Below are 55896 nucleotides of genomic sequence, written 5' to 3'. Positions count from 1 at the left end.
ATCATACCGCTAGCAATCAAAAGACCAACCCAGATTGTCCCAAATAAGGAAGCTAGAGCTGTGATCCTCCTGCCTCTATTCCTGAGCTTTTCATAAAGGCAAACCACCAAACACCCCAAAAAGACAGCAAACACCAGATACATTAATATATAAACACTACTAAATAGCAGTTGATTTTCTGCCAGAAATGCCATCTTTTCTGTAGGACTTCCACCCGATGGAAAGGCCCAAAAAAATCCAAAAAATAAAAAAGCGGCAATATAGATTAGCCCCATACATATTGATGAAACTCCGGCAACCCTGTCCATACTGTTATCCTTTATTCTTCCACTAAACCAGGAAATTACTTCCCTACCTAAAAGGCTCTCACCCCATAAGAAGCACTTTAATTATGCAACCTATAGACACGTTCTTGACAACACCCCAACTTACCACAAGGTCAAGTAGTCGCAGAACTTATAACCCAAGGCAACGAAGCGCAGTAGTATTGCGGTACAAGTAGATAGTTATGCCAAGATATTTAGAATCACGGTCCCAAGATCTTAAACAACTATGACCAGTGCGCTTTTAATTAATCAATCTGGCTGCGAGGCACAGAATACCTAGACATATTAATCAGACGAGAGAATATAAAACAAAAAAATTCAAAAAGAGAGATTCCCTATAAAAGGGTAAGCAATAATTTAGAATAAGCAGAACTCAATCAAAAATTGCCCCTTCAAAAGTCAATATAAATTGCCAAGTGAAGGGACATCTTACTATTTACTTCACTGATCGAGCCCATACTTCCTGGCGATAGCCATGAACTGCCGCCTATATACGCTTCGGGCTGGCTGATATGGAGGTAACCACTCAGTCGGCCCCTTACCACCCTTACGTTGATTGTGGCCATCATCCACCAGCCAAAGATTAGCTGGATCTTCGGCAAATGCCCTACGCTGCTCTCGACTCCAAGTGGAGCCACCATGTTTATGGGCCCAGGAAAGCGGTACTATATGCTCTACATCCAAGTCCGATGCCTTTTCAAAAAACTGCCCTGTATATGGGTCTATCCATAAACCGGACACCACTGTACAACCTTTTTCATTGCTAAAAACTACCGGAGCCAATGAAAGCCTTATCAAAAGCTCTTGGCGAGTATTCTGGCAATCTCCATCCACATCAGCCCAACCAGGCAACCACTCACTACGATTGTAAGACTGAGGCGCAACCTCATAACATCCGCTTACTGAGAGCAAGGAAATCAATAACAAAGACTTAAGTCGCATAAAACTAAACTGCGGCAAATTACTACTAGGCAGGTATTTTGGTTGCCCCCTGGAGTTGAGTCAATAAAGCACTCAATTATCCAAGATGGAAATGCCACTAGCATTACACCGCACAAAGCGAGGGGAGCTTACTGCTTATGGGTTCCGATCAATTTCCCGCGACAGGAGAGAAGAAGGCATTTCGCAACAAGGAACAAATACTGGATAGTACTTGAGAATTTTATAGAAGCCGCCGGTCGGAGCGGCGTCCTCTTTGAAAACGATAATTACTTATGGTCGACTAGGCAACTTAAGTAACCTCAGCCTGGTAGTAAGAGGGTTTCATAAAGGCACTCATATACTGCAGCAGTATTGACTAAAACAGCCCTCTAACTCTTGTGATTGCTAGCTTTCCGGGGAATCTCTGTCTAAGAAAACTACCCTTTATTACTCATTTTTGCTCTATATAGATCAATAATTTAGAGCAAATCTTAGACATTTTTTGGAGCGCCAATCCCTGCTGTATATTTATACAAATGCACTCATTTTAACATACTAAGGGCTTTGCAAAGTATGAAATCTATCGGAATCTAATTAGTACAATCAGATTAAGTTGTCACTTTAGGCAAATCACCCCATTTAGTGGTGTAGGCAGGCGACGTATAAGCCTGCCGCATCTTCCATTTCTTCTAGTTACCTTCAGCCCCGAGAAACAGAGTCCCCCGGCCAAACTTGTGGTTGATACTATCAATAGTCTCACTTGGCTTTGCAGATTGATCTGGCGTGACTAGATCATCCCGACCTAGCCTTTCTCAACAGCTTCACAGTTACCTCCAGATCACCAATTGAGAATGGAGTTCTGCTCATTCAAACTCTAATTGAAATAATGCAGTTCATACGGCAAAGTGCGCTGCCAGATTGCCTTGAAGTGGATAGTGATTACTATTACGCAAGCATAAGATTTGGACACTTAATTAATTAGGAAACCTATGAAAAAGCCTACGCTGCTAACCTCGCTGCTTATAATGCTGGCATCAATCCCAGCACATTCCGCACAAACAATTGGAACTATCAGCTCCTACTATTCAACCGCTAATGGAGCCGTTGCACTTAAATTGAAAGAAGGGTTTAGCGACGAAGCAAAAGCTGAATGCCCAACAAATAATGGCTACGCAGGCATAAGTAGCGACGATGACCCAATCTTGAAATCTACACTGCTATCCGCCGCTATAGCGGAGAAAGAAGTAAGGCTGAATGTTGAAGGTTGTCAAAGCTCCTGGATAAAAATCAACGCAGTCTACGTAAACATCTAGTTAAAAAACCTTAGCAGCAATGGCAGCCCTCCCCAAATAACTGCCACTGCTCTTGGCATAAAACTCCTAAAGCGCTGCTTCCGGTAACAACTCAAGCCATCACCTGAAGCAAGTCCCACCACCAAGTGGTATAGGCAGGCGATGTATAAGCCTGCCGCATCTTTCATTTCTTCTGGATGCCTTCAGCCCCCAGGAAAGGAGTGCCCCGACCAAACTTGCAGTTGATGCTATCACTGGCTTGCATAGTCTCCCTGGCCCTTGCCGATTGACCTGGCGTGAACAGATCACCCTACCCTAGCGCGCTCGGGATAATCTCAACGAGCCTCACTCCTGCCTTCATATAGCGGCACTTTTATACCGTTGCGGTTATCGGAGATTTCCGGCTTATGCTTGCCCAGCGTGGTTATCAGCTCGCCTAAGACAGCCCAAGACAGCCCACAAACGGTGGTGCTGGACTCGATATTACTCTGCCTACCGTCAAGAGAAAGTATGTGGCGGACGGTATTGGATTGAATTATCGACAGGTCGCGTTGGCCGTGCAACTTAACTAAATCGACTCTGACGAAGCCGCTTTAGTTAAGCCAATCTTGTCCGGGCTGTTGCACTAGAACAGCTAACAAATACGGGGTAATTCCATACTAAAGAAGATAAAAACAAGAAGTAGGAAATATTTATGAACATGACGCCTTTACTCACCAGGTAATAATTTTCTAAAAAGCAAACCAAGTCAGTAAAAATACATGATGCAGATGCGAGCGAGATAAACACTGAAAAGATAAAAGGCGCCGCTGTGACTCAAAGCAAAGGCAGCAAGTTAAATTCGCAACTGCAATCCATTCAATTGAGCTAACCAAACCCGCGCAACTTTGTCAGTAGAGGAAATGCCAACAGACAAGAAGAGCCACAATAAGGGGCAACCCATAGAAGCGTTTAAACCGCATGAACATACCAAGTTGTATTTACGCTCACCTTAGATCGAACGATTCACCGGCTATGAGCACAGCAGCATTACCGGGTAGCCAATGAAAAGATATCTCTCCATAGCAGCACCCAATAGGTCCTGGCGCTATCGGTTGGGGCAGCCAGAAAATAAAAGCTTGAATAGAGAATTAACTAGATAGTGCCGCTTTAAATAGTTGAGGCCCATCTGACAAACGAATATCTATACAGTCAGCATAATAATTGCCGAAAAGATAACGGAGAGTTAAGCAGTACACAGAAATAAAAAAGCCCGGCATAAACCGGGCTTTTAGTAGATGGCGGTGAGGGAGGGATTCGAACCCTCGATGCCTTTCGACATACACACTTTCCAGGCGTGCTCCTTCGACCACTCGGACACCTCACCAAATTGTCACCCTCTGGGAGGGCAATCCGCCTTTCAGCGGGGATCTCTCTTTAGCGAAATCTTCAAGAAAATCAGGAAGATAGCTGCTGTGTCGTCGAGAGAGCGCGCACTTTACCCAAATGTTTCCTGATGTGCAAGTACTATTGTGCATTCCATTGGGAAAAATATGTATCCACCTGTAAATCCGGTGCCTGGCGGGGAGCTTTATCCGGGGTCCCACAGTAAATAAAACCATCTATACGCTCATTTTCCGCAAGGCCGAGCCCCTCAGCAACCACCGGGTTTCTGGCCAGGGGGCCAGTACGCCAGTAGGCGCCAACACCCTCTGCGAAGGCAGCGGTGAGCATAGCCTGTACGGCGCCGGCAGTAGACATATGCTGCTCCATGTGAGGTACCTTGGGATGCTCCTGTAGACGGGTGATAGCCACAATGATCAAAGGCGCTCGCAGCGGCATAGCCAATGTACGCTGGCGCTGGGCTTCCACTAGTGGAGCGCCTTCAGCTTGTTCAGCCGCCTGCAGGAATAGCTCCCCCAATCGATTACGCTCCTGGCCCTCTATTAGCAGGAAGCGCCAGGGGCGCAAACAGGCGTGGTCCGCCGCGCGAAGGGCGGCGCGAAAGATGTTCTGGCGCTGCTGTTCATTGGGAGCTGGCTCAATAAGCTTTCCCGTTGAGACTCTGTTATGCAAGGCGGTCAGGGCATCCATCGTTTTCTCCAGTTGAAGTCTGAGCGCGGAGTGTACCCTAACCAGCCTACGTAGCGCATACGTGCGCCCCGTATTAAAACCCAGTATAAATATCGGTTTTTTAGCAATCTGGCTTTTGGAGGAGTACACTTCGCCCAGTAAATCGATGCACTGCGAGTAAAAGCCAGGGATATTGAAACCGGTTACGGGCCGCTCGCTATATGTATAATTCCGCTAAACGGACAAAAAGATAACCACAGATGCAGGACAAGCTTGAGGGGAACACAGAGCGGGGCATTAGCCCCCATTACTCTACCTATTTCCGCACCTTAATTTGTTTTGCGGCTACGGGCACCCTGGCAAATACTGTCGATTGGTCTTCTCCATGGCAACTGGACAAGCTGATTACAATTGGCATAGCAGTATTACTACTCGCTTATTGCGGCTTTGCCCAATTCCTGCTTTATAAGTCCCGCGATAAAAAAGCCTATAAAACCCGGCGCTGTCTATCCTTTATCGATACCATATTTGTTGGTATCACTATCGCATTAGCCAATTTCAGCATGTTGCCATCATTGCTGTTTGTCACTGTGGTGCAGCTCAATGCCCTGACTCAGGGCGGTGGCAGAAAGTGGTTTGAACACAACACTGGCCTTCTCGTCGGTGTTGTAGTTGGCTACCTGATACACAGACCGGCACTGTTGATTAATGCCGACCTCACTATTAGCACCGTGAGTTTAATAGGCATCCTCGCCTATCTATGTGCCTATGCATTTTTTACCCACCGACAAATCAGCCAGCTCAAGGAGGCCAATCATGCCCTCACCACCGAGCAACGTGTAAGTAAGGTACGCTCCTATAAACTCTCCAAATATCTGCCGCAGCGCCTATGGCGTTCTATTACTACTGGTGATGAAGAGGCCCTGACTACACAGCGTAAGCTGTTGACAGTTTTCTTTTCAGACATCAAGGATTTCAGCCAGCTTACCGAGGAGCTGGAGGCTGAAACCTTTACTCTATTGCTCAATAACTACCTTTCAGAAATGGCACGTATCGCCGGCCAATACGGCGGCACCATCGATAAATTTATCGGTGATGCGGTTATGGTGGTATTTGGGGATGATGAAAGCAAGGGCCCCAAATCTGATGCTCTGCGCTGTGTCGCTATGGCCTTGGCCATGCGCAAGCGGGTTCGTGAGATGAAGCAGGAGTGGTACAACAAGGGGATCTCCCGCCCCTTGCAAGTGCGAATGGGAATTAATACAGGTTACTGTACTGTTGGAATCTTTGGCACAGCCAACTACCAGTCCTATACCGTAATGGGCACCCATGTGAACTTGGCTTCACGCCTTGAGGGTGCGGCCCAGCCAGGGGAAATCCTGATCAGCCATGAGACCTGGGCAATGATCAAGCACACAGTTATGTGCCGCGATAAAGGCCATATCACTGTTAAAGGCATCAGCACCCCGGTTAAGGTTTACCAGGTGACAGACCTGCGTAAAAACCTCGGTGGTCAACAAAGCTACCTGGAAGAACACGCCCCGGGTTTCTCTATGCACCTGGATCTGGATAAGATACGTAATTATGACAAGGGCAAGGTGCTGCAATCCCTGGAGAAAGCCACCTCAAGCCTCAAAAGCAAGGTCATTATCTAGCTCGCCCGGTTTCTGCCAATTAGCTTTACATAGTGGTATGCATACGCACAGCCAGGTTCCCCATAATCCATGCAGTACCTACCACAATGATCAGCAGAATCAGGGTTGAAAAAAGAACCAAGGCCAGGTTGTCCCGTCCTTCTTTTTGTGTTGTAACATTCAAGAAGCACTTAAGTTGCACTGCCAGTTGCGCTACCCCAAGCAAACCAACCAAAATAAGTACGCTTTTATTTTCCCGCCCCACTGCCAAAACTGCCCAGAATGCCGCAATGGTAAGCACTACCGACAGAACATAACCGGTTAGGTAGGTACGTAAATGGGCCGCGTAACCGGATTTATTAGCCATATACCCATCCGCCAAAATAGACAACCGAGAAAATCCCGATCCAGATCAAGTCCAGAAAGTGCCAGAAAAGGGCCAGGCGCAGGAAGCGCAACTTGATAATATCCAGCATACCCACTTTGCATATCTGCACAATCAACACCAGCATCCATAAACAGCCGAAGCTGACATGTAAGCCGTGTAAGGGCACCAGGCCAAAGAAAGCTGATAAATAGCCACTGCGCTGGGGCACACCACCCTGTGCCGCCATTTGCGAGAAATCGTAGAGCTCCAATGTCAGGAAGCCCAACCCCAAAATTAGGGTTACCACCACCCAGAACAGAAAGCTCGCCTGGCTGCGTTGGTGCTTCATGGTGACAGTTGCAATGCCCACGGTAAGGCTACTGGTAAGCAGCAACATGGTTTGCGCGAATAAACTGCCAAAATCGAATAATTCCCTAGGTCCAGGACCACCTGCGGTAGCCCCAATCATGGTGATATAGATGGCGAAGACCACCCCAAAGAAAATGAGGTCGCTCATCATAAAAACCCAGAACCCAAAGATCACCATATCCGGGTCTTTGTGAATCGCCCCAGGCACCTGGCCTGGGTTTACACTGGGGTTACTGGTCGAAGGGGTTCCGTTCATTTGTCAGCCTAGTGCTCCAACTTGGCGTACCCAACATTGGCAGGGGTATTTTCCAAATCCCTGCCAACCGCCCTGCTCTTCTTCACCTGCTCCAGCCACTTTTCCGTGTCTTCCTGCACCTGGCTTGCTGGGATTACCCGTTCACTGTCCCAACGGAAAGTGGAGGCTATTACTGCAACAATAATGGCCACAGCGGATATCAGTGCCAGCCACCAGATATACCAAACCAGCGCAAACATGAGGATGCCGCTCAACACACAGAGGATAAAACCCAGCGGATTATTTTTTGGCACTTCGATATCACGGTAGACTTTTGGCGCCAGATAAGCGCGCCCCTGTTCCTTGGCCTCGGTAAACTCGTCCCGATCAGTGACCCTCGGCAGTTCGGCAAAGTTGTAAGAAGGCGCTGGAGCAGGAATTGACCACTCCAGAGACCGGCCATCCCACGGGTCCCCCACTGGAACACGGTTTTTATCCCTGTCTCTCAGGCTGACTACCAATTGCACCACCAAGCTGATTAATGCGCACAAAACCACCATGGCTCCAACAAATGCAACCAGCATGTAGGGTTTGAAAGTTAGGTCCATATAACTGAAGGAACGCCTTGGCATTCCCAACAGGCCAGCACCATATAGTGGGAAAAACGTCAGCATAAAACCGAGAACCCAAAGGAATGCCGACCAGCGCCCAAGCTTGTCATTGAGACGAAAACCAAAAGCCTTGGGGAACCAATAGTTGTATCCGGCGAGCAACCCAAACAGCACGCCCGGAATTAAAACATTGTGGAAGTGCGCCACCAGGAACAAGGTATTGTGTACCTGGAAATCCACGGTGGGATTAGCCAGGATCACACCGGATAGACCACCAATTACAAATAAAATCAAAAACCCGATGGAGTAAATCATCGGCGTGGTAAAACGGATTCGTCCCCGGTACATGGTCGCCATCCAATCGTAGACCTTCACTCCGGTAGGAACTGCAATCAACATGGTGGCAATACCAAACACAATATTAATTGTGGGGCTCTGACCCATGGTAAAGAAGTGATGCAGCCATACAGTAAAGCTCAACACACCAATACTCATAGTGGCGATCACCAGAGACTTGTAGCCATACAAGCGCTTTGCAGAAAAGGTAGAGAAAACTTCGGAAAATATGCCGTAGGCCGGTAGCACTAACAAATAAACTTCCGGGTGCCCGAACAGCCAAAACAGATTGGCATAGTTCATCATATTTCCACCGAGATCATTGGTGAAAAAGTGGAAATCCAGGTATCTATCGAAACCCAGCATCAACGCCGCCACACTTAAGGGTGGCATGGCAAATATCATCAAAATAGAGGAGCAAAGTACCGTCCAGCAAAACATCGGCATACGGAAGAATTTCATTCCAGCAGCGCGACATTTGATGATTGTAACGGTGAAATTAATACCCGTGAGGGTGGTACCGGCACCCGAGAACACAATGGCCCATATCCAATAATCGGGCCCGACACCTGGATTAAAATCCCCTCCGGTATAAGGTGGATAAGCAGACCAACCGCCAGTGGAAAATTCCCCTACCACCAGGGAAACCATTAATAAAATTCCAGATGCAACCGTAACTGCCAGGCTGATTTGATTGAGAACAGGGAAAGCAACATCCCGTGCACCAATCTGTAATGGCATCGCATAGTTAACCAACCCAACCACAAAAGGTACGGCAACAAAAAATATCATGATGGTGCCGTGGGTACTGAATAGCTGGGCAAAGTGATCGGCGTAGAGAAAACCATCTGGCGCGGCAGCCTGCTGCGCCCGCATTACCATTCCTTCCAGCAGCCCCCTGGTCATCATTACCAGTGCAAACACTATGTACATGATGCCAATTCTTTTGTGATCAGTACTGGTAAGCCATTCGGACCAGAGGGTGCCCCATACCCGGAACCAGGTCAGCAAGCCGAGAATTGCGACAGTGGCAATAATCACGATACTGCCGGCGGTACTGGCGACAAATTCGCTCACCGAGGGATCGGTGATTAATTTACTGAAAACAAGGGAGTCCCAGTTTAGTTTGCCCAACCAACCGTATTCATTCATGGTTGCGCGCCCTCCACTTCCTTATCCCGTCCAAATTTCTCGGTGCCGGGCTGCTCCTCAATACTGAGGGGTTTACCGGAGTGGTAGCGCATCACTATATCCTGGAAGAGACTGGCATCTGGGAGAGTGAAATAAATGGCTTGGGCAGGCATTTGCGCCGTGGCCAGTTCTTTGTGCGCCTCCTCACGGGTGGTACGTGTCGCCAGGCGATTGTAAGTATCCTCATTCAACGGGATACCTGAGGCGCGAACTTGTGCTACCCAAGCCTGAAAATCCTCATCATTCTTAATTAACACATCAAATTTTTGGTCAGTAAAACCTTTCCCGGTAAATTGGGTGTTTTCCCCCTGGGTTTTCCCAAGCTTGGTGGCAATAAAATTCAACTTGGTCGTCATTCCTGGCATGACATAAATTTGTCCCGCCAACGCTGCAATGAGAAAAGACTGCATCACCGTATCACTGGTGAGAGTCATAGATACCGGTGTGTGTACCGGGACAACTAACTCCCCCACCGTGGCAATTTCCAGCTGGGGATAAATAAACAGCCACTTCCAATCGAGCCCCACCACTTCCACCTTAACAGGCGGTACCACTCCTTGAATTTCCTCGTAAGGATCCAGGCTAATCGTGGCACGCCAAAGCATGACCGAGAGCACCAGAATAACCAGGAAAGGCACGCCCCACATCACGACTTCCAGCGGGCCATAGACCTCCCATTTGGGCGTATAAATACCGGTACCTTTTTTGCGTCGGTATTTAAATAAAATAATTGGCACCAAAATAAAAACGGGCAACACAGCCACCATAGTGAGGGCTGTAGCCCAGAAGAAATGGGTTTTCTGCTCATGTGCCACTGGACCCAATGGCATCAGGAAGCTTTCGGATGCAAAGGTGGGATTGGCATTCAGTAAAAACAAAATAATTACGGGCAGAGCCAATACTGGCCGGGGAAAAAAGTGAGAAAACCACCTAAAAAACTGTATAAAGTTCTGAGAAAACCCCATTGGCGTGTCAACTTTCCAATCCATTGTAAAGCCTACCGACGAAAGGACTCGCTGGCACCCATTTCAGGCTACCGGTTACACTAAAACAGTCGCGACACCCTACGATTTAAAGCCAAGTACTCCCTGTACTCACCGGGCACTATTATGCGACTTGTCTCACCAGAATAGCTGATTAAAATATTCTTTAACCTCGTGTACTCTCCTGCTGGGCTAAGTTTCTGGCGGACGATTACATTTAATCGGCGATTGAAGAGTTATCACCCTAGAAAACACCATCCTTCATCATTTCCTGAAGAACCGTCTCCACATACTCCAGAGCATCCCCCTCCCGTGGCCGACGAATTTCTCCGTCAATGTAATTCACCAGAAAGGTTTCAGTTTTCAATGACCAATACAGCTCCTCACTCGGGCCCTCATAGAGCCGGGTTTCCACTATGGCAACCTGGGAGTTAGAGATATTCCGGTTCAAATGTTTGAACTCACTTAGCTGTGTTACTAACAGCGTATCGAATTGATAAGCTGCCAGCACTTCGGCGACCTCTTCCATGGATGGGACCTCGTGCCCCGTTGCAAAATCACTCCAGGAGTAGGCCTGTATCTCGTAGCGGCTCAATTCATCAATCCAAACATCTTCAACATGAATTCCAACGATTGGACGAGGTACCGTTGTGTAGGTCAATACCAAAGTTTTCCCCAGAGGGCGTGCACTTATATATGGAGAATGCCAGCTATGAATAACTATGGTTCTCGCAGAATGGCAGCTGTACACACACAGGAAGGCCAGAAGTAAAACTCCTCTAATAACCACTGGCCATCCCCTTAAAAAGAAATTCGGCTAGTGAATTGGGTACGCCAAACCGAACCGTAGGCGCCATCCTTATCCTCCCGAGTACCGTAGAGAGCCTCCACACCAAATAACCATTGCGGTGTCGGAGTCCATGTCAGGTTAATACTGCTGTATTGAGTTTCCCGGAATGCAAAGCCAGGCTGAAAGTCGAAATTATCCTGCTGTACCAATCCGTAGGTAGCGACGGTATACAGGCATGGGCTCCACCAATGTTGGTAGCCGATGTACCAGGCAAGTGTTGGAATCGCCTCCAGCCGGTTTTCATAAAAATCATAAGAGGCATCTGCAGGAAAATCGTTCAGGAGCCCCCCATATCCCGCCCCAAAGCTTAAGGAGTATGTAATGAAATCCGGAGCTAAGCGCCCAGGCATATCTATAACACCGCTCAAATTCACTCCCCACCCGGTATCTGAAACAGCGGATTGTGGTTCCCCACTGCCACGTAAATCCCGCACTATAAAACTGCCTTGAAAATTAAAACGGTCCGTCTGGGAGATAACAGCGACTACCGCATCAGGCCAACGAGAAACTTCTACAGCGCCCTCAAACACTCGCTCATCGGGCGCCTCCAAAGCAACTTCCAGAGTAAGTGTTGGGTGATATTTGCGATGCCAACGCACAATAGGATGCCGCAGGGACAGCATTGAATTTGGCCCCTCATAATCCAGGGTGTTTGGCCAGGCATTAAGATTAGTGAATGTGGACCAGTCCTGGCCGATCAGTAAATCACCACCAAGTAGGATATCGCTGACCTGACCATAAGCCTTACGCAACTGTAAAATTGGCTCGGCAATAGTGGTATCCCTGAGGAAATCCATTGTCGTTTCAGTCTTGATCTGCCTCCCCCCCCAGGGCATCTTGGTCTCGAGTTCTAACCTCGAAACCTGCACACTGACATTGGTCTGCCCATCCTCCCCTTCGGCTGCGGTTCTGTCACTGGTGACAATAGCGCTGGTAGTAAATTCAGCCGGACTCACAATTGCACCAGTGTCGTAGTTGGCATCCAGCTCCGCGAAGCCGCCTATCTTGATCCGTAGCTCAGTCCCAGTTACCTGAATTGAGCCTGGCCAGTCTGTTGGTGCTTCGGCGATCGCCGCTTCCAATTCAGAGGGTGAAATTTCGGGAGGATGGTTTTTTATGCGAGGAGGGGGTGAAGGGTCTTGGGGGATTGCGCGCCGCAGCTCCTCCACCTGCTGGCGCAGGGCATCAAGAGCCGCTTTTTGCCGCTGGATTTGTGCCTCCTGCTCTTCCAGCTGACGCTGCTGATCCTCGATAACACGCAGTAACTGATCCGCCTCAACATATACCTGCGCAATCGAAGACTGGGCAAAAAGAGCCTGTATGGCAAACACAATCACAGCAGGAAGCGCAGGGGATTGTGTATTGATTTCCATATCTAAGGCTTGACTCCATCTCCCTCGGGCCCGGCCTGCTCAAATTAAAAGTGCTATTTCAGCAGCTGATGCATATTTCCCACAGTTTTATTCAAGAAAGCGTAGTTCAAGACTCTGAAATACTGGTATTGATCCTGTACCAGCCTTTACAAAGCTGGCCAATTGATGGAAATAAAAAGGAGAAAAGCGCCTTTAGCTGGCCCAGCTAGTGCCAGGCCTATAAGAGCTAGAGAAATTACTATTGGCGGGCGAAACGCGGCGGCAGCGGTTTCTCAATACGTGTGGAACGCAATGGGTTAATATCCAGGCCACCACGACGTGTATAGCGGGCACATACCGTCAGCTCAGAAAATTCCGCCAACTGCTGCAGATCGCAGAATATCCGCTCTACGCAGTGCTCATGGAAATCCTGGTGCTCACGGAAAGAAACAATGTAGGCCAGCAGCGCCTCTCTTTTCAGCGCCGGCCCCTTGTACTCCACCATAACCGTGGCCCAGTCCGGCTGGCCAGTAACCGGGCAGTTACTACGCAACAGGTGGCTGTAGAGGGTTTCACTGACATCTTCCCCACTTCCTTCCAAAGCGAGTAGCGATTGGGCCGGCTGGTATTGCTCCACGGCAATATCCAGGTCATCCAGGCAAAAACCCTGCGGTCTTTCTACCGCCAGGGCAGCATCTTCCACATCCAGGAGATTCACCTCAACCGCAGCTCCAACAGCTTCGCCCAGGTCCTTTGCCAGGGTATCTTGAACCAATCGCCAAGACTCAAATTTACTCTGATTAAAGGAGTTGAGGTACAGCTTGAACGACTTGGACTCAACCATACAGGGGCTTTCCGCAGGGAAGCTAAATCGCGCTACTGCAACCTGCGGCTTACCCTTCGGGTTCAGCCAGGAGAGCTCAAAGCCCCACCATTCATCCTCACCAAAAAATGGCAGGGCCCCCGCGGACAGGCCCAGCTGCGCGCGGGAGATGGAACGCTGGATTGGGTGCAGCAACTGCGGGTTATAAGTGGATTCGTAAGTGGTTTCCCGACCCAGCGGGAGGTTCTGCCAATCTTCTCTGCTCATAATCAACCTCAATGCCTCAATCGCTTGCCGTGACTCATCAGGTAGAGCCCCCAACTGGCGAGAAGTGCAATAAATACCAAAACCCCAATAAAAGCCCAAGCCACGTTGATATCTGAAACTCCCAGTATCCCATAGCGGAAAGAATTCACCATATAGAGAATCGGGTTGAGCTTTGACAGCCCTTGCCAAAAGGGCGAAAGCAATTCGATAGAGTAGAAAACACCCCCCAAGTATGTGAGCGGGGTCAATACAAAGGTGGGGATAATAGAAATAGCATCAAAGCTATTGGCGTAGATAGCATTAATAAACCCGGCCAAAGAGAAAAGTACTGCGGTCAGGAAAACGATAGCTATGGTAACGCCAACATGCTCAACACTGAGCGATGTAAAAAACATCGCCACCAGGGTGACAATCAAGCCGACAATCAAGCCCCTCGCCACGCCGCCAAGTACATATCCAGCCATTACCGCCCAATTGGGAGTGGGTGATACCAAAAGCTCCTCAATACTGCGCTGAAATTTGGCACTATAAAAAGAGGACACAACATTGGCATAAGAATTGGTAATTACCGACATCATTATCAGACCCGGCACCACAAATTCCATATAGGGATAACCCCCCATATCTCCGATTCGGCTCCCAATGAGAGAACCAAAAATCACAAAATACAATGACATGGTGATTACTGGCGGCACCAGTGTCTGCGGCCATATACGCATAAAGCGACGCACTTCCCGCCGGAAAATTGTGCTGAAGGAGATCCAGGTTAATCTGCTGCTCACTCGTCCACACCCTCCATTTTTTCCTCGGACAACATGGAAATAAACAGCTCCTCGAGGCGGTTGGCACGATTACGCATACTGGTCACAGTAACGCCTTGGGCTTTAAGCTCAATGAAAACCTCTGTCAGCGACTGCCCCTTCTCGACAGTGATTTCCAGGGAGTGGCTATCCAACAGATGACATTCAAACCCTGAAAGCCCCGGCGCCTTTTCCAGATATTCACTGCAGTCGAGAATAAATGTCTCACGATTGAGGGTCTTCAATAAGGACTTGATTGAGGTGTTCTCAACAATCGTACCTTTGTCGATGATTGCAATGTTGCGACACAGGCTTTCTGCCTCCTCCAGATAGTGGGTAGTGAGGATAATAGTGGTGCCCTGCGCATTAATCTGCTCCAGGAAAGCCCACATGGAACGGCGCAGCTCGATATCCACCCCTGCGGTGGGCTCATCGAGAATCAATAATTTGGGTTCGTGGATCAGGGCCCGCGCGATCATCAGGCGGCGCTTCATACCGCCGGACAGCATACGAGCCTGGGTAGCCCGCTTATCCCAAAGTCCGAGTTGCTTGAGGTACTTTTCAGTGCGCTCTTCCGCCAACTTGCGCGGCATCCCATAAAAGCCGCCCTGGGTGGCCACGATATCGAATACTTTCTCGAACTGGCTGAAATTAAATTCCTGCGGTACCACGCCCAATAGACGCTTGGCGGCTGGAAAATCACTATCGATATCAACCCCAAAAATAGAGATGCTCCCGGCGCTCTTGCGCACCAGGGAACAAATAATGCCTATGGTGGTGGACTTCCCCGCACCGTTGGGGCCCAGCAAGGCAAAGAAATCCCCTGGCTGCACCTCAAAGCTGATGCCCTTCAGGGCCTGGAAGCCACCTTCATAGGTCTTTTGCAGATTCTGGATAGATAGCGCGGCGGTCATCTCTCACTCCCGTTACTGGAGGCGCCATTCAACGCGCTTGCCCAAAGGAATTCAACCGGTGGAATACTGGGATTTGACAGTGTGGCCCAGCCTGGCAATTGCCGAAAGTCCAGGCGCGCGCTTACAGTCCCAAAAGCTCTGGCACAAGCGATAAATTAAGAAGCAATATATCGGAAAATTAAAAAGCCGCTCGATTGAGCGGCTTTTTATTTGGAGCGGGAAACCGGGTTCGAACCGGCGACCTCAACCTTGGCAAGGTTGCGCTCTACCAACTGAGCTATTCCCGCGCTTTGGGTTGGCCCGGCAGCAGTGCTGCCGGGCCTTATTGGCATCCCCAAGGGGAGTCGAACCCCTGTTACCGCCGTGAAAGGGCGGTGTCCTAGGCCTCTAGACGATGGGGACAGAAACTTGCACTACAACCTGTCGGTCCCGTGCTGCCATGCTGTCCATGGCATTGCCACTGGTATTCCAGTGGCTTCACTCTCCAGATATGACCTGAACATCACCCTGTAAAGCAAAACTTGGAGCGGGAAACCGGGTTCGAACCGGCGACCTCAACCTTGGCAAGGTTGCGCTCTACCAACTGAGCTATTCCCGCAATTTGACCCGGCAGCATTGCTGCCAGGTCGTATTGGCATCCCCAAGGGGAGTCGAACCCCTGTTACCGCCGTGAAAGGGCGGTGTCCTAGGCCTCTAGACGATGGGGACAGAAACTTGCACTGCAGCCTTTCGGCCCTGTGCTGCCATGCTGTCCATGGCAGTGGCCACGGATTTCTCTGTGGCGATACTTCCCGAGCGGACTAGAGATCTACTCGTGAAGCGTGAAACTTGGAGCGGGAAACCGGGTTCGAACCGGCGACCTCAACCTTGGCAAGGTTGCGCTCTACCAACTGAGCTATTCCCGCGTGGCATCCCCAAGGGGAGTCGAACCCCTGTTACCGCCGTGAAAGGGCGGTGTCCTAGGCCTCTAGACGATGGGGACCCAGAATCACCTCTGTCGTCATCGCTGCGTTTTAAAGTGTAGCTCTGCGTCAGAAGTGGGGCGCATTCTATGTACCGTTCAGGGTGCTGTCAACACCCGAGTTAAAATTTTTTTCTTTTATTGTCAGGCACTTACCTAACCCGGTGGATTCGAGGGAACAGATTTCCGGCCCTGGGAGACGGCACTGTTCGCCGCACTGACTGCATGCAGGCGCAACTCCTCCAGAAATTCTCGGATACGCTTTCCATTGGCACCAAGGTCACTCACCCCAACCCGTGAGCTGGACCGGACATCCACTCGTGAGCTACCGTCACTTTCTGCCCTGACTCGCACAACAATATCATCCGTGAATCCCAGCAACAGAGTTCGATCCACGGCTTCGAGGTGGCCATTACTGGGCTCGTAGGAAACAATTTCCCAGCCGAGCTCCTTAGCCACCTCAGCGGCCAGTTCAGTAGTGCGCTCGACCGGCAGGTGCACATGCAAGGGGTAGATATCGCCATAAACATCGGCCTCCCGCTGCAACCTTGCCACCTCTTCCCCTCCGTATTCCGCACTGTTCTCCCCCGGCTTACGCAGGCCCGGCACCACACGATACTGGGGTGGGTTACGGGTATCAGTGGTGATATCGTGAATTCTCGGCACAGTAAAGTTGTCCTTGCCCACCGTGATCAGCGGAATTGCCACCGGCAGTAGGCCGAGCAATACTGCCCACAACGCATTACTACGGGTCACGGCGCTGTTACTACGTACCCCCCAGACAAAGATCAACAGGCTGACCAAGGCGATCGCCAGGGCCGCAGCACCGGCGTAGGTGAACACCTTGAAAGCCATACTGAAATGCAGCAGCCCAAATCTCAGCGCGAGTCCGGCCAGAACAATCGCACTGAGCAGCACCCATTGGGCCCACAACAGCCAGCGACTCCAGTGTTTTTCAATCACTCTTCTTCCCCTTCCTCGCCGCTGCTTTTATCCAGTTTTACCGATAAGGAATTAATACAGTAACGCAACCCGGTTTCTGTAGGGCCATCATCAAATATATGCCCGAGATGACTGTCACACTTGCTGCAAAGCACCTCCACTCGCTGCATACCGAAACTGTTATCAGGGAGCTCTCGCACTATCCCCTCGGCAAACTCTGCATCAAAGCTGGGCCAGCCGCAGTGACTCTCAAATTTCGCTCCGGAATCAAACAGAACTTCGCCACAACACTTGCAACGATAAACGCCTTCGTCAAAAACATCCCAATATTCGCCGGTATATGGTGGCTCTGTCCCCCCCTTGCGACATACCTCAAACTCCTCATCTGTCAGCTTATCGCGCCAGTAGTTATCGTCTTTTGGTTTTGACATACTCTCTTGTTCCATTTTTACCAGTTCCCGCAGGAGCGGCACTCGCCGCCAGTGAACTTCCCGGCTTTCGCGCAGCTCGCACGCGGCCCAGGACCGCTCCTGCCAAGCTACAGGGCTGCCGAACCACCATGAAGGACATCCATAAATCTGAAAAACTGCACGGCGTCTGCTATGAGATCCGCGGCCCTGTCATGGAGCAGGCCTACCGGATGGAAGAAGAAGGCCACCGAATCCTGAAGTTGAATATCGGCAACCCCGCCCCTTTCGGTTTCGACGCTCCTGATGAGATTATCCAGGATGTTATCCATAATCTCTCCCAAGCCCAGGGCTATGTCGAATCAAAGGGCCTTTTCGCTGCGCGTAAAGCCATTATGCAGGAGTGCCAGACCCTGGGTATCCAGGGCGTTGATATTGACGACATTTACCTGGGCAACGGTGTTTCAGAGCTAATTTCCATGGCTACCCAGGCACTGCTCAATAACGGTGATGAGCTGTTACTGCCCATGCCCAATTATCCTCTTTGGATGGCGGCCACCAACCTCACCGGTGCCACACCAGTACTCTACCGCTGCGATGAGGAATCAGGTTGGTTGCCGGATATCGAGGATATTAAATCAAAGATTACCTCTCGTACCCGCGGCATTGTCGTAATTAATCCCAACAACCCTACTGGCGCCATTTACCCAAAGGAGCTACTGGAGGATATCGTTGAAGTGGCACGCAGCCACAACCTGGTCGTTTTCGCCGATGAGATTTACAGCAAAATTCTTTACGACGATGCCGAGTTCACCCCAATGGCCAAATTGGCTCCAGACGTGCTCTGCCTGAGTTTCAACGGTCTGTCCAAGTCTTATCGCTTAGCCGGTTTTCGATCAGGCTGGATGATAGTGAGCGGCGCGAAACATCGCGCTAAAGGGTTTATTGAAGGCATGGATATACTTGCCTCCATGCGACTATGTGGCAATGTACCGGCAATGTTTGCTGTACAAACAGCCCTTGGTGGCTACCAGAGTATCAACGATCTCGTGCTACCCGGTGGACGCTTGCGCCAGCAGAGGGACTTGGGCCATCAGATGCTAAATGACATTCCGGGAGTAAGTTGCGTTAAACCCAGCGGCGCCATCTATTTATTTCCCAAGTTGAACCTCGATCACCACAAGATCGAAAATGATGAGCAGCTGGTGCTGGAGTTCTTACGCCAGGAGAAAATCCTGCTGATACAGGGCAGCGCTTTCCACTGGGATGCACCGGATCATTTACGCATCGTATTCCTGCCAAGGGCAGATGACCTATCCCACGCGATGACCCGCCTGGGCTACTTTCTGGAGCGATATTCCCGCTGATGTTGGACGATTTACATATTCACGATTTCTACCGGGATGCCGGCAGGATTCTGCTGGCACTGTTCGGCCAGTTTCCCCTACCCACAACAATTTATGTTGAGGACATCGCCGGGCCCGATAGCCCTGATGAATTCGGGTTACATTCGCCACGTCATTTGGCCTGCCTGGGAGCAATCAGCTGGCTAAAGCAAAGTGGCTATATTACTTTTTCCCAGCTGGTTCGCCAGGAAGCGGCAGAAGAAACTGTACTGACCCACCGCGGGTTTCTATTGCTGATTAATGCAGATGCAGAGTCAGGACAGAGCAACGCGCAGCTTCTCAATAGCGCAGTACGCGATGCATCATCTACAAAATTACAGACCCTAATGGAACGCCTGATGCGGGAATTTGCTGCTATTTAACAACCTGCCCAAAAGGATCTATTGCTCTTCAACTAGGGTTTATGACACCTTTCCATAAACCCTTTTCGGCCGGTCATGCACTCACATACACAACTTACGACTGGAGAATTTCTGTTCCGCTCGGCAAGCGGCCAAAAAATTTCAACAGCCCGCTCAAATACCCTAAAAAGATAGCGCCGCTATTCCTGGCGGCGGTATTTTACGTGCAACATTTTTAATGCCGCATCCGGGTCCCGATCGGGAAAATCCGGACTCTGCGCTAAGCGGGTCACAATTTCGTACCCTCTGTCAGCGCCGAGGATCAGCTCGCGGAAATGCGCCTCACTATGACGGGGGGAATTGATGACCATCAGCAAATCCGCCTCATCTGCAAGGCAGGCCGGCAATTGTCGTACGAGTTTTTCGTAATTGTGACTCACATCAAAACGGCCTTTCTGGCGTGTGGGCGGATCTACGATGCCCAACTGGAAAGGGCCTCGGCGGTCAAAACGCTTGAATTGACGCAGCGCGTCAAATTGCAGGAATTGAATGCCGTTCAGGGACAAACCGTTCACTTCGTGGTTTTCGCGCCCGCGATTTAACACACCGCGATTCACATCCACATTGACGATTTCAATATCCCCTGCTGCACGAGCCACAGCAGAAAAGGCACAGGTAAAGGCAAACAGGTTCAGCATTTTCACAGCCCCCTGTTCCGCCCGGGCACGAACCTGTTCTTCCAACCAAGTGCGCCCTGGTTCTATATCCAGGAAAAAACCAACGTTCTGTCGCTCAAAGGTCAGGGGAAACTTCAGTTCACCACGCTGTGCCATCGGAGCTGCCACAGGCTCACCACACTGCCACTCTATCGGGGCGCCAGTCTGGTAGCGGCGCTGAGTAGCAATACCACGGTAATCGTGCGGCTCTGCCAGTTGCCAGAGCGTTTCGCACAACTCCGCTTCTCCTTCATACTCTTCGAAAAAAGTCACCAGCAGCGCTGGAAAAAAACTGTCGACACAAACCTGCTCCAACCCCTCATAGCAACGGCCACGGCCGTGGAACAGACGACGACTGTCTCTGCCACCCTGCGCTATTTTGGACTCAACCAGCTCCAGTAGCTGCTGCCAATTGGTAGACACTCAAACTTCTCCGTTACTCAATGGGTATAAAATCGCATCCCGGTAGCCGGTAACTACCCGGATAAAGCCACTCCAATCCCGATCTAATTCCGGCTCACCGCTGTCCACCAACAGGGGGCGGCCTCCAAGTTCAGTTATTTTGGTTTTAGTAGCGACAACCATTAAATTATCACGCCCGACTTCCCGTAGAACTCTTGCGGAAAACTGCTGGTTGCCACGGCCAATCAAGTGCCCCTGGCCACCAATAGCAGTGAGCAAGATTTTTATTGGGCCCTGGTGCGCAGCGATCGCCGCCTCGATCTGTGGTGCACCCACATCCGCCTGTTGTAAGGCACCGTCGATCAGCAGATCCACCCCCAACAAAGTACCTTTACAGCCCAGCTCATTCATTATCGCCAGGGTTGTTGAGCCGGGGCCAACAATGTACAGGGTACCGGGGTCCAACTCTTCAACAATCTCAGCGGCAATGTCTGCCACAGCCAGTTCTTCCACCTCACGCCCGGCATTTTTTACTGCCTGTAAAAAATGCCCCTCCTGGGGCACCAACAGTTCGCCGTAATAACGGGTGCTCACTCTACCCTGGCGAAAAGATTGTTCGTCGATATCCCGCACTTCGCGCTCACACAAATCCACCAACTGACCGGACATGAGGCGCCGTAAAACCTCGCCGCCAGCTTTGGGGGAAATAGCAAAACATGCGGAATGCATCTTGACTCCGGCAGGAATGCCCAGCACAGGGAAATGCTCCCCAAGGGCATTAACCATATTGCGTGCAGTGCCATCTCCACCGATAAAAACAATTAGGTCAGCACCGGCATCGCGAATCGCTTTAGCTGCTTTTTCCGTGTCTGCGGGAGTGGATGGGCTGCTATCGGCAGCCCCCACCTCATTGACAGAGAAACCGAGCGCGCGAGCGGTATCTGTACCCATATCACCGGCAAAACACAGAAGCTCCAATTGCTCGCGAAAAGGGGCTAATGCCTCCAGGGCGATTGCGGCGCGCTTGTGGGATTGAGGCTCGATCCCTGCAGCCAGCGCCTGTGCCACCGCCTCAGCCCCATCACTGCCCTTAAGCCCCGCCGGGCCACCGACACCCGCCCAGGGGTTGATAATCAGCCCCAGTTTTTTTACTTGCTTGTCTAATTGCACTTAAGCCCCAACACCGCTAACTGCTCTTTATCACTTTCACTCAGGTTTTGCGCCGACGTACTGTAATGAGAAAATTCCAGGCGCTCGGGGTATTCTCGGCGCAAACGGTCGAAGGCTTTAGACATCGGCTCAGGGCCTTCCGCCGCTTCACGCAGACGGCAATCATCATTGCGGGGATCATACATTTGCAACAGCAGTTCTGCCTGGATGCCTCCTGAGACAATTCTATTTTGCGCGGCCTCACATCCCGTACTTTTATCCACTGCAGGTAGTGCCAGGTCCAGCGCATTCGACAGTGCCTCTCGAATCATGTGAGTACCCGCAAGCTTGCCGTCCAGGCTATAGCCGGCAATATGCGGCGTGCCCAGGTCAACCAATTTCAATAGTTCAGTATCAATACCCGGCTCATTTTCCCAGACATCCAGCACTGTGCTAAAACGCCGCTCTTTTTGCAGGAGTTGAAGCAGTGCGCGGTTATCTACCACCGCACCCCGCCCGGCACTAATCAGCACCGCTCCATCCCGGATATGTACAAGCTGCTCCGCACCAATCATATGTAAGCTCGGGTAAAGGCCACTTTTAACCAGAGGAGCATGCAGGCACACAATATCCTGGCTAAGCACCTGCTCCAACGGCGCATAGTCTGGGTTCTCTGGTAACCAGGGATCGTAAATAGCGCAGGTAGCGCCCAGGTTGTGCAGCCGCTTCTGCAGCAGGCCGCCAACATTGCCGCAACCGACAATTCCAAAGCTGCGCCCACGCCAGTCGGCCCCCAGGGCCGCCAGAGCACAGAATACATATTCCACAACGGAGTTGGCATTACAGCCCGGCGCGGCGCTCCAATAAATGCCATTGCGCTCCAGCCAGTCGGTATCCAGGTGGTCAGTGCCAATTGTGCAGCTACCAACAAAGCGGACTGGCGTACCTTCCAACAGGCTTTGGTTTACTCGCGTGACCGAGCGCACCAGCAGAATATCGGCGTCGGCAAGTTGCTCACGGGTAAGGGTTCGGCCAGGGTAACGTACCAGTGTGCCCAGATCCCCGAAGTATTGCTCTAGGGCCGGAATATTTTCATCCGCGACAATCTTCAGGCTGGCACCATTAGTTAAACTTTCACTCATGCAAGCTCTCCATCCATACGGCTCACGGTCCGCACCATCTTCCCTTTCAGGCCCCCGATACCAAATTCTTCCGCGAGGGCCTGGGCCAGATCCAGGTCCACTACTTGCGGACGCAGATCTGCCACAGCAATACCCAGGGGGATATTCTCTTCCAGGCTGGTGAGGCGCTTGGCCAGACGTAACTGCTCTTCAAATTCCTGCAAGCGCTGGGCAATTCCCTTGGCACCACGAATAGGTAGTGACGCCACCTGCTCCAGCTGCACCAGGAGCATCTCTATGCCCTCAAAAGCCTCCAGTAGTCGCGCCGCTGTCTTGGGACCAACACCTGGAATTCCGGGAATATCGTCACTGCTATCCCCTACCAGTGCCAGATAATCGGCAATCTGTGCCGGTTTCACCCCAAACTTTTGCTCCAAGGCTTCGCTATTCATATGCCGATCCGCAGCGAAGTCCCAAAGGGAGGAGGCCCCCCTATCCAGCAATTGCCCCAGATCCTTGTCGCGGCTCACAACAATCGGCTTGTGCCTTCGCAGCTTTCGGGTGAGGGTGGCAAGAATGTCGTCTGCCTCATAACGCTCACTGGAGAAGCTGGCAATTCCCAGGGCCTCCGCCATCTCCCGGCACGCCGCCAGCTGGAAGGCCAATGCCTCATCGGGCATAGCGCGACTGCATTTATAGTCCGGGTACAGCTCATTGCGGAAGCAACTGCCCAGAGACTCATCAAAAGCACAGGCTATATGGCGCGGATCTCGCGCTAACATATCCAGCAGGAAATTAGTGAAGCCATAAACAGCTTCAGTGGAGTAACCGCTGCGGCTCTCCCAGTTGGGCGGCAGCGCAAAGTAATAGCGGAAAATATAGACGGAGGCGTCAATCAGATAGCTGCTCACGATAACTCCACCAATTGGTAGGCATCCTTATCGAGCGGGTCCGGGCACTCAAACTCCTCAGCCAGTGCCTGGGCAAAAGTTCTCGCCCGAGCGTTTGGCCCCTGGGCACAGTACTCCTGCACCTGTTCCCAGATTGCCTTCTTGAAGGTGTCGCTAGGGCCCAGGCCGCTTTGTAGGTTGTCTGCACTGACCCGAAACCGGAAACCACAGGCGCGCGCGAAGACCCACTCCAGCGCCTGGGGCTTGACCTCCACAAGCTCAAACTCAGCCTGCTGCTCAGGGCTGCGCCCATCCGCTTCATACCAATAGCCATAGTCAGGAAGCAGGCGGCGCGCCTCCCCGGCCACACACCAATGGGCCACTTCGTGCAGGGCGCTGGCGGCATAATCCAAGGTAAATTCCACCTGGTGAGCCCCCTTGTTCATGGCGGCGGGGCGGTAGTAGGGTTCAGGAAAACCGCCACAAAGTCGGGTATTGAGCCCATTTGGATCCGCAAAACAACGATTAAAGACGCCAATTATGCGATCCGCCATAGGCAAAATTGTAGAAACTGAAGCCATTTTTGGGTTAGGAACGGGCAAGGTGTTCTCCGGGGTATCGCAAAGGCGGGGACTATATCAACGCAGGCGCCTCGATCAAAGCTGTGCCGCAGTGGAGCCAATTGACAGCGCTGGTTGTATTTCCGCAAATCAACATATACCTTTACTGGCAGGGATGCCGCGTTGGGCACCTGCCCTTTCAGCGAATTCCCGGAGGAGGGATAAAGTAGTCAAATACCCTCCTGATTCAGTCTTCCTTCAGAGATAGGGCATAGGTAGTCGCACCTTTGTCTGAGTGGAGACGGTTTACAACCGGCCCTGCCAGGAGGTGTTCCATGACAGACCACAGCATTAACAATGTGGTTGACCTCTTCACCGGCGAGCCGATCGAGACTTCTGCGGACCGGCGCTTTATCCGCCTGTCGCCAGAACTCGACGGCTTGGAAATGCTCTACTCCAACAACTCCAGCGGAACAGACTTCTACAGTCTGAAAGTGCTGTGCTGGGGGCTTAAAGCAAATGGCGAGGTCGTAGGCCTCGTTCCCTGGTTAAACTCAATAGTGGCCTGTCCAGACATCAAGGACCCTTTAGATGGACGCTTTGAGGGCTACTACGATCCCGGCATTGAGGAAATCTTCCACCACCCACCCATTCACAAAGTCGTCGAGCTGGAGACTGCGGCGGAATACTTTGAGTTTGAGAGCAGCAAAGCTGAAGAAGTGCTGCAGGAGATCCCCGATACCATCGGCACCCACGCGGTATTTATGGATGAGGATCGGGAGAACCTGACGTTAATTGAGGTGATCAGCTGGCGCCTGCACGCCGATGGTTTGATCCACGGCATGCTGATCGACCACGATATCGTTGAGACCACCCCGGTACTGCCGGGTGACCATTGCCTGTACCCCGCACAGGAGAGCGTGGGCTTTCGCTACTTTTTCCAGCACCATATCGCCAACAAGATCAAATCAGAGGACCCGGAGGCATTGGCCGCCATCGCCGCACTGGTAACGGCGCCATAATCTATTCGACCGACCATCTAGTCGGCAGAGAATTGTATCCAGGAGTGTGTTGCCGTCCCTGCCATTATGGGCTGGGGCGGCAGCAAAAGATCTCGACCGGCTATTCCCCTTTTCTAATCCAGAAAACGAATTCGTCATTCTCCTCAACGTGTTGAACCAGCTCATAGCCAAGAAATTGGCAAAACTTAGGTACATCCCGCTGGGTGGACGGGTCAGTGGCAAGCATTTTCAGTACCTCCCCATCGGCGACATTTCGCACCGCTGAGTGCAGCATCATTACAGGCTCCGGGCACAAGAGGCCGCGGGCGTCGAGAGTGTGATCAAACTTCATATAGCCAATTGTGCGCAATTTAACGGGCTTCGTCACCCGAAAACTGGCAGTCACCTAAATCCAGGATTGACGCACTAAACTCCTCTAAGGCCCTATCGCGATTTGGGTACACAATGATTTATGTATTGATTGAGCGGGAGATCGCTGCCGAAATGCAGAGTAGCTATGAGGAGGCAGCACGCAAGGTACTGACCTGTGCCTACCGCACCATCGGCTTTATCGAAGGGCAGACCTATATCGAAAAGGGCAATCCCCTGCGCCGCTTCACCCTATCGAAGTGGCAATCCGAGCTGCACTGGCAACACTGGTACACTAGTGAGGAGCGCCGCGCCCAAATGGCCATGTTGAGCCCCTTATTGGTTCAGGAAGAGCGTATTATCGTCCTTGAGACCGCAGCATAAATTGCGCCGCTATTTCCACCGCAGACTGCCAATGCCCTGCATGCGTAAAACCACTGGCACGGCGGGGCTTAAAGTCGTGATCACCATCCTCCAGCCACTCAACTTCGATAGTATCTGCTAATCCGTAAGTGTCGACTTCTACACGGTTGCCTAGAGGGTCTCTATCCCCCTGAACGATGAGCGTCGGGCAGGAGATCGCCTGTAAATGCTCAGTGCGCAGCTTGTCCGGTTTGCCCTGAGGATGGAACGGATAGCCCAGGCAGACAACTCCTGCAATCAAACTCTCGGCAAAGCTTTCATCAGCAAGCAGGCTCGCCACCCGCCCCCCCATGGACTTGCCACCAATAAATAAGGGAAAACCTCCCGAAAAATGCGCAATCTGCTCGCGAAAACACTCCTCGAGCTGGGGCATGGTGTTAGGCGGGCGCTTACTGCCACCGGTGCGACGTTGGGCCATATAGGGAAACTCGAAGCGAATCACCTCTACACCCTGTCCACACAACCCATGGGAAAGAGCCTGCATAAATTCGCTATCCATGGGCGCGCCAGCACCGTGGGCAAACAGAAAGCGGGCTTTGGGTGACTGGGGGCTATCTATCAGGTAATCAGACATCGGTGGGCAGATCCTGGGCGAGCACCAGGTTGACGCTCTCCTCACCCGGTTCAAACCAGATGACTACCTCACCGGACTGAAGCTGTCGGCGTAAGCTCGCAACCTTCTCCGGTAATTCCACTTCGCTCTCACCATATTCGGTGCCTTCTCGGGTGGCGTATTCTTCCAACAAGTTCTGCAGGGTGCTGGCATCCAGCTGTTCATAGGGAATGATCATACAACTATCAGATAGGGTGAGATGGGAGCGGCAAATGCCGCTCCCAATATTGACGATATCAGCGAGGTGGGATTGTGGCTTAAGACTTTGGCTTGCGGAAGCGCAGGGTCATGCGGTCGCTCTCACCAATGGCCAGGTACTTATCCTTATCCTCATCCCCCAGGCGCAGCGAGGGCGGCAGGGTCCAAACCCCTTTCGGGTGCTTGGCAGTATCTTTCGGGTTGGCATTCACCTCACTGGCTTCCTCCAGCTCGAAACCCGCTTTCTTAGCGACTTCAATTACGTACTCCTGGGTGACATAACCACTCTTAATCATATCTTCCATGCTGGTACCAGGTTTGGCGCGATGCTCAACCACACCCAGGATGCCGCCAGGCTTTAGGGCAGCGAAAAAGCTAGCAAACGCTTTATCCTGATAATCGCGGTACATCCAGTTGTGTACATTGCGGAAGGTCACTACGGCATCAGCACTGCCGGCAGGTGCAACTTCACGGCCAGTCTGGGGTGAGAACTCAGTAATAACTACGTTTTTGTAGGCTTTTTCATTACCTGCGAGCTTTTCCTTAAAGTTCTTCAGGGAGCGCTGATAATAAGCAGACTCACTGTCTTCAGGAAAGTGTGCCGCATAGAGCTTACCCTTCTCACTCAGGTAGGGGCCGAGAATTTCCGTATACCAACCGCCTCCGGGAGTAATCTCCACAACGGTCATATCCGGCTCAATTCCCATAAACTTGAGGGTTTCTGCGGGATTGCGGTACTGGTCACGAGCGGCGTACTCCTTGCTGCGCTGGTCTCCCTTGATTACCGAACTCAAGTCGGCAGCCTGCGCGCCAGTGGCCAGGGCCAGAGCACCAGCTAGCGCTACCAGAGATTTCTTGATATTGATCGTCATAATCGTTCCTGTTTTGTTATCGTTAATCCAGCTTCGATCGCACACTGTCGATCTTATCCTGTAATGACTGGTCACGGTCTACACGAGTTCCCAATTTCAGGCTGGTGGTGATGCGCTCAGCACCCATTGCATGCACCCGCTCATGACAGGCTTTCACTGCCGCCATCACCTCATCCCACTCCCCCTCTATGTTGGTGCCGTAAGCATGTAAATGGTGAGTAAGCCCGGCTTCCGCCAACGCTTTCTCGCACTCTGCAACATACTTACTTACGGACACCCCTACACCCATGGGAATCACACATAAATCGGCAAGTACCTTCATCGACAGTCCCTCGCAAGTTACCCGGTACGGGCGTGAAAGATAATGGCTTTGAGATTGACCGATAGAGTTATCCGACGAGATCCTATTACAATGCTTTCTATTGGTCTCTAGTGAAGTAAAGGAATATTACATGCAACAGCATCTCGTTATCTCTATGATCTGTGACGACAAGCCCGGTGTTGTAGAGAAGCTTTCGACAGCCATTGCTGATAACGGCGGCAACTGGGAAGATAGCCATATGGCGCACTTCGCAGGAAAGTTTGCCGGTATTCTGCGTGTCGCCGTACCCGGTGACAAAAGCCAACCCATGAAAGATGCCCTCGCCAAACTGGCCGACGACGGATACAACCTGGTAATCGAAGATGCCGTGGCCGTTTCAACCTCCCCACAGCAGACCCTTACCCTAAAGCTGGTAGGCAATGACCGTCCAGGCATAGTTCGAGAAATCTCCCGTGCGCTCACTGCCCACCATATCAATATGGAACAGCTGGAGACCATCTACAGCAGCACACCCTGGAGTGGCGAGCCCCTATTCACCGCCGAATGCACCATCAGTGTGGACGAGAATATAGATCTCGATGGCCTGCGCGATGAACTCGACCAGATTGCCAACGAACTGGGTGTGGAAATCGACTGCGAGGAGATCGCCACCCCCATCTAATTGTGGAATAATCCGCAGCCATGCAAAGCTGGGCACTTCCGCCCAGCTCAATTCAGCCAAGCCATATAGCGCCACCACAGGCGACTCCCAGCGAATGTTCAAGATTGTTCTGTACCAACCTGAAATTGCCCCCAACACCGGTAATATTATTCGCCTCTGCGCCAATACCGGCGCCGAGCTGCACCTGATTGAGCCCCTCGGCTTCGATATGGACGATAAACGCCTGCGCCGCGCCGGGCTCGATTACAGTGAATACAGCCGTGTAGTTCGCCACCAGGACTGGCAGACTTTTCTCGACAGCGAAAAACCGGCCCGGGTATTGGCCCTGTCCACCAAAGGCAGTCATAGCCATACTTCTGTGGCGTATCATGACGGCGACGCTATCGTCTTCGGCCCCGAGACCCGGGGGCTGCCGGCGGAATTTCTGCAGGAAGTAGGCCACCAAAACACCCTGCGTATCCCGATGCGTGCGGAGAGCCGCAGTATTAACCTATCCAATGCCGCCGCCATCGTCATCTACGAAGCCTGGCGGCAGTTGGACTTTAGTGGCGCCCTCACCCAGTAGTAAGAATTTCACTTGTTATGCAAAATTCTCAAGCCCCAATAGGGCTCTTTTACGGCTCCAGCACCTGCTACACGGAAATGGCCGCAGAGAAAATCCGCCAATGTATCGGGACCCAGTGGATAGACATACACAATGTGGCTGAAGTGGATATCGCCCAGGCTGAGGATTATGACTTCCTGCTGCTCGGTATACCTACCTGGGACTATGGCGAGTTACAGGAAGATTGGGAAAATATCTGGGATGACCTGGCGCAACTGGACTTACACGGCAAAACTGCAGCCCTGTTCGGCCTTGGCGACCAGGAAGGCTACCCCCAGTGGTTTCAAGACGCTCTAGGTTACCTGCACGCTCAATTGCAGGCTTGTGGAGCCCGTATAGTGGGCTACTGGCCCGCAGAGGGCTATGAGTTTGAGGAGTCCAAAGGCCTTACTTCCGATGGCAGCCAGTTTGTTGGCCTCGCTCTCGATGAGGAAAATGAATTCGACCTCAGTGAAGAGCGTATCCAGCGCTGGTGCGATCAGGTAATGCGCGAGTTTGGCCTGCGAGACGAGGCCTGACGGAAGCACAATTGTGAGAGAACCCAGCAATAAGCACGCGGATATCGATTGGCGCGAAGATGGTCAACCCTTGTCCCGAGCCTACGACGATATTTATTTCTCTACCGCCTCTGGACTGGAAGAGACACGTTACGTATTCCTACAGCAAAACTCCCTGACGGAGCGCTGGGCAGACCTGCCAGAAAACGGCACCTTTACTATCGGCGAAACCGGTTTTGGCACCGGCCTTAACTTCCTGGCCGCTTGGGAGTTGTGGCAGAAAATTGCGCCCCAAAGCGCACATCTGCACTTTATATCCGTGGAAAAGTTTCCACTGCGACCGCAGGACTTGAGCCGCGCCCTGGAGCTCTGGCCCCAACTTCAACCGTTTTGCCAACAACTGATCAGCAACTACCCGCCCCTGCTGGCTGAGGGCGTGCATCGACTGCAGTTCGGCCAGGTCAACCTGACCCTGATTATCGGGGAAGCCAGTGAAGCCTTAAGTAACTTACACCTGCAACAGGAGTCCCGTGACCGGGTGGTGGATGCATGGTTCCTGGATGGCTTTGCTCCAGCCAAAAATCCGGATATGTGGACGCCGCAATTGTTTACGGCTATGGCCTCCCTGAGTAAACCCGACGCTACCTTTGCCACTTTCACCTGTGCAGGGTTGGTTAAGCGCGGGCTCCGTGACGCTGGCTTTAAGCTGCACAAAGTGCCCGGATTTGGCCGCAAGCGGGAGATGTTGAGCGGCTCGCTCGAGGAGCTCTACTCCAGCGGGGTCAGCGCGACCCCCTGGCACCTGCCGACAGCGGCCCCCAAACGCCCTCAAACTGCTGCCATTATTGGCGGTGGAATCTCCGGCGCTACTATTGCCAGGGCCTTGGCGGAACGTGGAGTTCAAGTACGGGTCTTTGAACGAGGAGACTCCCCCGGCAGCGGTGGCTCAGGCAACAACCAAGGCATTCTCTACGGAAAGCTCTCCCCCAAGCCAGGACCAAATGGCGACTTCAACCTGCACGCCCTGATGTTCGCCCAGCGCTACTATCGCCAGCACTGCCCTCAGGTAGCGCATTTCAGCGGCCTGCTGCAATTAGCCCAGACCGAAAAAGAGCAACTGCTCCAGTCTCAAATTGCCGCATCCTTGGCATTATATCCGGGGCAAATGGTGGCACGAGCTGTAACCTCAACCGAGGCCAGTGAGCTGGCTGGCGTTCGCCTGCCTTTCTCGGGGCTCTATTTCCCTGACGCAGGCTGGCTGGAACCGCAGAAAGTCTGCAGCGCCCTACTGGAGCACAAAAATATTGAAAGGCGTCACACCAGCAATATTGATCTGCTGGAGCACTCAGGTGGCAGTTGGCTACTGCAAGCTGGCAGTGAAAAAATTGAAACCGACATTGTGGTGCTCTGTGGGGCCAATGATATTCTCAGTTTCGCCCCAGCTACCGCCTTGCCACTGAGACCCATACGAGGCCAGGTATCCCGAGCACTGGCTACAACTGGCTCTGCAAAGCTCAAAATGGCCCTTTGCGGCGAGGGTTACATCACCCCCACATATGAAGGCCGCCAGAGCTTTGGGGCAACATTCAAGCTCAAGGAGACCGCTATAGATCTGCGAGATAGCGAACACCGGGAAAACCTGGAGACCTTGGCCGGGCTGTTGCCCGGAGTCGCTCAAGAATTTTCAGGCCAGACCCTTACTGGCCGCGCCGCCCTGCGTGCCGCTACGCCAGACTACCTGCCCCTGGCGGGCCCGCTACCCAAATGGGATTCACTTGAGAATACTTACAGTGACCTGCGTAAAAACCGTAAACTACTTATCGATAAGCAGGCCAGTTACCAGCCCGGTTTATATGTCATGGGCGGATTGGGCTCCCGCGGATTTACTTATGCCCCATTAACCGCAGAAATACTTACTGCCTGGATCTTGGGCGAGCCCCTACCGGCCAAAGCAGACCTGGTTAAAGCCCTGCACCCGGCAAGATTCGCCATCCGCAACCTGGGCAAAAACCGCAGCTAAAACCCCACTTAATCGCGCCCTTTTCCTTTTTCAGAAGGTTTCGCCGGTAGTGCCAGCAGATTGGCACTACCGGCGCCGCAGGCCACTATAGTTTTCATCGCGGCCTCTACCGTCACTCCCGGTAATATTTCCACACACTCTGCAGGTACGTGGAACACAAAGCCGGAAGTCGGAACCGGGGCAGTAGGGACATAAACGGTCATATCCCCATTGGCGTGCTGTGAAGTCACAATAGCAGTAACCGCCAGCGGGTTATCGGCCCCATGAATTCGCACTCTCGCGACTGGTCCTGACAACACTCCCTCACCGCCGCCTCCTATAAACTGGAGAACCACGTCTTTGATGGTGCTATATCCCGGCGCCAAGCGCCCCAACCAGTGATCCACATGGTGATGCAGCCAATGGCCGATACTGGTTTTTACCAATAAACCAATCAGGAAACAGCTACCCAAAATCAACGCTATCACCACGAGCCGTGCAAGGGTATCCTTAAACTCCGTGTGGGCCTCCAGCCAAACAACGGCTGGCGCTACGATTTCACTAATTTGACCAAATAGCCACTGAAACAGCAGCACAAAAATGGCTATAGGCAGCACGACTGCCAGGCCACCCAACAGGGTCAAAGTGACAAAGGTTTTTACTCTGGTCATAGACTATTGATGTACCGACTTAGAATTCGCAACTGGATACTGCTACTACTTACTACCTTGCTGCCACTGGCAGCAGAGGCACAGCTCCAGTTGACCCCATTCTCCATCCTGGAAGAGCGCCAGCGCGGTGGAAACCACTTCACTCAAGGGCTTTTTTATGATGGACAGCGCTGGTGGGAAAGCAGCGGATTATATCGCCGCTCCTGGCTTGCCGAGTATACCGACCCAGCAGCAAAACCCGTAAGGCGCAAATGGTTACCGCGTAAACTTTTTGCCGAAGGTCTCACGGTTCTTGGGGGCAAACTTTACCTGCTTACCTACAAAGCCGGCGAGGCCCATATCTACCGAGCCAGTGACCTTCATCACCTGGAGATCCTTAACTACAGCGGTGAAGGTTGGGGACTTACCAGCGATGGCACACACCTGATTATGAGCAACGGCAGTGACGAACTTGCTATTCGCGACCCGGATAATTTCAAAATACTACGCAAACTCAAAGTAAAGGGTGCAGGGGAAAAGTGGTCGCACTTAAACGAACTTGAGTTTGCTCAAGGTATGATCTGGGCAAATATCTGGCAGGACAACCGTATTATTGCCATAGATCCGAAAAGCGGACAGGTAATAGGCGGTATAGATCTGCAGCAACTGACCCCAGATGTACGCAATCATCCGGATACTGTGGCCAATGGCATAGCCTGGGACAAGGAGCGCAACGGCCTCTGGGTAACGGGGAAATACTGGAAACAATTATATTTGATTCGCCCGCAAGGGCTCGGCTTCAACAACCCCGATACCATAAAACCTGAAGCATCAAAAGTCAGCGCTTCTGGTCGATAACCGTCAGTACACCGCCATTGCGTAGATAGTCCATAGACGAAAGCTGTAATTGCAATTCGAAACCATAGCCACGGCTTTGGAGGCTGACACCATCTAACCCATCTTCACCATCGTAAAGCACTGTGGATTGGCCGCTCTCATCCTGCCACTGGATTCCTTCCACTTTACGCATTCCCGGTAATTCAAGGGTTACCAAAGTGAACCCTTCGGGGAGTGGCTGCAGCTCCACTTGCGCAACACCTGATACGGTAGCAAGAGAAAATACCAGCTGGTTTTCCGGGGCGGAACGCCACCCCAAATGAGTATCTGCAACAACAGACTGCGCTAACTCACGTGGAGCAATCGATGAGCAACCCAGAGGCCCAGCCAAAGTACAAAACCACAACACAAAATACAGGATCAAAGTGCGCATAGCCCTATCCATAGCCGGTCGCTGTGATAGCTTGCGATTATACCCCGTGATTCATCTCACAAAACAAAAACTGCCATTGCATGGTATTTCAAGAAAAAAACGATAAATAAACTCACCGCACAAACCTGCCCTGCGGGGTATACTCCGCCGCCATGAATTCTCCACAGCATATTCTCGAACACGTCTTCGGCTATACCCATTTCCGCGACCCACAAGAAGCGGTGATCAATACTTTGATGGCCGGAGAGGACGCCTTGGTTTTAATGCCTACCGGTGGGGGGAAATCCCTGTGCTATCAGATCCCAGCCCTGGCCAGACCTGGCTGTGGAATAGTGATATCCCCTCTTATCGCCTTGATGCAAGATCAAGTGGAGGCGCTACAGGAAGCGGGTATACGCGCGGCTTTCCTGAATTCTTCACTTTCCTACGATGAAGTACAGTCGATAGAACACCAGCTTTTGCACGGCGAACTGGATCTTCTCTACTTGGCGCCGGAACGGCTTTTACAGCCTCGTACTCTTGCTCTCCTGCAGAGAATCCAGCTGTCATTATTTGCCATTGATGAGGCCCATTGTGTATCCCAGTGGGGGCACGACTTTCGTGCAGATTACCTGCAATTGAACTGCCTGCACGAGCAGTTCCCCAGAGTGCCACGAATCGCCCTGACGGCGACCGCCGATAAGCGCACTCGTGCAGAAATTGCCCAGCGCCTGGATCTTGAGGGTGCACGTCATTTTGTCAGTAGTTTTGACCGCCCCAATATCCAGTATCGCATCGAGCCAAAAGATAACCAACGCCGCCAAATGCTGCAGTTCCTCAAAAATGACCATGGAAGTAATGCCGGGGTTATCTATTGCCTGTCCCGCGCCAAGGTGGAGAATACTGCTGAGTGGCTGTGCCAACAGGGGTTTACGGCCCTGCCCTATCACGCTGGCTTGCCAGTAGAGACCCGGGCTGAACACCAGCGGCGTTTCCTGCGAGAGGAAGGTGTTATTGTCGTCGCTACCATTGCCTTCGGTATGGGAATCGACAAACCGGATGTCCGTTTTGTTATCCACCTGGACCTGCCCAAAAGTATCGAAGCCTACTACCAGGAAACCGGGCGAGCCGGACGGGATGGGGAACCCTCCATCGCATTGCTACTTTATGGCCTCGAGGACGTAGTAAAACTTGGACAAATGGTGGAAGCATCCGAGGGCAGTGAAGAGCACAAGCGCCAGGAACGTGCTCGCCTCAATGCCATGCTTGGCTTGTGCGAAATTACCAGCTGTCGCCGCCAGTCTCTTCTGCATTATTTTGCAGAGGACCTGGAAGAGCCCTGCGGTAACTGCGACACCTGTCTTGAACCTCCCGCGACCTGGGACGGCAGCGAAGCTGCTGTCAAATTGCTCTCCTGCGTCTATCGAACCAGCCAGCGCTTTGGTGCCAGCCACGTAATCGACGTACTGCGGGGCTCAGAAAATGAGAAAGTGCGCAAATTTGGTCACGATCAACTCTCCACCCATGGGATTGGTAAAAGTCTTTCCACTATCGAGTGGCGCGCGGTGGTCCGCCAGCTAATCGTGCGCGGCTACCTGGAGGTTGAGGGTGAATATCAGTGTTTAAGACTGACAGAAATCTGTCGTCCCTTATTACGGGGTGAAGAAACTCTATTCTTGCGCAAGCTGCCAAATAAGGCGACTCAAGCACAAACTCGGAATACCGCGAATCTCGAAGAGCTAGCCCCAGAGGAGCAGCCGCTGTGGGAAGCCCTGCGTAACTGCCGTAAGCAACTGGCGGAGGAGCGTGGCGTGCCTCCATATGTCGTATTTCACGATGCCACCCTAAGGGGCATGGTCAAGGCTCACCCGTACACTCGAGCAGAGTTACTTAAAGTTTCCGGTGTAGGTGACAGTAAGCTCGAGCGCTTCGGGGATGCTTTTCTCGCCGTCTTGCGGGATTTCCCCAAGCTGTAGAACCTTTTATCTCCTGGGATTTTTTCCACCTTGGGTTTACCTGTGTTAAAAAGGCGGAAAGAAGTAAAAAAATAATGCGTTAATCCCCAGCGAGAAAATCCTATGAAAGTGATAGGCCACCTGATTAATGGCGCCCTGACCCATAATGATGACAGTGGTGCCGGTTTCCGCCTACAGGATGTCACCAACCCCTCTACCAATGAAGTTCTCGGCAAAGTTTCACTAGCCAGTAAAGCTACCGTGGAGGAGGCCATTGCAGCTGCCGAAACCGCCTACCCTGCCTGGCGCAACACCCCGACCGCCAAGCGTGTGCGGATCATGTACCGCCTGAGAGATCTGCTGGAACAAAACGCAGACAGGATTTGTGAACTGATTACCCTGGAGCACGGCAAGGTGCTTAACGATGCGATGGGAGAACTGCAGCGTGGGATTGAGAATATAGAGTATGTCTGCTCAGCTCCTGAAATGCTCAAAGGAGAACACAGCAAAAATGTCGGCCCCGCAATTGACTCCTGGAGCGAATTTCAGCCCCTAGGTGTCTGCGCAGGGATCACTCCTTTTAATTTCCCGGCGATGGTCCCTTTATGGATGTGGCCAATGGCCATTGCCTGCGGCAACACTTTCATACTGAAACCTTCAGAACGCACTCCTTCCTCAGCCCTATTTATTGCAGAATTAGGTATTGAGGCAGGTATCCCTGCAGGAGTCTTAAATGTCGTCAACGGTGATAAGGAAGCTGTAGATACAATACTCACCGATAAGCGTATTCAGGCAGTTAGCTTTGTCGGCTCTACTCCGATTGCGGAATATGTTTATACCACCGGTACCGCACATGGAAAACGAGTTCAAGCATTTGGCGGAGCCAAAAACCATGCCATAGTGATGCCCGATGCTGACCTGGATAACGCTGTCGCAGCCCTAATGGGAGCCGCTTACGGCTCCTGTGGCGAACGCTGTATGGCCATTTCTGTAGCTGTCGCAGTTGGGAATGATACAGCCGATACTTTAGTCGAGAAACTCAAAGAACAGATCGCCACACTCAAAGTTGGCGATGGCATGGACAACCAGAATGACATGGGTCCATTAGTTACTTCTGCCCACCTGGAAAAAGTTCAAGGCCTTATAGCCACAGGGGTCGAGGAAGGTGCGAAGCTGGTTATCGACGGTCGCAATTTAAGGACTCCAGGCTTAGAGCAAGGTAATTACCTTGGAGCCTGCCTGTTCGATCATGTTAAACCTGAAATGATAATCCATAGCAGTGAAATATTTGGCCCTGTTCTTTGTATTATGCGTGTAGAAACCATGCAGGAAGCCATGGATATTATTGATCGCCATGAATACGGAAACGGAACTTGTCTATTCACTCGTGATGGAGAAGCGGCTCGATATTTTAGTGACAATATCAAAGTCGGCATGGTAGGTATCAATGTTCCACTACCCGTACCCGTCGCACATCACAGCTTCGGCGGCTGGAAGCGTTCACTCTTTGGCGACTTACATGCATACGGACCGGATTCGGTACGCTTTTACACCAAACGTAAGACCATTACTCAACGCTGGCCGGCAAGCGGGGTTAGAGAGGGAGCCCAGTTTAGCTTTCCAAGTAATGGATAGTTGTAAAGGTACTTCGGGGCTCGTAGCTAGCCCCTTATCAACTAAAAATAAAAACCACTTCCGGCGCTATGGAAATAAAATTAAAAGCAGATCATTTACTATTTAAGATATCTTACACAATAAATCAACCACTACTGCATTATTAACAACCACCAACACCCTACATTTCAATCTCCATAAACCAAGAGAAAATCTCAAGATCACATAAAAAGTTAAGCGAGATCAGAAATTAAAATATATAAGAAAAATTCTCACCATAAAATTCAGAAAATGAATTATCGATGGAATGCAGAGGAGAAATTTTTAGACTTAAAAAAGGATGCGATAGACAGTATCTTAAAAAAATGAAAGGGGTGCACAGCACCCCTTGCAAGGTAAGATTAATTACCAGTGGAAGTCAAACTTATAACCTACACCGATATTAAAAACCCAGGGATCAAACAGATAATCACCGCCAAATCTATGACGATAGTTCACCTGCCTTGGTACATCTGTGAAGAAAGTATCAACTTCAATATCAGTATCAACATCATAATATATACCAGCAATATTTATTAGCCAGCTACTATCATGACCAAAAGTAAAGTCAACACCAATTTGCCAGGTATAACCCCAATTATCCCCCAGGTTTAGCCGACCACCCCAGAATTCACTCCTTCCAGTGAATGGGTTGATCCAACCCCAATCTCTTAGGCGCTCACTGCTGAAGTCGGTATAGTTAATACCAACACCCATGTAAGGCTGTATCAGGCAGCTAGGAGGCAGAGGATACCAGTTCAGGTATGCAGCCGTCATCTGGGGTTCCCAGCGGGCAAAATCACCTCTACGGCCGAACTCACGCAAACCAAAGCGATTATGCCAGCCATCTCGACGTCCACCGGTATGGCGATCACCATCGGTATAGCTTAAAGAAACACTCCAGTGATCCCAAGGCTTCCATTCCGCATTAATAAACCAACCCCATTCGTCACTTGGGTCGATATTAGTTCTAAAAGCGCCCCATTGACGATTGAAATTAGGGTTAATAGGATCCGGCCAGATAAGCAAACTATCAGCAAAAGTCACATTATCCGAATTCGGAGAAATGTAAGCACCACCAATACGGACCTTAAATTCCTGTGTAGGCGGTGGCGGAGGGGCATAGCCAGCGGGTCCTGCCGAAGCGACACTAGAGATTGCTAAGGCGAGGGGCGTCATTACGGGTATCAGAATACGCGTCATCTTCATTTGTGGTAACTCCATTGAAATTCAGCAGATCAAACAGCAATCAGCCCAATCAATGGTCAGTCTAGTCGCACGAAAATACGGGTGTAGAAAAAACGCTCAATTGTTGGCGCCTAAACTTAGTTTTTTATTTTTATGGCAGATATAAAATCTTTTGGCGCGTTATTGATTAGTCAGAATAGTGGTTAGTTACGGTTTTTATGGCTTAATCTATTTTACCTGCTTATCCATACCCCTCCCAAGATGCCTCTCTCTACCCAGCTCTATTGGGCGGATAATGAATACAAGATGAACTAGGCGGGTAGATAGAAAAAGAAAAAAATGACAAAAAAAGAACAGACTCGATAGATAGTATAAGAGCTACATAAGGCTCTTCATTTGAGCTTTATGTAGCCAAACCTAGGGGAGGAGTTATCTATAAAACGATGAAACCTAATTTCTCATAATAACTAAGGCACTTATTTGCCGTTGCTTTTACTCCCGCCTTGGCATTCAGGGCTACTCGGAGCCTCGCCTTGCCATTCATCTGGCGCATAAGTATGTAATGCAAGCGCATGTATCGGGCCAGCCATTTCATCAGAAAGAGCAGCATATACCTTTTGGTGGCGCTGAACTTTTCTAATGGAGTTAAAAACATCACTAACCAAAACCACCCGGAAATGCATCTCTGAGCCCACTGGCACATTGTGCATATGGCTTTCACACTGGACATCAATATATTGCGGGTTAAATACGGCGCTTAATTTTTCTTCTATTTTTTGGGCAAGACTCATAAGATCTCTCAAAAACTCAATAGGGTGAAGTATGCGTGTTTAGCTCTGACGAATAAAAAGAATGGGGGTATTAACACCCCACAATCAACTTACAACTTTTGCCTTACGCTTTCTTTCCTCAACAACTGCTTCATAGGCGACAGTGATGCTTTTCATCTGATCTTCAGCATGGCGCATAAACTCTTCAGGGAGGCCTTTGGCGGCTATTTTATCTGGGTGATACTCTGCAGCTTTGCGCCTATAAGCCAGCTTCAGATCTTTATCACTGGTCTCCGGAGAGCAGCCAAGTACCGCATAGTGCTGCTTCAGATCGGATGCGCTGTTTCCACCCCGTCGCCCAAATTCATTCTGCATGGCCGTAAAAAGAGATTCATGCAGCCCCAGGTCAGCAGTGATTCGGCGTAAAATTTCTTCTTCCGCAGCATGTAATTCACCGTCCGCATAGGCAACAGCAAACAAAAGGCGATAAACCATTTCACGCATTGCTTGATCGTGCACCAGCATCCGGTACTGCCTGGCATAATCATAAATGCTGTACTTATCAGTCTTCGCATTCTCAAAAATACGAATAGCATCTTTGCGCTCTTCACCTCCGAGGCGAAGATTATTTTGGATGAACTCCTCAATCAGCTGCACTTCCGCCTTGGAAACAAGCCCATCGGCCTTGGCCATCTTCGCCAACATGGAAAACAGCGTCACGATAAAAATTGTCTGTGCTCCATCTCGATTAAGCACAGCCTTGGCACCACCCAAGCGCCGCAGCCCTGAGCCGAAGGAGCTACCTACCCAAGCACCCAAAGCTGCTCCAATGGGCCCTCCGAACATAAAGCCAAACCCGGCGCCGATTCCCGCCCCTAACCAGGACATACTCTCTCCTCCGAGTGCCAATCAGCACTCCAATATCAGATATTTCTACTTGAAAGAGCGCACATAATACCACGCAGAAGTTTGCGCCAAGATACATTTATGACTTATCGGTCAAAAATCGCTTGGCTTAGATGTACAATGCAGGCTGGATATCCTTATCAAGTCCGCTAGCTGTCCCTGGCAATCTGCCACAATTAAGGTTGAGTATTCTTCCCAGAACTGAGGACGGATTAAATGAAACTGCGACAAGCAGTACGTTTATTACCACACATGGCCTTTTGCGCATCACTATTTCTGGTTTTCACGGCCTGCGAGAACCGAGCGGGCAAGCACAGCCAGACTGCTGAAACGCAGGATGCCAGAGCTGACAAAACCGGACATCAGGACTGGGAAACTATCGTAGAGGTTCTCCTGCACCCCCGGTGCCTAAATTGCCATCAGCTAGAGATGCCCCTGATCAACGAAGGTTCCCCACATATCCCTCGTGTAGAGCGAGGCCCAAATAATATGGGATCAGGGACCATGCAGTGCCGCAATTGTCACTCCAATCAAAACAATCCTGTGACAGGAGCACCAGGTGCCCCAGGATGGGCCATGGCACCAATCGAACTTAACTGGTCACATATGTCTTCAGCTCAAATCTGCAAGCTCCTTACAACCCCACAAGATAATGGCGGCCGCTCTCCCGAGAGCCTACTGAAGTTTATGAGTGATAACCCACTGGCACTCTGGGGCTGGAACCCAGGGGGAAAAAGGCAACCCGTGACCATTCCACATGAAAAGCTGGTTGAAGCTATGAAAGGATGGATTGCTGCAGGCACGCCCTGTCCCCCAGAACGCACCTCAAACTAACTCAATCAAGGTTTATTCAATAAAAGCGAGCCATGATTTAAGCTCGCTTTTATTGCTTATCCGCAGCTAAAACTAAACACTTTACTGTCAACTAAAAAAAGCCTCTCAATTTATCCAACCAACTACCGTCCCCACCCCTCCAAACAATGAAAAGGTCCTCCTGGGACTGAACACGCCCCCCTTCAACCTTAAGTTTCACTCCCCCCATCTCATCCACTAGCGCTTCTGGAAGGAAGGCAAGTAATTCAGCCTGCATTACAAGCCGGCAAAGCACGCCATAATCATTCACAACCGCGTGTATTTTTCTTGAGAAGAGATCTTCTGGCCACCCATCACTGCCTATACCCCGCTCCTCTCCACAGAAAGGAGATATTCGTGGAGCAGCAAAAGGGTATTGCAAAATATTGTCCAACGTCACCACCACTTCGGAATGACCACCACTGGCCAATGGATGCTCAGGGCCAGCCGCTATACACATGCAGGTTGAGCCAATACTGTGGACCTCCATAGAAGAAGGAACCTGCCCTAGCACCACTCCCGAAATTAGTGCCATATCCACCTCACCCCGAATCAGCATCTTAAGGGCCAAAGACTCAAAAGCAGATATAAATGACAGGCGTATGTTTGGCTGGTATATCGTTACTTGCTTCTGGATGTGTGCAGCCCAAGTTAACTGCAACATGGCAGGCGCAGCTATCCGGCATTCCAAGTGAGTACCAAGACCGCCAACTTCTACCCGGGCTTTCCTGGCAAGAGTAACAATCTCACTAGCACGACTTTGTAGTCTGCGACCCTCATCATTGATCTTGAGTTGCTTTCCCACACGCTCAAAGAGGCGTACACCCAGCTCCCCCTCAAGACGGCGCAAAATTTTACTCAGCCCCCCAGGCGTCATGTCCAGTCGGTCAGCAGAACGTTGCAGGTTCTCAGTAACGGCAATATCGAGAAATTTCTCTAATGCTTCTATTTCCATTTTGGAATCAAATATTGAGTAAAATGAATCGATTCATCACTAATGTACATCTAGAATCCCTAAGTCTCAAAAACGTAGAAAAGCACAGTAGTAACCGATGAAGAAATTTGTTCTGGCCTGGATGATTTTCATTCAATCAAGCTTATCCCCGACACTAGCATCAGCTCCCTCCCATAATGACCACTCAATCGGCGTTCATGGAATGGCACTATTTTCTATAGATGGCCAGTTGATAGCTTCTCATATGCCTCTTCATGGCGGGCGCCACAGTCGCCAGATTATTCTTACACTTAAAACCAATAACCACGTCAAAGTGGACGATTTAGTTCAGGGCTCTGAACTTATCACGCTTGAGCCCGAACAATTCTCATTAAACAAACTACGCAGTGGAGAGTTAAAGTCCTTTTCCGCCAGAGTATTTAAAGGACACTTTGAGAGGGGGGGTAAAGCTGACCAGGATCCTATTCGTTTTGAAGTAACAGGAAAATTACTAGATCACCCCTTAAGACAAGGGGGAAATGGTTCCTATCAACTAGTACAACATAATAATTTTGCACTACTGATCCATGAGATAGCTTCCAACCCTAGTTTCGACCAAATTCTGCTAGTCAACGTCACTCCAAATTCCCCGATAGAAATTAGTATTGATAGTGAAAAACCACTAACGAGCAAGAGCTGGCCTGAAAAGTTGACAAAGGCAGGCATTGACTTAAAGAAGCAACTGTATTTTGAAAGACAGGACTTTCAATAAAGTGGGTAAACATATTTTAATTATCCAACATGAGGAAACCGAAGGACCAGGATATATTTCAGACTGGGCCCGAGATCATCATGTTTCACTTACCACAGTAAACCCAGAAAATTCTCATCTGCCAAAAGGCCAGTTTGATGGCATCATTCTCTTGGGTGGGATGATGAACGTTGATGATCGCCATAAATTGCCATGGCTTGCCGATGAGATTGAATGGTTGAAAGGTTATATTGAGCAAGCTGTGCCGATATTAGGCATTTGCCTGGGCGCACAGATTCTTGCCTATATATTGGGGGCAAACATCCGACCATTAGATCAGGAAGAGATGGGCTGGCTACCAATAAAAGGCTCCCACAAACTAAACCTGAATATCGAAAAAGTATTTCAAGCCCATAGCTATTATTTTGATATCCCGATTGGAGCCGAGCGCCTAGCCGAATCTGAGCAATGTCCAAACCAGGCATTTTTATTCAAGGAAAAAGTACTGGGTATACAATTTCACCTAGAGTGGTCACAAAAAGTTATTGCCGCACTATTCCCGGGCTTTTATAAATCCTACGGTTCCCCTCAAAGCAACCACATAGCAAGTAAAAAAGCACTATTTAGACTACTTAATACCCACTTCGCACTCTAGATTAAGCCATAACTTAATTTTCAGTAAAAAAAGGGAGTAAGCCAAAGCGGCGTTCTAGCAGTTAAATGACTAGCAATGGAAACCCGTGGGGGAAAATCGGACGAGGGCCTACAAACGCTTATTGTAAGCATCATCAGGATAGCAGGCCCTATCACCCAAAAACTTATTCGTTAGAACAGGTAATTTTATTTTCGAAACAGACTCCGCCGCGTTGAGAGCAGGTCTCAAGCAACTTCCCTTTCGCCTCTACACGAGTGAACCCTTTAGAATGCATACCTCCCGCTCGCATATCCTTCATATAGCATGCCCACTTAGGACGCTCCTCTACGGGTTGGAGCACCACCCCTGTTTGCGCTCCATTCGATTGTTCCTCAACCATCGTTTGTAACTGCAAAATCATATCTTGCATAGAACGAATGTCCTTACGAAGCCTCACAACCTCTTTCTTCAACTTGCGAACTTCACTTGAACTCTGATCTTCGCCCCTAAGGGAATGAACCTCATTGCGAAGCTTTACAACCTCCCTCTTAATCTCTCTTAGGTCTTGTGAGGTTACATGATTGTCATGAGCCATGACTGGAGCAGAGAATAAGGCCAGGGAAATAAGGAGAGGCAAACTACGCATACTTGTACTTCCAATACAGTTTCTTATAGCACGAAATTAACTGGAAGAAATATAACGTAATTAACCTTAACTCAAAATGAATTTTGTTTTGGGAGAGAACCTCTAAAGCCTGCGAAAAAGCATCATTAAAATTGGCACAAATCTAATTTGTACTTTGAGGACTCGTTATTCTTCGATTATCAAAAAGCCACGAAAAGTAAACAAAATCAACAGCCAAAATGGCTGCAATTTCTGACTAGGTTACGAGTCTCTTACTGCAGGACAACGAAAAAGGGGCAAACCGAAGCTCGCCCCTTTTTTGAAGTTACTAATCAGATAAATCAACCACCCGCAAGGCTACGCACCATACTGATCATCACTCCGGCTGCAACCGCAGAGCCAATGACACCTGCCACATTCGGCCCCATTGCATGCATCAACAGGAAGTTATGGGGGTTGGACTCAAGCCCAACTTTATTTGATACCCGCGCGGCCATTGGTACAGCAGATACTCCAGCAGAGCCAATTAAAGGGTTCACTTTGTGCTTACTAAACACATTGAGCAACTTGGCCATCAATACGCCCGCAGCAGTACCAATAGCAAATGCCACAATACCCAAGGCGAGAATACCGAGGGTTTTTGGATCCAGGAATTTATCGGCGGCAAGCTTGGAGCCGACAGACAGACCGAGGAAAATTGTAGTGATGTTGATCAGGGCATTCTGGGCAGTGTCGGATAAGCGAGCCACTACACCACACTCTCTCATCAGGTTGCCAAAACAGAACATACCTAACAGTGGAGCTGCCGCCGGCAGGAACAGGGCAACCAGGATCAACAATAACAGCGGGAAAGTAATCTTCTCTCTCTTGCTCACATGCCTCAACTGCACCATCTCAATGCGACGCTCCTGCTCTGTAGTCAGGGCACGCATAATCGGCGGCTGGATCATAGGGACCAATGCCATATAGGAATAGGCTGCCACGGCAATTGCACCAAGGAGATCTGGAGCTAGCAGGCTCGAGACATAGATGGCTGTAGGACCGTCCGCACCGCCGATAATCCCGATAGCCGCTGCATCAGCAATTGAGAAATCCATAATCCCAGCCACAGAAAGACCTACCGCACCAAGCACCGTGGCAAAAATACCAAACTGAGCGGCTGCCCCCAGGAACAAGGTGCGAGGGTTGGCAAGTAGCGGGCCAAAATCCGTCATGGCACCAACCCCCATAAAGATCACCAGGGGTGCCACACCGGAAGCAATAGCTACCGAATAAAAGCTGTACAACATTCCATTGTTGAAACCGGCATCCCTTGCAAACTCTGCAGCCTGAACCTGCACTGCAGCTGGCGCACTACCTAAGGCCTCCTTCAATGCCCCCAAGCTCGCCCCGCTCTCCAAGCCGAGAATCTGCCCCATCTGAGCCAGCACACTGGCATCTCCCTGAGTCAGTGCTGTCTCTGCAGCAGAAAGTGCCAGATCGGCCCCAGGAATATTTGCCAGGATTCCACCAAAGCCGATTGGAACCAGCAGCAGCGGCTCAAATTTTTTGCGAACGGCAAGGAATAGCAATCCCAGCCCCACAATAATCATGACAAACTGGCCAGGCGCCATTTGAGAAACGCCGGACGATTGCCAAAGACTGATTAAATTATCCACTTGCGACTCCTACCTGCTATGCGATAGACAGCAGGGCATCACCCACCGCCACGGAATCGCCCTCTTTTACTGCCACATTGGCAACATTACCGCTTCGGGGAGCACTCACCACAGTTTCCATCTTCATAGCTTCCAGAACCAGGATGGCCTGCCCCTCATTGACCTGATCACCTGGTTTCACCATTACCTTGAAAATATTACCTGCGAGCGGCGCATTTACTGGCTCTCCGCCAGTTGCAGATATTGGGCTGGTATTAGCAGCAGGAACAGGGGCAATACCATTTACCGGAGCAACACCAGTCAGGTCACCACCATCCGCAACTGTAACGGTGTAACTCTGCCCTTCTACAGTAACTGTATAGACCTCCTCACCTTTATCATTCTTGACCGCACTATTCTCCTTTCCGGTTGGAACCGGCTCAAAAGCATCGGGGTTATTGCGGTTTTTCAGGAACTTCAAACCAATCTGCGGGAAGAGTGCATAGGTGAGTACATCGTCGATTTCACTCTCCCCATTGGTGAGTGCAATATCCTGCTCGCCGGCCTTCTCCTGCAGTTCTAAAGTGAGCTTATCCAATTCAGGGGTGATCAGGTCGGCCGGTCGGCAAGTGACTGGAGCTGCTCCGTCGAGCACACGGGTTTGCAGCTCTTTATTGACCTCGGCAGGAGTTGAGCCGTACTCACCTTTTAGAACAGCAGCCGTTTCTTTTGAGATAGATTGATAACGCTCGCCGGTCAGCACATTCAGCACCGCCTGGGTGCCGACAATCTGCGAGGTGGGAGTTACCAGTGGGATATACCCCAAATCCTGACGCACTCGGGGAATTTCTTCGAGAACTTCATCGAGGCGGTCCCCCGCGCCCTGCTCACGCAATTGGTTCTCCATATTGGTCAGCATACCGCCCGGAACCTGGGCCACCAGGATACGGGAGTCCACGCCTTTCAGAGACCCCTCAAATTTCACGTACTTCTTGCGCACCTCGCGGAAATAAGCCGCAATCTCTTCCAGCAGGTTGATATTCAGCCCGGTATCGCGCTCAGTGCCCTCCAAAATAGCTACCAAGGCTTCAGTAGGGCTGTGACCATAGGTCATAGACATTGAGCTGATAGCCGTATCGACATTGTCGATTCCGGCCTCGATACACTTAAGAGCTGTCGCGGTAGAGAGGCCTGTCGTTGCGTGGCACTGCATATGGATAGGAATATCCACTGCCGCCTTCAAGCGAGTCACCAGCTCATAACCTTCATATGGACGCAAGAGGCCCGCCATATCCTTAATGGCAATGGAGTCCGCGCCCATATCCTCAATTTGACGACCCAAGTCTACCCATAGATCCATGGTATGCACTGGGCTCACTGTATAAGAGATAGTGCCTTGAGCGTGCTTATCCTGCTTTTTAACTGCGGCCAGTGCAGTTTTCAGGTTACGCATATCATTCATGGCATCGAACACACGAAACACGTCCACACCATTTTCAGCAGCGCGCTCAACAAATTTTTCCACCACGTCATCCGCATAATGACGGTAACCAAGAATATTCTGGCCGCGGAATAACATTTGCTGGGGCGTATTGGGCATAGCTTTTTTCAGCTCACGAATACGCTCCCAAGGATCTTCGCCGAGATAGCGAATACAGGAATCAAAAGTGGCACCACCCCAGGATTCCAGTGACCAGAATCCTACTTTATCCAGTTTTTCCGCGATGGGCAGCATATCGTCCAGTCGCAGACGTGTTGCGAACAGTGACTGGTGGGCGTCGCGCAGGACTACATCGGTAATCCCCAATGGCTTTTTAACCTCAGTCATGGGTTATCTCTCTCGGCAGAAATGATTAAATGTTGTTCAGATGCGAATTAATACGGCTAGCGTTTTTTTCTATGTTGTTCGATTGCCGCTTTGATAACAGCATGCAGACGCGCGTTATCGCCTGATGGGGAGTTTGTTGAAGATACGGCCGGCTCGGCCTCGGGAAAATAACGTGTGATAACTCGGGACATAATACTGGTACCAATCACCAGCAATAACAGGAAAGTAAAAACAATCCCCATCCCGAACAGCGTAATATCCAGTCCCTGTTGAAAAAGTAAATCTTGCACTATCTTATTCCCCCTAAGTTTTCAGGCGCGATCAAAACCATCCCCACTCGTGCCTGCCCCTATAATTTTTGCGCCAGCTTGAGGTCAGCCTCGCCCTTGCAGGAGTCTTTTCAAACCCTCTATCGCATGTGCCTATCCGTCCCGCAATCTAATTCCCGAGACTTGCAAATACAACCATCCCAAAACTTCCCTGGGCACAATTTACAAAACTATCTACTATCTGAGCCCCATTCAGCAGCATGGAAGCTTGAACAATTATCTATTATCAATACAAGTTGCTTTTAAAATCAAACACTTAATGGTTTCAAAGGCAACTGTGACGCACTGTTCAACATGCTCAATTTTAGTGCACGCCCCCTTCGCATAGAGGCTGATCCTCCTAAATAAAACTACGTATGAATGAGTGTTTTTACAAAACCTAACCAACTAGCTGATAGAATATGCGCCAACTTTTAGCCTTTATTTCTCCATTTTCAGCTTTATGACCGACAAGACAGATTCCCAGCAGCCAAAGATTTACCAGGCTCCTATGGAGGGAGTTATCGACCACCATGTGCGCGAACTGCTCTCAACTGTCGGAGGCGTCGATGTCTGTGTCACAGAGTTTGTGAGAGTGACGAACACCCGGTTGCCCCGCCGTGTATTTACAAGACTCTGCCCCGAACTGCTGCAAGATGCCGAAACAACCACCGGCACCCCGGTGCGCCTGCAACTGTTGGGCGGAAACCCAGAAGCTATGGCCACCAATGCCATAAAGGCCGTCTCTGTTGGGGCAAAAGCTATCGACCTGAACTTTGGCTGCCCGGCAAAGTCCGTCAATAACAGTGATGGCGGTGCCTGCTTATTGCAAAGCCCCCATCGCGTGGAAGCGATTGTTGGCACTGTGCGCCGAGCCGTCCCGGAAAGCATCCCGGTGACCGCTAAAATCCGCCTGGGTTTTAATGACAGATCCTCTTACATGGATAACGCTATGGCGGCAGCCGCGGGAGGCGCCAATGAACTGGCAGTACACGCGCGCTCAAAGGTAGACGGTTACAAGCCACCCGCTTATTGGGAATATATCGGGGAGATTCGCCAACAGCTGGAAATACCCGTTATCGCCAATGGCGATATTTGGACTCTCAAGGAGTTTCAGCGGTGCCGTGAGGTAACAGGCTGTAGCGCATTTATGTTTGGGCGTAGCCTTTTGGCCAGGCCGGACCTCGGCTTACAAATTAAAGCCTATTGTTCGGGGGAGAACTATATCCCTATGGCCTGGCAGCAAGTATTGGAACTGCTCTGGGGATACTACCAAACAACCAGGGAAGTTTATCCGGCTAAATACCTGGGCAACCGAATCAAGCAGTGGCTGGCATATCTCAAACTCGCCTTTCCTGAAGCTCAATTATTTTTTGACAAAATTAAGCGCTTGCGAGAAGCGGAAGCTATCGAGAATCTATTTTTTCAAGAGCGCCGTGGTGAGCAAGAGAAGTTTGAGGCTGCTTGAGTAAAGCTATCGTCCGCCAAGCGATACAGAGACTTTACCCTGCGTGGTGAGCGCGAGCTGACCCAGCAACAGATGGCCGACGCCACCGGGGTTCATGTCAATCCGATTCGGCGCTATGAAGCCGAGGCAACACAGCCTTCCCTGGAGGCGTTAAAACAGATTGCTGTCGCCATGAGTATCACCATTGACTCACTGGTATTCGAAGAAGACGAGCGCGGACTGGATGAGCAGCTAAGTCTGCAATTTGAAGCTATCAGCCAACTGCCAACGGAAGAGAAAGAGATCGTCAAGGAGTTGCTGGACGGGATGATTATTAAGTATCAATCCCGGCATTGGGATGCCAAGCGGCAAGTCGGTTAAACAAAAAACCCCGCCGGAGTTATCCTTGGGGCTATGTGGGAGTTCAGAAACTGGCTGTGCACCGTTCTCTAAGCTATGGGTGTCTTGATTTCATACTATTATGATGATTCCGGCAATTACTTTTCAGTAAAATTCAATCAGAAAACCGCCCTTTAAATAAGCATAAAAAGATATATATGAATACATAGGTGGCCACTATGGCAATAACACCAACGCCAAATAAAGCAAAGCCATTTACACCTAAAATAGACAGTCTCTCATCAAAAAAAGAAAGCGCAGTTATTACAAGAAGAATCAAAAACTCAATAGGTGCAAGTGACACCCCTCTATTTTTACGTTCATCTTTCGACCAAAAAAAAGTTACTGATATTGGAATTATCAAATTCCATAACAACTTCAACGCTAACAAGGCAGCACAAACATAAAAGACAAAAAGCATATAAAAAATCCTCTATTTAATTTGCCGCTGCCCAAATATCCCCCTCCACATCTCTGCCCCAGCGGGCCACTTCACTTGTGACCTAGGTAAAGTGCCAGTAATAGAGTTTGAGAAGGGATTCTGACGGTAGCCTCTTAATATAAGCTGCCCACCTCTTACTTGAGGCCCCCAAAGCATCGTTTTGAAATAATTCCAACGTGTTGCGCAGCCAACCATAATCCAACGTCACGCAGCTAAATCAGCCGTTTGTCCTATCCCCGCCCAGGACGTCACTGAAACATAACTCCTGAGTAGTAGTTGTAAACATTTTGCTATCGGAGCTAGACAAACAATAGCGCACACCTGTCCAGCTGTACCGGTCGCTATCAGATTAATTAACGTCCCAGTATTAGAATCAAAACTATAGGCTGTCGTACCATCTGCGCTAACTGTGTTACCAAACGGTCTAACTTCAACGGTAACCGAAACACCATTTTCATCAAAATAGGTTCCTGGACAGGAGAAAAATTACCGGTCGACCCTTTTTGTGCAATTACTCCCTACACTCAATAAGAACTTCCGTATATCTTAATTTATCATTTACTTTTTCTTGATCTGCACCAACCGAGTGGGGAGCTAGTTTAAATTTCAAATAGTATCTATAACCATAACCAACTTTTATACTCTCAACCTGTGAGACGTCAAAATGACCATAATCGATATTTCTTCCATAAAATTCTAGTGAAGCAACATTAACGGGAATATCAAATAATCCCCAATCAATATCAAAATTATTATACGCATCCTCAGCGTACATCAATCCAACTCTTGAGTGATCTACTCGATAATCTGAGAAATTACTAAGTACATTTTCCACACCACTCCACAACTGCTCCAATAACACTTCATCTTTAGATAAAGACCGCAAATTAGAGCAAGGGGATTTAGTAGCCGAAATAAACTGAACCACAAAATATGATGCAATTAGGAGTAGCCCGAGAAAAAAAATAACAGTAAGTTTAATAAGCTTATTATTCATTTACATCATCACTTAATATTGTAATAGTCTCGACCAAATCTTGACCAAAGCCCCCCGGCTTGTGCCTGATATAAATTGTAGCTTCCTTTACCAGCAAGAACATCATTTACATTCCAAGCGCCTACGAGTGTATTTAGAGTAGCTTCAGAAAATCCATAACGCCCAGCAAATACACCAACACCAATATAGTTTATTTCACCCCCTTTGAAGACCCCAATATTATCAACATAAAATTCTTGATTAGCATATCCATATAGAAATGTATCCGCCTTGCTAATAAAATTTTCTGAAAATTCAGAAATATTTAGAGGGTTAATTTCATCAGCCTTAATGCTCATATACTCTGCGATAGTAATTATATCTAGCTGACTTAACTGAATAGGCGTATCGGATCCTTCCTGGACACCTTTAAAAACTTTAAATCTAAGTAACTCGTAGCGCTGTTTCCACTTCTCTTGTGCAGTAGGATGATTCTCTTCATTAAAAGCCCTGGAAAACGCCGCGGTTATCGCTGGTCTGTAAACCAGCTTGTTGCCCGCAGCATCTTTGGCAACCTGACCGGTGCTATCGGTAATAACATCCAGGGAACCCTGGAAGTCTTTGTGTAAATACTGGGTGCTGGTACCGGCAATTTCATCCGATGCATTTAGCTCGATACGCTCGATAGCAACCCCTGCGATATTGCGGCGATATAAGCTCTTGATAAAAGCACCGGTGGTGCTGCGCTCAATCACTTTCTCGACGCTGCCGATCTGCAAGGTGGTCACTGTGCCTTTGCCGTTGTCATCCACCCGCTTGAAACGGCTGCGGTCCGGGCCGTAAGAGAAGCGCGTATCGTGGCCGCCTTTACTAATCAGGCTGGGTTTATCAAAGACGGTGTAGTCCAGCGTACGACTGCCTGAGTCGCTACTCATATTGCCGTTGTCGTCGTAGTGATAGCTGGTATTGCCGGCTTTGGTTACGGCATGAGGACGTGAGCCACTGTACTCATAGCTACCAACGCCCGTTTTATAGGTGATATTGCCGGCATCATCGTAGCGTACCTCCTGGGTGGCAGCCCGACTGCCGGCCAGATTACTGTCACCATGAGTATCACCATTGACTCTCTGGTATTCGATGAAGACGAGCGCGGACCGGATGAGCAGCTAAGGCTGCAATTTGAAGCTATCAGCCAACTGCCAACGGAAGAGAAAGAGATCGTCAAGGAGTTGCTGGACGGGATGATTATTAAGTATCAATCCCGGCGTTGGGATGCCAAGCGGCAGATCGGTTAAACTAAAAGCCCCGCTGGGGTCACCAGCGGGGCTTTTAGTGGACATCCAGAAACAGGCTATTTATTTGAAATTAGGATGATTTGACATAAAACAACTGATATAAAAATTAGGCACTGAGCCCAAAGCATTTTTTTTAACCTGGCAACCCTTTTCCTAATAGAATGACTTTCAATTGATTCTAAATCAGAGCTAAAAAGCCATTTAAAAAATACAAATGACCTATTACTTTCACCACTGAAGTCCACACCAAAATCTTTTGATTCTAAAATTAATTTAGATACTCTACGACTTTCAAATAGTCCAAATGCAGTTGTAAATACCAATCCAATAAATCCAATTAAACACAATGTAGCTATCGTCATCAGCATTTATCATCCTTCGCAATTTATTTAATTAAATCAGTTACTAAGTGACGCCGCCTGTGCCTTGGATTCAGCTTAAAGGTAAATGGCTAGCTAAGGCCGGATTTAACATCGACACACCGATCAAAATTGAAGTGAATGATGACAAATTGGTATTAACCGCCGAATAAAAAATAAAGCCCCGGCAGATTATACTGCTGGGGCTTTCAATTAAATTTTATTCGTTACGCCCCCTTTAACCAACTGGCCGACAATAGCCCGTATAACGGTAGCCTGTAATAATCCCCTCCTGATTCACTGTCCAGTAATGAATACAGGAAGGGTCTAACTTTTTAAGGTGGTATTTATATTCTTTTTGGCCATCCGATAATGTTTTTATCTCGTCGGGGGGACCATTTAAATCACTGTACAATGTGATCGGCTCTCCGATAAGTACTCTGCTTTTATCATCCCAAGAAACAAAATACGAACATCCCACAAAAAGCACTACCACCAGTAATAAATAAGCGTTACGCATAGTTAGTATCCCACCACATAGGGTAGGTGAAGATGCAGGATTTATAGCTAGTTTAATCCGGAATACAGTCTCACTAAATGAGAAAGTACTTTTCGCTGTTCTATCCAATGGAGCCTTTGATAGTGGATTACCCATTGCATCCTTAACGCCCAATATATCAAAATTTATATCCCAAGCATCTTGGTACATGTCAGCCGCCAGCACTCGTCCTTTAGGACCTAAATGATCAATTCCTTCTGTTTTACTTTTGAAGAAAAACTCAATAATTTCCTTAGAATCTTCCTCATCAATGATAAACCGATCTTTTTGTTCATCTTTTTGTGCAACAGCATGCGCCCGACACACCATCGTACCCAGCCAACCATTTTCCCTAGTGCCATCAACGAGTGCCCGTCCCAATTAAAACCAACTACTCCTTGTCCAACGGTTTCAACCGAACAGCAAACCATAAACCATCACTAAGCCCAAGCCCTTCTTGGCTACCCAGCACGCTCCACGGCTTACCTATATATTCTGATTTAAAAGCAATTGGGTTCATGCCTATAACTACCGACTCATCACACCTCATCTTATAGTTAGTAACCAGCTTGCAAGTATTGCTAACCTGTTCTGAACCGACAAGATTATTCAAAACCACCTTAAATACTTCTTTATCCTTATGAGTAACCACTCCCTTTTTAGTGATAACTAACGACCTCAGTGAGTCGCCAAGCTGAGCCTGAGTATCTTCTACCAACCCAAGATCTAACTGAATACGATCAACTGAATTACCCAAGGACTGCGTTTCAATAAACTCAAACAAAAGGCGCAGAAGCTCTTCGTACTCGGTCATACGAAGGCTCTTTCTTCCCTCAATCGACAACTGATAATCACTCCTAACTTGAAGCAACCAACGATTATTAACTTTTTCCCGCTTGAAAATAACATTGTTTATAGATGTGCCATTTTCAAGTTGAACATTTAGAGTGAAATAATAATCACCCGATTCTTTTACCTGAACAGGTGACTCAGAAAATGCTTCGCATCCCCATAAAAGAAATACTATGGAAAAACACATTTTTTTATAAAAATTTTCATATTATTTCGACCCGTCAAATATCAATTGCTAGCAGATCTTGTAGGTAAAATCCAAGCTGATCCGCCCACACCTAGAATAGAGTAGTTGTCACCACTATACCCAGACCTGATAACTGTTGCATGATCCTGCGATACAACTACTGCTACCTGACCAGCAGATAACGAACTACTTAAAGCACTAAACTGATCGTGAGTAATATTCGTGTAGTCTGCTGCGCCCCAAGCATCGCCCAAGTAAACCTCTAATTGTCGTGCTGACAATATATACCGAAGGCCATTATTGTCGCCTCCGAAATTTAGATTTGCTCCAGGAGCACCACGCGGAATAGTAGTTCCACTATGGTTAATGCCATGACTAACTCTTGTCGCACAAGAATTGGAATGTGGTCCATATCCATCACCTAAACTACCGCCGACGGTGTCCCACACCTCTGCCGTGTCATAATCAGAATAATTCAGATACTCGTTCCAAAAATCCTCTGAATACGGTCTCTTTTGTGCAACAGAGCATTACTGCTTGCATAAAGCGTTTTCCCTAATTTCTTTTGCGAGGGCAAGTGTTTTCTCTTCGTATTTTGAGAGCTGTTTTATTTTACCTAAATTTTTAAAAGCAACACCTACACTTACTTCATTACTTAAAGCATAACCACATACTATTTTTTCTGACTCCCCCTGCACATTTTCACAATCTGAGCCTGCTTCAGATTTTCCATAGTTTGGCATAAGCCATGTATCCCGTACATCTTCAAATGTTTGATTCATGTAACTTTCAGGGTAAGAAACACTAACAAAGAAAACTTGGTTATCAACAGGTGGTCTTGCACCATGTATCGTCTTAACATATTTTTCAATGCGTTGACTTCTTACTTGTATAAGTACAGGGGATTCGCTATCTGCCTCATTAAATAGAGCTATATTTTCGCACGCATTTTTCACTTCAAATGCACAGCTCGTAGTTGCCGATGCGAACAGGATTAAAGCACACACAAAACCATGTAGAGCGTTTTTATTAAACATTTTTCGTTCCATAATTGTTAATTCCCCCAAGCTTGGCGACGATCTTTGTCAAACCACATAAACCAGTCAGCCATTTGCTCTGAATTTAGCCCTACGGGTGCCGGTGTATTCAAGTAATCTTTATAAGGTAAATACCCACCAACAGGATTCGCCGCTGCGCCGTTGCTAATAAAACCCCTTATTGATCCTGACAAACCTAAAAAGTTGCGCGAGTTTATATTTGTCCATGCGTGTGTGAGTTCATGGTTAAATAGGTCAATATAAGCTCCACCATCACATACGGTTAGGTCTGCACAGTGAGCCAATGATTTAGGTAAGTTAATTTGTCTGTAGGGAGTAAACCCTCCACACCCCTTCCCGCTGTTTCCCCCGCATTCCATATCCAAGCTAAAATCTATAGTTATGCTGTCTAACTCAGATTCCAATAAATCTGGATGTACACGAATAGCAACTTCTCGTTCTCCAGCAGAAAGGTTGCGCTTGCTTATTTTCTTTTCTGCAGTAGGATGATTCTCTTCATTAAAAGCCCTGGAAAACGCCGCGGTTATCGCCCCATTGGCAAACTTACCACCCGATACTGCAGAGGCTGTACCGCCAACGATCGCGGCTGCAATGACTCTCGCCGCACTAAAGCCAACATTGCCAGC

General features: G+C 49.6%; 63 protein-coding genes, 7 tRNA genes and 2 pseudogenes (1 of these 72 only partly in view). 20 read left to right on the top strand and 52 right to left on the bottom strand.

Features of this window, described 5'->3' with window-relative positions:
* The 3 genes and pseudogenes from G367_RS0118960 to G367_RS25770 form a co-directional block, all read right to left on the bottom strand.
* A protein-coding gene (locus G367_RS0118960) for a DUF4386 family protein (RefSeq protein WP_026305257.1) crosses the window boundary here: on the bottom strand, positions 1 to 308 show its beginning. Its footprint begins 373 nt before the window's first position; the window shows 308 of its 681 coding nt (coding positions 1-308); its start codon is at positions 306 to 308; the stop codon falls past the left edge of the window.
* A 459-nt stretch (positions 309 to 767) separates the two neighbouring features.
* Complete coding sequence (locus G367_RS26655; RefSeq protein WP_020414737.1) at positions 768 to 1268, bottom strand: GmrSD restriction endonuclease domain-containing protein; 501 nt, start codon at positions 1266 to 1268, stop codon at positions 768 to 770.
* A 587-nt stretch (positions 1269 to 1855) separates the two neighbouring features.
* Positions 1856 to 1999, bottom strand: a pseudogene (locus tag G367_RS25770) (DUF4113 domain-containing protein).
* Between the two features lie 237 nt (positions 2000 to 2236).
* On the opposite strand from G367_RS25770, the gene G367_RS0118950 reads away from it, so the two are divergent.
* On the top strand, positions 2237 to 2560 hold the full coding sequence (locus G367_RS0118950; RefSeq protein WP_020414736.1) for a hypothetical protein: 324 nt from the start codon (positions 2237 to 2239) through the stop codon (positions 2558 to 2560).
* Between the two features lie 91 nt (positions 2561 to 2651).
* On the opposite strand, the pseudogene G367_RS27015 reads toward G367_RS0118950, so the two are convergent.
* The 3 genes and pseudogenes from G367_RS27015 to G367_RS0118930 form a co-directional block, all read right to left on the bottom strand.
* Positions 2652 to 2804: pseudogene (locus tag G367_RS27015) on the bottom strand (DUF4113 domain-containing protein).
* 1013 nt (positions 2805 to 3817) lie between these two features.
* A tRNA-Ser gene (locus tag G367_RS0118935) sits at positions 3818 to 3905 on the bottom strand.
* A gap of 140 nt (positions 3906 to 4045) precedes the next feature.
* Positions 4046 to 4612 carry a nitroreductase family protein gene (locus tag G367_RS0118930; RefSeq protein ID WP_020414735.1) on the bottom strand — a complete coding sequence of 189 codons (567 nt, stop codon included), beginning with the start codon at positions 4610 to 4612 and terminating at the stop codon, positions 4046 to 4048.
* 239 nt (positions 4613 to 4851) lie between these two features.
* Between G367_RS0118930 and G367_RS0118925 the strand changes: the two genes are divergently transcribed.
* The gene (locus tag G367_RS0118925; RefSeq protein WP_020414734.1) at positions 4852 to 6246 is read left to right on the top strand and encodes an adenylate/guanylate cyclase domain-containing protein; all 1395 of its coding nucleotides are present in this window, start codon (positions 4852 to 4854) and stop codon (positions 6244 to 6246) included.
* 25 nt (positions 6247 to 6271) lie between these two features.
* Here the strand turns inward: G367_RS0118925 and cyoD are convergent, their stop codons facing one another.
* The 17 genes from cyoD to msrB all read right to left on the bottom strand — a co-directional run bounded on the left by cyoD (position 6272) and on the right by msrB (position 17657).
* The gene (cyoD, locus tag G367_RS0118920) at positions 6272 to 6592 is read right to left on the bottom strand and encodes a cytochrome o ubiquinol oxidase subunit IV (RefSeq protein WP_020414733.1); all 321 of its coding nucleotides are present in this window, start codon (positions 6590 to 6592) and stop codon (positions 6272 to 6274) included.
* Entirely contained in the window at positions 6585 to 7217 is a 633-nt protein-coding gene (locus G367_RS0118915) for a cytochrome c oxidase subunit 3 (protein ID WP_020414732.1), read from the bottom strand. The genes cyoD and G367_RS0118915 overlap by 8 nt, the downstream gene beginning before the upstream one ends.
* A gap of 8 nt (positions 7218 to 7225) precedes the next feature.
* Complete coding sequence (locus G367_RS24315) at positions 7226 to 9295, bottom strand: cbb3-type cytochrome c oxidase subunit I (protein WP_020414731.1); 2070 nt, start codon at positions 9293 to 9295, stop codon at positions 7226 to 7228.
* The gene (locus G367_RS0118905) at positions 9292 to 10323 is read right to left on the bottom strand and encodes a cytochrome ubiquinol oxidase subunit II (RefSeq protein ID WP_211214959.1); all 1032 of its coding nucleotides are present in this window, start codon (positions 10321 to 10323) and stop codon (positions 9292 to 9294) included. The genes G367_RS24315 and G367_RS0118905 overlap by 4 nt, the downstream gene beginning before the upstream one ends.
* Positions 10324 to 10561: 238 nt before the next feature.
* Positions 10562 to 10978: a hypothetical protein gene (locus G367_RS0118900; RefSeq protein WP_157533671.1), complete on the bottom strand. Its 417-nt coding sequence runs from the start codon at positions 10976 to 10978 to the stop codon at positions 10562 to 10564.
* 140 nt (positions 10979 to 11118) lie between these two features.
* The gene (locus G367_RS0118895; protein WP_020414728.1) at positions 11119 to 12540 is read right to left on the bottom strand and encodes a DcaP family trimeric outer membrane transporter; all 1422 of its coding nucleotides are present in this window, start codon (positions 12538 to 12540) and stop codon (positions 11119 to 11121) included.
* 238 nt (positions 12541 to 12778) lie between these two features.
* Positions 12779 to 13609, bottom strand: coding sequence for an NADPH-dependent 7-cyano-7-deazaguanine reductase QueF (queF, locus tag G367_RS0118885; RefSeq protein ID WP_020414726.1), 831 nt, complete (start codon positions 13607 to 13609; stop codon positions 12779 to 12781).
* 8 nt (positions 13610 to 13617) lie between these two features.
* Positions 13618 to 14391 carry an ABC transporter permease gene (locus tag G367_RS0118880; protein ID WP_020414725.1) on the bottom strand — a complete coding sequence of 258 codons (774 nt, stop codon included), beginning with the start codon at positions 14389 to 14391 and terminating at the stop codon, positions 13618 to 13620.
* Positions 14388 to 15323 (bottom strand): ABC transporter ATP-binding protein, encoded by a 936-nt coding sequence (locus G367_RS0118875; RefSeq protein WP_020414724.1) that lies wholly within the window; start codon positions 15321 to 15323, stop codon positions 14388 to 14390. The genes G367_RS0118880 and G367_RS0118875 overlap by 4 nt, the downstream gene beginning before the upstream one ends.
* Before the next feature lie 211 nt (positions 15324 to 15534).
* Positions 15535 to 15610 (bottom strand) — tRNA-Gly (locus tag G367_RS0118870).
* 39 nt (positions 15611 to 15649) lie between these two features.
* Positions 15650 to 15725 (bottom strand) — tRNA-Glu (locus tag G367_RS0118865).
* A 120-nt stretch (positions 15726 to 15845) separates the two neighbouring features.
* Positions 15846 to 15921 (bottom strand) — tRNA-Gly (locus G367_RS0118860).
* Positions 15922 to 15955: 34 nt separating this feature from the next.
* A tRNA-Glu gene (locus tag G367_RS0118855) sits at positions 15956 to 16031 on the bottom strand.
* Between the two features lie 121 nt (positions 16032 to 16152).
* A tRNA-Gly gene (locus G367_RS0118850) sits at positions 16153 to 16228 on the bottom strand.
* A 1-nt stretch (position 16229) separates the two neighbouring features.
* Positions 16230 to 16305 (bottom strand) — tRNA-Glu (locus tag G367_RS0118845).
* 135 nt (positions 16306 to 16440) lie between these two features.
* Complete coding sequence (locus G367_RS24310; protein ID WP_020414723.1) at positions 16441 to 17247, bottom strand: DUF1499 domain-containing protein; 807 nt, start codon at positions 17245 to 17247, stop codon at positions 16441 to 16443.
* The gene (gene msrB / locus G367_RS0118835) at positions 17244 to 17657 is read right to left on the bottom strand and encodes a peptide-methionine (R)-S-oxide reductase MsrB (RefSeq protein WP_211214958.1); all 414 of its coding nucleotides are present in this window, start codon (positions 17655 to 17657) and stop codon (positions 17244 to 17246) included. The genes G367_RS24310 and msrB overlap by 4 nt, the downstream gene beginning before the upstream one ends.
* 128 nt (positions 17658 to 17785) lie before the next feature.
* Between msrB and G367_RS0118830 the strand changes: the two genes are divergently transcribed.
* Positions 17786 to 19000 (top strand): pyridoxal phosphate-dependent aminotransferase, encoded by a 1215-nt coding sequence (locus tag G367_RS0118830; RefSeq protein WP_020414721.1) that lies wholly within the window; start codon positions 17786 to 17788, stop codon positions 18998 to 19000.
* Positions 19000 to 19401 carry a hypothetical protein gene (locus tag G367_RS0118825; protein ID WP_020414720.1) on the top strand — a complete coding sequence of 134 codons (402 nt, stop codon included), beginning with the start codon at positions 19000 to 19002 and terminating at the stop codon, positions 19399 to 19401. The genes G367_RS0118830 and G367_RS0118825 overlap by 1 nt, the downstream gene beginning before the upstream one ends.
* A 179-nt stretch (positions 19402 to 19580) precedes the next feature.
* Here the strand turns inward: G367_RS0118825 and G367_RS0118820 are convergent, their stop codons facing one another.
* From G367_RS0118820 to G367_RS0118800, 5 genes are read right to left on the bottom strand one after another with little or no spacing between them, the layout of a single operon-like run.
* Entirely contained in the window at positions 19581 to 20519 is a 939-nt protein-coding gene (locus tag G367_RS0118820; protein WP_020414719.1) for a class I SAM-dependent methyltransferase, read from the bottom strand.
* Entirely contained in the window at positions 20520 to 21668 is a 1149-nt protein-coding gene (locus tag G367_RS0118815) for an ATP-NAD kinase family protein (RefSeq protein ID WP_020414718.1), read from the bottom strand.
* Positions 21659 to 22789, bottom strand: a complete 1131-nt coding sequence (locus G367_RS0118810; RefSeq protein ID WP_020414717.1) for a 4-phosphoerythronate dehydrogenase — start codon at positions 22787 to 22789, stop codon at positions 21659 to 21661. The genes G367_RS0118815 and G367_RS0118810 overlap by 10 nt, the downstream gene beginning before the upstream one ends.
* On the bottom strand, positions 22786 to 23679 hold the full coding sequence (locus tag G367_RS0118805) for a 5'-3' exonuclease (protein WP_020414716.1): 894 nt from the start codon (positions 23677 to 23679) through the stop codon (positions 22786 to 22788). Before G367_RS0118805 ends, G367_RS0118810 begins: the two co-directional genes overlap by 4 nt.
* Positions 23676 to 24260 (bottom strand): elongation factor P hydroxylase, encoded by a 585-nt coding sequence (locus G367_RS0118800; protein WP_245556721.1) that lies wholly within the window; start codon positions 24258 to 24260, stop codon positions 23676 to 23678. Before G367_RS0118800 ends, G367_RS0118805 begins: the two co-directional genes overlap by 4 nt.
* Before the next feature lie 293 nt (positions 24261 to 24553).
* Between G367_RS0118800 and G367_RS0118795 the strand changes: the two genes are divergently transcribed.
* Positions 24554 to 25240 (top strand): hypothetical protein, encoded by a 687-nt coding sequence (locus G367_RS0118795; protein WP_020414713.1) that lies wholly within the window; start codon positions 24554 to 24556, stop codon positions 25238 to 25240.
* Positions 25241 to 25340: 100 nt separating this feature from the next.
* On the opposite strand, the gene tusA is transcribed toward G367_RS0118795, so the two are convergent.
* The gene (gene tusA / locus G367_RS0118790) at positions 25341 to 25571 is read right to left on the bottom strand and encodes a sulfurtransferase TusA (RefSeq protein WP_026305254.1); all 231 of its coding nucleotides are present in this window, start codon (positions 25569 to 25571) and stop codon (positions 25341 to 25343) included.
* A 113-nt stretch (positions 25572 to 25684) separates the two neighbouring features.
* On the opposite strand from tusA, the gene G367_RS0118785 reads away from it, so the two are divergent.
* Positions 25685 to 25972 (top strand): antibiotic biosynthesis monooxygenase family protein, encoded by a 288-nt coding sequence (locus G367_RS0118785; RefSeq protein WP_020414711.1) that lies wholly within the window; start codon positions 25685 to 25687, stop codon positions 25970 to 25972.
* Here the strand turns inward: G367_RS0118785 and G367_RS0118780 are convergent.
* From G367_RS0118780 to G367_RS0118765, 4 genes are all read right to left on the bottom strand, one after another.
* Positions 25947 to 26585 (bottom strand): alpha/beta fold hydrolase, encoded by a 639-nt coding sequence (locus G367_RS0118780; protein ID WP_020414710.1) that lies wholly within the window; start codon positions 26583 to 26585, stop codon positions 25947 to 25949. The genes G367_RS0118785 and G367_RS0118780 overlap by 26 nt on opposite strands.
* On the bottom strand, positions 26578 to 26802 hold the full coding sequence (locus G367_RS0118775; protein WP_020414709.1) for a YheU family protein: 225 nt from the start codon (positions 26800 to 26802) through the stop codon (positions 26578 to 26580). Before G367_RS0118775 ends, G367_RS0118780 begins: the two co-directional genes overlap by 8 nt.
* Before the next feature lie 79 nt (positions 26803 to 26881).
* A complete protein-coding gene (locus G367_RS0118770; RefSeq protein ID WP_020414708.1) occupies positions 26882 to 27694 on the bottom strand; it encodes a class I SAM-dependent methyltransferase in 813 nt (270 codons plus the stop codon).
* 22 nt (positions 27695 to 27716) lie between these two features.
* Entirely contained in the window at positions 27717 to 28016 is a 300-nt protein-coding gene (locus G367_RS0118765; RefSeq protein ID WP_020414707.1) for an MTH1187 family thiamine-binding protein, read from the bottom strand.
* A gap of 130 nt (positions 28017 to 28146) precedes the next feature.
* Here G367_RS0118765 and G367_RS0118760 point away from each other — a divergent pair, with 130 nt between their 5' ends.
* The 4 genes from G367_RS0118760 to mnmC all read left to right on the top strand — a co-directional run bounded on the left by G367_RS0118760 (position 28147) and on the right by mnmC (position 31798).
* Complete coding sequence (locus G367_RS0118760) at positions 28147 to 28677, top strand: glycine cleavage system transcriptional repressor (RefSeq protein ID WP_020414706.1); 531 nt, start codon at positions 28147 to 28149, stop codon at positions 28675 to 28677.
* A 94-nt stretch (positions 28678 to 28771) separates the two neighbouring features.
* Positions 28772 to 29242, top strand: a complete 471-nt coding sequence (gene trmL / locus G367_RS0118755; protein WP_020414705.1) for a tRNA (uridine(34)/cytosine(34)/5-carboxymethylaminomethyluridine(34)-2'-O)-methyltransferase TrmL — start codon at positions 28772 to 28774, stop codon at positions 29240 to 29242.
* Positions 29243 to 29259: 17 nt separating this feature from the next.
* Positions 29260 to 29799, top strand: a complete 540-nt coding sequence (fldB, locus tag G367_RS0118750) for a flavodoxin FldB (RefSeq protein WP_020414704.1) — start codon at positions 29260 to 29262, stop codon at positions 29797 to 29799.
* 13 nt (positions 29800 to 29812) lie between these two features.
* Entirely contained in the window at positions 29813 to 31798 is a 1986-nt protein-coding gene (mnmC, locus tag G367_RS0118745; RefSeq protein WP_020414703.1) for a bifunctional tRNA (5-methylaminomethyl-2-thiouridine)(34)-methyltransferase MnmC2/FAD-dependent 5-carboxymethylaminomethyl-2-thiouridine(34) oxidoreductase MnmC1, read from the top strand.
* Between the two features lie 8 nt (positions 31799 to 31806).
* Here the strand turns inward: mnmC and G367_RS0118740 are convergent, their stop codons facing one another.
* The gene (locus G367_RS0118740) at positions 31807 to 32448 is read right to left on the bottom strand and encodes a DUF502 domain-containing protein (RefSeq protein ID WP_020414702.1); all 642 of its coding nucleotides are present in this window, start codon (positions 32446 to 32448) and stop codon (positions 31807 to 31809) included.
* 9 nt (positions 32449 to 32457) lie between these two features.
* On the opposite strand from G367_RS0118740, the gene G367_RS24305 reads away from it, so the two are divergent.
* Positions 32458 to 33285 carry a glutaminyl-peptide cyclotransferase gene (locus G367_RS24305; protein ID WP_020414701.1) on the top strand — a complete coding sequence of 276 codons (828 nt, stop codon included), beginning with the start codon at positions 32458 to 32460 and terminating at the stop codon, positions 33283 to 33285.
* Here the strand turns inward: G367_RS24305 and G367_RS0118730 are convergent.
* Entirely contained in the window at positions 33266 to 33697 is a 432-nt protein-coding gene (locus G367_RS0118730; protein ID WP_157533667.1) for a hypothetical protein, read from the bottom strand. The genes G367_RS24305 and G367_RS0118730 overlap by 20 nt on opposite strands.
* 152 nt (positions 33698 to 33849) lie before the next feature.
* Between G367_RS0118730 and recQ the strand changes: the two genes are divergently transcribed.
* Both recQ and G367_RS0118720 read left to right on the top strand, forming a co-directional pair.
* Entirely contained in the window at positions 33850 to 35652 is a 1803-nt protein-coding gene (gene recQ / locus G367_RS0118725; protein ID WP_020414699.1) for a DNA helicase RecQ, read from the top strand.
* Positions 35653 to 35754: 102 nt separating this feature from the next.
* On the top strand, positions 35755 to 37266 hold the full coding sequence (locus tag G367_RS0118720) for a CoA-acylating methylmalonate-semialdehyde dehydrogenase (protein ID WP_020414698.1): 1512 nt from the start codon (positions 35755 to 35757) through the stop codon (positions 37264 to 37266).
* A 384-nt stretch (positions 37267 to 37650) separates the two neighbouring features.
* On the opposite strand, the gene G367_RS25335 is transcribed toward G367_RS0118720, so the two are convergent.
* The 3 genes from G367_RS25335 to djlA all read right to left on the bottom strand — a co-directional run bounded on the left by G367_RS25335 (position 37651) and on the right by djlA (position 40130).
* Entirely contained in the window at positions 37651 to 38493 is an 843-nt protein-coding gene (locus tag G367_RS25335; RefSeq protein ID WP_020414697.1) for an OmpW/AlkL family protein, read from the bottom strand.
* Between the two features lie 455 nt (positions 38494 to 38948).
* Complete coding sequence (locus G367_RS0118710) at positions 38949 to 39263, bottom strand: BolA family protein (RefSeq protein ID WP_020414696.1); 315 nt, start codon at positions 39261 to 39263, stop codon at positions 38949 to 38951.
* Between the two features lie 84 nt (positions 39264 to 39347).
* Positions 39348 to 40130, bottom strand: a complete 783-nt coding sequence (djlA, locus tag G367_RS0118705; protein ID WP_020414695.1) for a co-chaperone DjlA — start codon at positions 40128 to 40130, stop codon at positions 39348 to 39350.
* 234 nt (positions 40131 to 40364) lie between these two features.
* On the opposite strand from djlA, the gene G367_RS24295 reads away from it, so the two are divergent.
* Complete coding sequence (locus G367_RS24295; protein WP_051089534.1) at positions 40365 to 40982, top strand: hypothetical protein; 618 nt, start codon at positions 40365 to 40367, stop codon at positions 40980 to 40982.
* Between the two features lie 91 nt (positions 40983 to 41073).
* Here G367_RS24295 and G367_RS0118695 read toward each other — a convergent pair whose 3' ends face one another.
* Complete coding sequence (locus tag G367_RS0118695; protein ID WP_020414693.1) at positions 41074 to 41955, bottom strand: LysR family transcriptional regulator; 882 nt, start codon at positions 41953 to 41955, stop codon at positions 41074 to 41076.
* 97 nt (positions 41956 to 42052) lie between these two features.
* Between G367_RS0118695 and G367_RS0118690 the strand changes: the two genes are divergently transcribed.
* Positions 42053 to 42706, top strand: coding sequence for a hypothetical protein (locus G367_RS0118690; protein WP_020414692.1), 654 nt, complete (start codon positions 42053 to 42055; stop codon positions 42704 to 42706).
* Position 42707: 1 nt separating this feature from the next.
* Positions 42708 to 43340, top strand: coding sequence for a type 1 glutamine amidotransferase (locus G367_RS24290; protein ID WP_020414691.1), 633 nt, complete (start codon positions 42708 to 42710; stop codon positions 43338 to 43340).
* 163 nt (positions 43341 to 43503) lie between these two features.
* Here the strand turns inward: G367_RS24290 and G367_RS0118680 are convergent, their stop codons facing one another.
* The 4 genes from G367_RS0118680 to G367_RS0118665 form a co-directional block, all read right to left on the bottom strand.
* Positions 43504 to 43965 carry a hypothetical protein gene (locus G367_RS0118680; protein WP_020414690.1) on the bottom strand — a complete coding sequence of 154 codons (462 nt, stop codon included), beginning with the start codon at positions 43963 to 43965 and terminating at the stop codon, positions 43504 to 43506.
* Between the two features lie 320 nt (positions 43966 to 44285).
* Positions 44286 to 45602, bottom strand: a complete 1317-nt coding sequence (locus G367_RS0118675; RefSeq protein WP_026305252.1) for a sodium ion-translocating decarboxylase subunit beta — start codon at positions 45600 to 45602, stop codon at positions 44286 to 44288.
* A 16-nt stretch (positions 45603 to 45618) separates the two neighbouring features.
* The gene (gene oadA, locus G367_RS0118670; RefSeq protein WP_020414688.1) at positions 45619 to 47409 is read right to left on the bottom strand and encodes a sodium-extruding oxaloacetate decarboxylase subunit alpha; all 1791 of its coding nucleotides are present in this window, start codon (positions 47407 to 47409) and stop codon (positions 45619 to 45621) included.
* A gap of 56 nt (positions 47410 to 47465) precedes the next feature.
* The gene (locus G367_RS0118665) at positions 47466 to 47699 is read right to left on the bottom strand and encodes an OadG family protein (RefSeq protein ID WP_020414687.1); all 234 of its coding nucleotides are present in this window, start codon (positions 47697 to 47699) and stop codon (positions 47466 to 47468) included.
* Between the two features lie 481 nt (positions 47700 to 48180).
* Between G367_RS0118665 and G367_RS0118660 the strand changes: the two genes are divergently transcribed.
* Positions 48181 to 49185, top strand: a complete 1005-nt coding sequence (locus G367_RS0118660; RefSeq protein WP_020414686.1) for a tRNA dihydrouridine synthase — start codon at positions 48181 to 48183, stop codon at positions 49183 to 49185.
* A 39-nt stretch (positions 49186 to 49224) separates the two neighbouring features.
* Entirely contained in the window at positions 49225 to 49545 is a 321-nt protein-coding gene (locus tag G367_RS24285; RefSeq protein WP_040629199.1) for a helix-turn-helix domain-containing protein, read from the top strand.
* A 133-nt stretch (positions 49546 to 49678) separates the two neighbouring features.
* On the opposite strand, the gene G367_RS0118650 is transcribed toward G367_RS24285, so the two are convergent.
* The 3 genes from G367_RS0118650 to G367_RS0118640 form a co-directional block, all read right to left on the bottom strand.
* A complete protein-coding gene (locus G367_RS0118650) occupies positions 49679 to 49984 on the bottom strand; it encodes a hypothetical protein (RefSeq protein WP_020414684.1) in 306 nt (101 codons plus the stop codon).
* A 532-nt stretch (positions 49985 to 50516) separates the two neighbouring features.
* Positions 50517 to 51002, bottom strand: coding sequence for a hypothetical protein (locus G367_RS0118645; protein WP_020414683.1), 486 nt, complete (start codon positions 51000 to 51002; stop codon positions 50517 to 50519).
* An 8-nt stretch (positions 51003 to 51010) separates the two neighbouring features.
* The gene (locus tag G367_RS0118640) at positions 51011 to 51916 is read right to left on the bottom strand and encodes a hypothetical protein (RefSeq protein ID WP_020414682.1); all 906 of its coding nucleotides are present in this window, start codon (positions 51914 to 51916) and stop codon (positions 51011 to 51013) included.
* 171 nt (positions 51917 to 52087) lie between these two features.
* Between G367_RS0118640 and G367_RS24280 the strand changes: the two genes are divergently transcribed.
* A complete protein-coding gene (locus G367_RS24280; RefSeq protein ID WP_020414681.1) occupies positions 52088 to 52276 on the top strand; it encodes a hypothetical protein in 189 nt (62 codons plus the stop codon).
* Positions 52277 to 52332: 56 nt separating this feature from the next.
* Here the strand turns inward: G367_RS24280 and G367_RS26235 are convergent, their stop codons facing one another.
* On the bottom strand, positions 52333 to 52644 hold the full coding sequence (locus G367_RS26235; RefSeq protein ID WP_157533665.1) for a hypothetical protein: 312 nt from the start codon (positions 52642 to 52644) through the stop codon (positions 52333 to 52335).
* Positions 52645 to 52685: 41 nt separating this feature from the next.
* Between G367_RS26235 and G367_RS27170 the strand changes: the two genes are divergently transcribed.
* Complete coding sequence (locus G367_RS27170; protein ID WP_083922787.1) at positions 52686 to 52808, top strand: SymE family type I addiction module toxin; 123 nt, start codon at positions 52686 to 52688, stop codon at positions 52806 to 52808.
* Between the two features lie 65 nt (positions 52809 to 52873).
* Here the strand turns inward: G367_RS27170 and G367_RS0118630 are convergent, their stop codons facing one another.
* The 5 genes from G367_RS0118630 to G367_RS26510 form a co-directional block, all read right to left on the bottom strand.
* Positions 52874 to 53554: a hypothetical protein gene (locus G367_RS0118630; protein ID WP_020414680.1), complete on the bottom strand. Its 681-nt coding sequence runs from the start codon at positions 53552 to 53554 to the stop codon at positions 52874 to 52876.
* A 10-nt stretch (positions 53555 to 53564) separates the two neighbouring features.
* Entirely contained in the window at positions 53565 to 54212 is a 648-nt protein-coding gene (locus G367_RS0118625; RefSeq protein ID WP_020414679.1) for a hypothetical protein, read from the bottom strand.
* 41 nt (positions 54213 to 54253) lie between these two features.
* On the bottom strand, positions 54254 to 54661 hold the full coding sequence (locus G367_RS27165) for a T6SS effector amidase Tae4 family protein (protein WP_425411210.1): 408 nt from the start codon (positions 54659 to 54661) through the stop codon (positions 54254 to 54256).
* Between the two features lie 81 nt (positions 54662 to 54742).
* Positions 54743 to 55261: a hypothetical protein gene (locus G367_RS0118620; protein ID WP_020414678.1), complete on the bottom strand. Its 519-nt coding sequence runs from the start codon at positions 55259 to 55261 to the stop codon at positions 54743 to 54745.
* 5 nt (positions 55262 to 55266) lie between these two features.
* Positions 55267 to 55896 (bottom strand): hypothetical protein (locus G367_RS26510; protein ID WP_040629197.1); only part of this gene is annotated, 630 nt, incomplete at its 5' end.

The sequence above is a fragment of the Microbulbifer variabilis ATCC 700307 genome (genome assembly GCF_000380565.1).
Classification (GTDB): domain Bacteria; phylum Pseudomonadota; class Gammaproteobacteria; order Pseudomonadales; family Cellvibrionaceae; genus Microbulbifer; species Microbulbifer variabilis.
This window is presented reverse-complemented; position numbering and strand designations above follow the sequence as displayed.

Bases quoted from the DNA above. Each gene is read 5' to 3' on its own strand.
- G367_RS24305 (WP_020414701.1), top strand. From the start codon at position 32,458: ATGTACCGACTTAGAATTCGCAACTGGATACTGCTACTACTTACTACC.
- cyoD (WP_020414733.1), bottom strand. From the start codon at position 6,592: ATGGCTAATAAATCCGGTTACGCGGCCCATTTACGTACCTACCTAACC.
- G367_RS0118770 (WP_020414708.1), bottom strand. From the start codon at position 27,694: ATGACGATCAATATCAAGAAATCTCTGGTAGCGCTAGCTGGTGCTCTG.
- G367_RS0118785 (WP_020414711.1), top strand. From the start codon at position 25,685: ATGATTTATGTATTGATTGAGCGGGAGATCGCTGCCGAAATGCAGAGT.
- queF (WP_020414726.1), bottom strand. From the start codon at position 13,609: ATGAGCAGAGAAGATTGGCAGAACCTCCCGCTGGGTCGGGAAACCACT.
- msrB (WP_211214958.1), bottom strand. From the start codon at position 17,657: ATGTCAAAACCAAAAGACGATAACTACTGGCGCGATAAGCTGACAGAT.
- G367_RS0118765 (WP_020414707.1), bottom strand. From the start codon at position 28,016: ATGAAGGTACTTGCCGATTTATGTGTGATTCCCATGGGTGTAGGGGTG.
- G367_RS0118905 (WP_211214959.1), bottom strand. From the start codon at position 10,323: ATGGATTGGAAAGTTGACACGCCAATGGGGTTTTCTCAGAACTTTATA.
- G367_RS0118930 (WP_020414735.1), bottom strand. From the start codon at position 4,612: ATGGATGCCCTGACCGCCTTGCATAACAGAGTCTCAACGGGAAAGCTT.
- G367_RS0118680 (WP_020414690.1), bottom strand. From the start codon at position 43,965: ATGCGTAGTTTGCCTCTCCTTATTTCCCTGGCCTTATTCTCTGCTCCA.
- G367_RS0118875 (WP_020414724.1), bottom strand. From the start codon at position 15,323: ATGACCGCCGCGCTATCTATCCAGAATCTGCAAAAGACCTATGAAGGT.
- G367_RS0118625 (WP_020414679.1), bottom strand. From the start codon at position 54,212: ATGTGTTTTTCCATAGTATTTCTTTTATGGGGATGCGAAGCATTTTCT.
- G367_RS0118695 (WP_020414693.1), bottom strand. From the start codon at position 41,955: ATGGAAATAGAAGCATTAGAGAAATTTCTCGATATTGCCGTTACTGAG.
- recQ (WP_020414699.1), top strand. From the start codon at position 33,850: ATGAATTCTCCACAGCATATTCTCGAACACGTCTTCGGCTATACCCAT.
- G367_RS0118795 (WP_020414713.1), top strand. From the start codon at position 24,554: ATGACAGACCACAGCATTAACAATGTGGTTGACCTCTTCACCGGCGAG.
- G367_RS0118660 (WP_020414686.1), top strand. From the start codon at position 48,181: ATGACCGACAAGACAGATTCCCAGCAGCCAAAGATTTACCAGGCTCCT.
- G367_RS0118740 (WP_020414702.1), bottom strand. From the start codon at position 32,448: ATGACCAGAGTAAAAACCTTTGTCACTTTGACCCTGTTGGGTGGCCTG.
- G367_RS0118640 (WP_020414682.1), bottom strand. From the start codon at position 51,916: ATGAGTAGCGACTCAGGCAGTCGTACGCTGGACTACACCGTCTTTGAT.
- G367_RS0118650 (WP_020414684.1), bottom strand. From the start codon at position 49,984: ATGCTTTTTGTCTTTTATGTTTGTGCTGCCTTGTTAGCGTTGAAGTTG.
- G367_RS0118690 (WP_020414692.1), top strand. From the start codon at position 42,053: ATGAAGAAATTTGTTCTGGCCTGGATGATTTTCATTCAATCAAGCTTA.
- G367_RS25335 (WP_020414697.1), bottom strand. From the start codon at position 38,493: ATGAAGATGACGCGTATTCTGATACCCGTAATGACGCCCCTCGCCTTA.
- G367_RS26235 (WP_157533665.1), bottom strand. From the start codon at position 52,644: ATGCTGATGACGATAGCTACATTGTGTTTAATTGGATTTATTGGATTG.
- G367_RS0118760 (WP_020414706.1), top strand. From the start codon at position 28,147: ATGCAACAGCATCTCGTTATCTCTATGATCTGTGACGACAAGCCCGGT.
- G367_RS0118780 (WP_020414710.1), bottom strand. From the start codon at position 26,585: ATGTCTGATTACCTGATAGATAGCCCCCAGTCACCCAAAGCCCGCTTT.
- djlA (WP_020414695.1), bottom strand. From the start codon at position 40,130: ATGTCCTGGTTAGGGGCGGGAATCGGCGCCGGGTTTGGCTTTATGTTC.
- fldB (WP_020414704.1), top strand. From the start codon at position 29,260: ATGCAAAATTCTCAAGCCCCAATAGGGCTCTTTTACGGCTCCAGCACC.
- G367_RS24315 (WP_020414731.1), bottom strand. From the start codon at position 9,295: ATGAATGAATACGGTTGGTTGGGCAAACTAAACTGGGACTCCCTTGTT.
- G367_RS0118710 (WP_020414696.1), bottom strand. From the start codon at position 39,263: ATGAGTCTTGCCCAAAAAATAGAAGAAAAATTAAGCGCCGTATTTAAC.
- G367_RS0118895 (WP_020414728.1), bottom strand. From the start codon at position 12,540: ATGGAAATCAATACACAATCCCCTGCGCTTCCTGCTGTGATTGTGTTT.
- G367_RS0118645 (WP_020414683.1), bottom strand. From the start codon at position 51,002: ATGAATAATAAGCTTATTAAACTTACTGTTATTTTTTTTCTCGGGCTA.
- G367_RS0118825 (WP_020414720.1), top strand. From the start codon at position 19,000: ATGTTGGACGATTTACATATTCACGATTTCTACCGGGATGCCGGCAGG.
- G367_RS0118730 (WP_157533667.1), bottom strand. From the start codon at position 33,697: ATGCGCACTTTGATCCTGTATTTTGTGTTGTGGTTTTGTACTTTGGCT.
- G367_RS0118950 (WP_020414736.1), top strand. From the start codon at position 2,237: ATGAAAAAGCCTACGCTGCTAACCTCGCTGCTTATAATGCTGGCATCA.
- G367_RS0118720 (WP_020414698.1), top strand. From the start codon at position 35,755: ATGAAAGTGATAGGCCACCTGATTAATGGCGCCCTGACCCATAATGAT.
- G367_RS0118810 (WP_020414717.1), bottom strand. From the start codon at position 22,789: ATGAGTGAAAGTTTAACTAATGGTGCCAGCCTGAAGATTGTCGCGGAT.
- G367_RS24280 (WP_020414681.1), top strand. From the start codon at position 52,088: ATGAGTATCACCATTGACTCTCTGGTATTCGATGAAGACGAGCGCGGA.
- oadA (WP_020414688.1), bottom strand. From the start codon at position 47,409: ATGACTGAGGTTAAAAAGCCATTGGGGATTACCGATGTAGTCCTGCGC.
- G367_RS0118925 (WP_020414734.1), top strand. From the start codon at position 4,852: ATGCAGGACAAGCTTGAGGGGAACACAGAGCGGGGCATTAGCCCCCAT.
- G367_RS0118915 (WP_020414732.1), bottom strand. From the start codon at position 7,217: ATGAACGGAACCCCTTCGACCAGTAACCCCAGTGTAAACCCAGGCCAG.
- G367_RS24295 (WP_051089534.1), top strand. From the start codon at position 40,365: ATGAAACTGCGACAAGCAGTACGTTTATTACCACACATGGCCTTTTGC.
- trmL (WP_020414705.1), top strand. From the start codon at position 28,772: ATGTTCAAGATTGTTCTGTACCAACCTGAAATTGCCCCCAACACCGGT.
- G367_RS0118620 (WP_020414678.1), bottom strand. From the start codon at position 55,261: ATGGAACGAAAAATGTTTAATAAAAACGCTCTACATGGTTTTGTGTGT.
- G367_RS26655 (WP_020414737.1), bottom strand. From the start codon at position 1,268: ATGCGACTTAAGTCTTTGTTATTGATTTCCTTGCTCTCAGTAAGCGGA.
- G367_RS0118830 (WP_020414721.1), top strand. From the start codon at position 17,786: ATGAAGGACATCCATAAATCTGAAAAACTGCACGGCGTCTGCTATGAG.
- tusA (WP_026305254.1), bottom strand. From the start codon at position 25,571: ATGAAGTTTGATCACACTCTCGACGCCCGCGGCCTCTTGTGCCCGGAG.
- G367_RS0118775 (WP_020414709.1), bottom strand. From the start codon at position 26,802: ATGATCATTCCCTATGAACAGCTGGATGCCAGCACCCTGCAGAACTTG.